The following is a 56,324-nucleotide window of genomic DNA, read 5'->3' on the forward strand; positions in this document are numbered from 1 at the left end:
GATCGAGGAGTTGCGAGCGGAGGGAATGTCGGCGTGGAAGGCGGTGGTGGAGGCGACCGAGCACCGCATGCGGCCGATCATGCTCACCGCCGCCGCCGCGACGCTCGCCCTGATCCCGATCTCGCATGAGATTTTTTGGGGACCGATGGCGTACGCGATGATGGGTGGGATCGTTGTCGGAACGGCGCTGACACTTCTCTTTCTGCCGGCGCTCTACGTCGCCTGGTTCCGTATTCCGCGGGAAGTGGAGCAGAACTGAAATGACAGGATCGCTCTCGCATCCTGGGCGCGTTGCCCTGGGACACCGCCGCACTGTGACGATCGCGACCCTTCGTTGCGCGTGCAAGGCCGTCGCGGTCCTCGTGGCCCTCTCGCTTGTCACATCGGGTTGCGCCAGTCGGCCGCAAGACGTTCTGCGGCCACTCGCCGTCGCCCCGACCGGAACTTCTCGGGTCACCATGCTTGTCGCCACAACGCGCAAGCCTTCGGAGGATCCGGGCAAACTCTTTTCCGGCGACCGCGGGACGGCGATCTCGCTGAACAGCGTCGACGTCTCCGGCCCTCCCGACTGGACCCGCAAGATCGGTGAAGTGCAGTGGCCGTCCCGCATGCCGCCCAACCCGCAAAAGGAGTTTGCGGTGACGCAGGTGACAAAGGTGCAATCCGAAAGCCAGGCTGTCGACTGGTATCGGAAGAACCGAAACGCGAAGCATCAGGTCATCATATTCGTGCATGGCTTCAACAACACCTACGCCGACGCGGTCTTCCGTCTCGCGCAGATCGTCCATGACTCGGGAACCGACGCCGCCCCGATTCTCTTTACCTGGCCATCCCGAGGGCGTGTCTTCGACTACCTCTACGACAAGGAGAGCGCCAACTACTCGCGCCGAGCCTTGGAGGATCTCATCCTGCAGGCTGCAAAAAGTCCCGACATCTCCGACATCACGATCCTCGCTCATTCCATGGGCGGCTGGCTTGCCGCGGAGGCACTACGTGGCGTCGCCATGCGCGAGAAATCGATTCCGTCGAAGGTCAAGAATGTCGTTCTCGCATCGCCGGACATCGACATCGACGTGTTCCGTCGCCAGTTCACCGAAATGGGGCGCAAGCGGCCGCACTTTGTGATTTTGACGTCGACGCGCGACAAGGCGCTGGGGGTTTCCGGTTGGCTATCTGGCGGGGTCAATCGCCTCGGCGGGTCCGATCTCGGACCCTACGTGCCTCTTCTCGATGAACTCGGCGTTTCGGTCATCGACACGAGCGCCATCGCGACGAAGGACCCGCTTGGTCACAACGCCTTCGCCGACAGTCCCGAGATCGTCCGCCTTCTCGGGCGTCGGCTGGCCGGTCAGACCCTGGATCGTGGAAAGACAAGCGTTGCGGATCAGATCGGGGTGAGTGCCGCCAATTTTGCTGGCTCGGAGGCGCGGTTTGCCGTCGCGGCGCCGGTTGCCGTCGTCAGCCCGGAAGCGCGAGCGATCCTAAAGGAGGAACTCTCCTCCGATGTCGCACCTATCAAGGACGGACGGATATCGTACTGAAACATGGCCGTTCAAGCGACGGCCCGAATCCTTGGTCTCGAAGGACTCGTTTGGATTTCAAGTGGCAATTGCCAGGACTGCGAGGCATCTGCCACCGAACGTTTCCTGGATCGCAGGAGCCGGCGGCGTTCGCGTCCCGGCTGTACGGGCGGTCGAAGACAAACGTCGCGGACATCGCGCGGCTTCTTGAGAAGCCCGCGACTCCGGATCAACAGAGGAACGACTCGGAAAGAGATTCGTTGAGTCGCGAATCAGGAGTCTCCACACTACTGATCCGAACCGAGGACGACGGCCGCAAGCAGTTCGTATTCCCGCCCCGAAGCGGCCAATCCGTTATGATTTCCATTGTGTCTTCCAGTTTGCGGCGCGCGGCCACCACGGCCGTTAGACCGGATGGAGTGCGCGCGTCACGGCTGTGGCTATCTCTTCCGGCAACGCGGGCTTCCCCAAAGCCAACCCATTCGCAAACGCCGGCTCCGCCGCTTGACGGAATTCGCCTTCGCCCGAGTAAGACGATGAAAGGGATATTCAGTTCGCTCAGGCGCCGAACGACGACCGTGCACACTCCATCGGACAGGCGGGGATCGACGATCGCCAAAGACGGCTTGTTGACTTCAAGCCATGCAGCGGCTTCCGCGCAGGTGCTGAACGTCACATGGTTGCGATGACCGTTTTCATCGAGGACTTCTTCGAGATCCAAAGCGATGAAGGGCTGGTCCTCAAGCAAAAGAATGTTTCGGACAACGCTGTTCCTCAGGTGTCTCATCACATTATATGTCATCTTTGCTTGTGTCACGTGACGATGAGTTCCGGTATGCGGGCTCTCGGTCGAGGCGGCGCTGCTCAGGGCGGACGTCTCCCATCGCAGCCTTTCCTTGGTAGCGCGTCCTACGCCGTTTACAAGGCGAAGTTCCACAAACAAATCATTGGAACTTCTAGCGTTTCCGCATGTTTCAGTTTCAGTCAACATGAGGAGAACACCATGAAAAAAATCGCCGCCTTTTCCGCCGTCCTGCTTCTCTCGGCATCCGGAGCCTTCGCTCAAAGCGAAACACCGAGCACGTCGCAGACCACTCCGGCAGTCAAAACCGAACAGAACCCAGGAGCTCCGGTCGCTGGCAAGAACAGCTTCACGGAGACACAGGCCAAGTCCCGCCTGGAAGACGCAGGCTACAAGGATGTGACCGGGCTGAAGCTCGACGACCAAGGTGTCTGGCGCGCAACCGCGACCAAGGACGGCAAGCAAGCGAACGTCGCCCTGGACTTCCAGGGCAATGTGACGATGGCCAAGTAACTTGAACACGGAGGAGATTTCTATGAAAACGATCACTGGACTTTATGACAGCTACAGCGACGCCAAGGCAGCCGTTAGCGCGTTGGAAGACGCAGGCGTATCATCCGACGACATTAGCATTGTCACCAACAAGACCAACGGCGTCGATGTGGAAGGCCAGGGTAGCCATGCGGCTGACGGCGCCGGGACCGGTGCTGGCATCGGAGCCGTGGCTGGCGGTGCAGGCGGGCTTCTGGCTGGTCTCGGCATGCTTGCCATCCCCGGAGTCGGCCCGGTTGTCGCTGCTGGATGGCTTGCGGCTACGGCGGCAGGAGCGGTTGCCGGAGCGGTTGCAGGCGGAGCCGTTGGCGGCATTGTCGGGGCCATGGTTGAATCCGGAGTGCCGGAAGAGGACGCCAACGTGTACGCCGAAGGGGTCCGCCGCGGTGGATCGGTCGTAACCGCACGGGTGGACGAAAGCCGTGTCGCCTCGGCAGAAGCGATCCTCAATAGTTCGCCGCGCGTCGACATCGCAGCACGTCGGGCCAGCTACGCCGAGCAGGGCTGGACACGCTTCGACGAAACGGCCGATCCGTACACGGCAGAACAGATTGCGGCGGAGCGCGAGCGATACCTGAGGAATCGTCTGTAGGCGAACTCGGGGAAGGCCGGTGCGATTTGCCCCAGCTTTCCTTCTCAACGTCAGAGGTCACGACCAGCCGATGACGCTTTCGAAATCGCCTTCCAATCTGGAATAACTAGTCGCTGTCGCCCGGAATCCGGTCGGCAGCGACCAGTAAAGGATTGTTTCCCTCCAGTAGGACGCCCGTCATGAACTCCCTGTTTTCCAAATTCGCAACGAAGATCGCCGATCTCTCCGGCAAGCCCGCGACCTTCGTAGCAGGCCTGCGGTCTTCTATTAGGTAATCTCGGAATCCGGTTCGCCTCGACGCGGCTTGTTTTTTCGTGCGCAAGCCGCTTCGTCAGCGCATTCTTTGTCCCCTTCGTTCGGTTCCCGCGCGGTCCTGATCAGTATGGGGACAGGCAAGGCTGCCGAGGACCGTGATATGGCTGGAACGTATCGTCGTAGGCCCTGTACGAACGGTAGCGCGCATAGCACCATTGCGTATGGCCGGTGCCGCCATAGTACGTCCGGCGATAGTAGCGCGGCGCGTAGTAGAGCCCTCCATAGTATCCCTGGCCGTAGTAGCCGGGGTTGTAGTAGCCAGATCCATAATAATTCGGCTGTGCGAGCAGCCCACCGATTATTGCGCCCGCGGCAAGTCCGCCCAACGCCCAACCCCAGTCACCGCCACCATGATTGTGGTAGTAGCCGCCGTGGTAGTATCCGCCATGGCCGCCATGATAGTATGCCCGTTGCGCTTGCGGTGCCTCGATCGTCGGGGCTGCAATGGCGGGAAACGCTGCAGCGGGCGGCGCGCTCGTGAGCGCCGCCGTGAGCGACAGAAGAACGAATGCGAGCCTTCTCATTGGCTTCACCTTTCCGTCGAATTTGCGGCCCATCAGTATAGCGCGGAAAGGACCGCGTGGCACTGACTTTCCACGTAGACGTTTCCAGCAGCTCGGTTCCCTGAAATCCTGGGTTCGACAAAGCCGCGAACAATTTGGCGAGGTCGACCGGGTGGGGCTATCGTCGATGTTGTTGCGATTGGACGTGTACCCCCTGCGGAAAGTGCCGCGATCGCGTCTTCCCTGAAATCAGCGTAAACGGTTGCGTTACCGTAACGTACTTCCTCGATGCCGAGGTTTTTGGCAGCCTCTTGGAGAGGGAGGCGGGTGTTTGATGGCAGCGACCGCAACGGAAGAGCTCACGTCCGGCGAGGTGCAGCACCAACTGGCGCGCATCGTCTGCAGTCCCGACTTCAAACTCCCCCGGCGGTCGGTCGATTTTCTCTCCTATGTCGTCAACGAGACTCTTGAGGGCCGATCGACCCATCTGAAGGCCTTCACGATCGCCCTGTCGGTGTTCGGGCGAGACTCGACGTTCGATGCGCAGAATGATCCATGTGTCCGCCTCGACGCTGGACGGATAAGGCGGGCGCTGGAGCGCTACTATCTGATGTCCGGCAGGAACGACCCTGTGATCATCACGATCCCCAAAGGCTCATATGTGGCCGCCTTCCGTCGCAGTCTATCTGGTCCGTCGGAAGTTGCGGGTGCGCGCGATCAAGCGCCCCGTCCGGATGCGTCGATTAAAGGGAGCGCCGCAGAAGGTGCGGACGAACCCGCGAGCGGACGGCCGCAGTCGACGAAATGTTGGTGCGGACGCGTTAACGGGCCGACCGCTCTCGCCTTGAGCGCGCTTGGGGTCGCGACGACGTTTTTCCCACGGGAGGCAGATCACGGAGCAGCAGCGACATCTCCCTCGGATCCTCGACCAGTGGTAGTTGTCGAACACTTCGAAATTGCATCCCGAGGGGACTTAGCCTCGACACTCTCACGCGGATTGAACGCCAGTATCATCAGCAGGCTTGTGCAATTCCGGGATGTTGTGGTCGCCGTCCCGATTGCCAAGGTCGAGACCGAGGGGAAAGGCTCGCGCCTTGTCTACTCGCTTCAAGGAAGCGTGCAGCTCGAGGGGGGAAAGCTGCGGGTATCCGCACAGCTGGTCCGCCGGACAGACGGCACGGTCGTACTGGCTCGTGGATATGACGACGTTATCGCTGCGGGGAGGCTGGCGCCTATCCAGGATCTCATCGCTGACACCCTGGCGGATGCGATCGAGTGCCAGCACGAACTCCTGGTTCAGCCCGGACGATCGGAAAGCACCGGAAATACGAAGGCATTTGAGGCGTGTTCTGAATTCATCGCTCGGCGCTGAAACTGGTCTTTTCGGCAGCCTCCGAAAGGGAGAACCGAAGCCAGAACAGCCGCCAGCGGTCCGCGCCCTAACACGTCGAGGCAGACGCCGACGTGCGATCGCAGGATCGTATTCGGCCACCCTCCTGGTCGGCATTTACGCATGGTCCCCTATACAAAGGGAACGAGCCAGACGCACTCGGATGGACCGGGAAACGGAGAGGCGCCTGGCCCCGTCCACTCTAAAGTGGACCGCGATAAACCGGCTGCAGGCAGTTTTGTTCCTAGACGAGATCAAGTGATCGCTGCAGTCCTTGCCAAGATCAGGAGTTGCGCTTCGTTCTTGATGCCCCGTTTGTAAAAATGGATGATGTTCGATGCCAGCAGATCGTTTCGATCCGTTCCCGGCTCGATTTTCAGTTCGGTACGCACGACATCGAAGACACGCTGGCATATCGCCAAGTTCTCCGAGAACAACGGCAGATCGTCCGGATGGATATGGTGTCGGATCATTTCATACCCCACCTACACCAATGAAATCTAGCGAAAGGCGCAGGGGGTGCAATAGGCGATCTGGGCGATTCAGTTTCGCCGCATTCTCGGTGGGATCACGTGTTCGAGTCCCGGCGCGGAGCGTCTAAAAGAGTACAGCGATGAGCGAAGTCGTCGGCCAGCTTCGACCGCGAAGGATGGCGTCTTCGCGCGGACGCGAAGCAACGACAGCAAAAAATCGCGCACCGAAAATCCCCCGTAATCGGGCCGGCGGGCCAGTCTGCGATTGTTACCGTAACGTACTTACCTTGTCGGTCGGTTCGGCTACACTCTCTAGCCGTCGGATGCACAGAAGATCGGATAGGTCGATGGAGGCGGAGCGAGGCGGGCGCGTTGCCGCGAAAGGCAGTTCGAAGCGAGGGCTGGCAAAGCCCATGTTGAAGCTTCCGAGTCTACGCGGCAAACTTCAGGACGTCGTCGCCCGGAATCCCGTTCTCTCCGATCTCCTGGAAGCATACGACGAGGCGACCGCCATGCTTGACCGACTCGAGCACCAAATCTGTGAGGATGAAGCTCTGCTCGTCGAGTACAGATCCATCTGCACCGACATCGAGAACGACATGATTGAACAATGTCTCGTCCTACGTCCGTGAGTTTGCGCCAAGAGCCTGTCCCAATGCTCGCGTCATATTGTGGCGACTGCGATGGCCGCCGACTTCTAGCTGAGGTTTGGAGCGGGTCGCATTGAACAAATTTGTTTTCGCAAAGTTCCTGTCATCAAGTTTCTGGCGCACCGACAGGGAGACTAAATCGATGGCGCGATGCTGATGGGTTTTGCGGAGAGGGATTGCACCACGGAAATTGGCTGACGAGATCCAAATACGTCTTTCCGTTGAACGAACGGCAAAAACGATACGGTCGACAGCGCGTTATCTGCTTGGAAGCGGAGGAACTCAAATGCATGAAGGGCAGCATCTTCAGCACGCAATCCTCGTCGCGGCGGAAGCCCACGACGGACAACTCGACAAGGCGGGCAATCCGTATTTCGATCACTGCAGACGTGTCGCCGACCTTGTCCTGACAGACGAGGAGAAGATCGTGGCCTATCTTCATGACGTGGTCGAAAAAGGGAAAGGTTGGACGCTTGACCGGCTCAAGGAAGAGGGCTTTCCAAAGGCGATCATTGTAGCCGTCGATGCCCTGACGAAGCGGTCGGGAGAAGACGAACGTGTCTTTGTCCAGCGAGCCGTATCAACCCCCTTGGCTCGTAAGGTGAAGAAGGCTGACCTCGAAGACAATCTACTTCAGGCCGAGCAAGCGGGCCTTGACTCCTCAAAATACGAAGACGGGTTGAGGATGACCGAAGGCCGACTCGGTTCTTGGGGTCTGTCGGTAGGGGGCCGCAAATAGGGCGAGCGCTGTCTATCGCCATGAATAGGTCGCGTCCCAAGGGGCTATCGTCGCCCTCGACGCGGTCGCTGCAGGAAGATGGAGGGGCTCGTATTCTTCGCCGGTCTCCTTCCGCCGACGCCGCTCTCCAGCACGAGCAACGAGACACCCATACTCCTCGTGCACGGCAAGGACGACCAGCCGAAGGACCCGGCCCCGCGCTCGTGGCTACAGTCGGAGCAGCCTTTGGAGGTGAATTTTCGCCTATTTCGGAAACAGGAACGTGACTGCCACGCGGACGCCCCAACCATCGGGGCCGCTGTCGGGGGACTTGGCCCAATAGCGAGCTCCCGCAGTGAGGCTTACAGGTTGCTTGCCAAACTTCACGAGCTTTGAAACCTGAAGGTTGAGAGGAACCGACCAGTCATTGTGTTCCCAGTCGTACGTACTCTCGGTGTTGAGCGTAAACGTCCAGGCGTCGGGCGTGGTATAGGAGACAAAGGGCTGCAGAAATGTGGCGCTTACATCGTCTCTGTCGCGCTGGCCCGCAAACGACCAAATATGGTTCGCGAGCATACCATATGTCCAAGGCCCCTGCTGTTTCAGGGCAACGGCCGTTGGACCGACACCCCACTTGCCGCTTCCCAACAACTCATCGGTCGCCATTGGCAACAAGAAAGCCGGCCCTGCACCCCAGATGAGGCCGCCGGAGCCGGGCTGCTTGGGCGAGAAGAACAGACTCTGCGTAGTGTCGCCGAGCCCGAACTGATGCCCCGATGCGCCCGCAATGTCGTTTTGCCAGATGACAGGCGTGATCGTACGGGAAATCAGGTTCCAATCCTCGTTCAAGGAGAACGGGATCACAGGTTGGATGTTCAAGACTTGGCGGTTGCCATCAGCGGGTCCGTAACCGCTGTCGTAGTTGAACTGGAAGGGTACGCTGATCAACGACGCAATGGGGTTGCTCAACTTTTTCGCGAGGTCTGAGCTGGACTCCTGCGCCAATGCGGAATGACCCCAAGAAAAGACAGTCAACGTCGATGCGACCAAGGCGGCCGCTGTTGGTGAAACTCTCATGCCTTCTCCCCTCTGGCATTTCAGTGCAAATTGATTGGCATCGCACGCGATGCGGTCAGTAGCCCGAGCTCGGCCCGCCCGCGTCGAAATTCGCTAAATTGTCCTTTGAGGCTCCCCGCCCTTCGGCTCGATGCGCCGCATCCTTGACTCCACTGCCATGACAAGCGGCGCTTTACCTGATCTGGACCCCGTTCGATGCCGTATCGCAGGACCTGGTATGAATTCGACGGGAGCGGCGAAGTCATGCATGCTTGACGCACCGGAAGCCCACATGACTGGTCGACGTGTCCTCCGGCTCGGCATGCCTCGCCGCCGGGCGATAGCGTCGGCAGTAGTTCGGCGCACAAAGATGCGATCCGCCCTTCAGGACACGCTGCGGTATTCGGATTTCCGGTTGCCGGGGATCGAAGCTCGCTTCTCGGTCGCCACCGCGCGGGTTTTGAGGAATGCAGCACGAATTGGCGGCAGGTTCCGAATGGCCGGCCGACCAGAAGTCGGACGTCCACTCCCAGACGTTGCCGATCATGTCAAGGATGCCATATCCATTCGCAGGGAAGGCGCCGACGGGCGACGTCCTGTCCGCTCCGGCGGATTTGGTGCTTTGCGTGGGAAAGATGCCCTGCCACGTGTTGGCCATGAGCTTTCCATCCGGGCTGAGTTCGTCGCCCCATGCAAACTCGGCGTTTTCCAGACCACCACGTGCGGCCAGTTCCCATTCGGCCTCCGTTGGCAAGCTCTTTCCCGCCCACTCCGCATAGGAGCAGGCGTCGCTATAGGCGACATGAACAACCGGATGGTCGAGCTTGCCGCGAATGTCGCTACGACCACCATAAGGATGCCGCCAGTTAGCTCCAAACTTGAACGACCACCATTGACCGATGTCGGGGCCGGCGACCGCTTTCGGTTGGGTGAATACAAGGGATCCGGCCCTGAGCATCGTCGGAATCGCACCGGGGTAGTCGGCAGCATCTGGCGTCCGCTCCGCAACGGTGACATGTCCAGTCGCCTTGACGAAGGCCGCGAACTGGCGGTTGGTCACGGGCGTCGCGTCGATCCAGAAGCCGTCGACCGAGACTGGATGGGCGGGGGCTTCTTCCGGATAGTGCTCGTTCGACCCCATCGTGAAGGTTTGGCCCGGTACCCATACGAGGCCAGCCATCCCTTCGTCATTCACATTGGCTGATGTCAGCAATGTCATCCTGAGGTCCTCGCTATGAAAACGCCCGAGGGGAGGAGACGGTCCCGCCTCGCCTGACATGGTCCCCAGGACACAATTTGTCAGAAGACTAATAAAAGTCTAGGTAAATCGTTGCCTCATCGTAACGCATAACTTGTGCTCGCGATGATTGTACCTGCGTCAGTGAGTATGTTCTCAGGGCCGGTTGGCATCGGCCGAGGTCTGGGTGGCGGGCGCCGACCAACCCGCCTTGCGTAGTCCTGCAACAAGGCGGTCGACAATGGATTCGATTGGCTGGTGGCGGCGGTACCCTGCCGCCGGGTCGCGAGCGAGCGACGGCGATCGGGCCGTCATTTCTGCTAACGCGTGCCGCGCGGCTTCCTTGTTCCCCAATGCTCCCTCAGCGATGGCCACGAAGGACCAGCTCATGCCCGAACCGTCGGCTGTCGATCGCTCGGCGCTCTCCAGAGCCGCAGGATAGTCGCCTTGAAGGTATGCATAGACAGAAATCAGGTTGAAATACCATCCTGGAGGGTTGATGGTCCGGTCGATGGCACGTTGGAGATAGGGCAGGCCCTCCTGCCAGTTGCCGCGGGCGGCAAGCCGCCAGCCGAGCTGGGCGAGCGTGTCGGGATCATTGGGATTGAGAGCCAGGGCCTGCCGCTGCAAGCGTTCCGCCTCGTCGTAGTTCCCGGAATAATAGTTGATCGAAGACAGCGCCTGCAGTGCAAGAACGCTCTTCGGATTGAGTTCGACGGCGCGCCTAGCAGCGGTGAAGGCTTGCGCAAACTCGCTCTCGAACTTTTCCGTTGGCTCCATTTCGAACCTAACTGCATCGAGATGCATCCAGCCGAGCATGGCCCATCCGGACGCATAGCCGGGATCGCGCTGGATCGCCTCTTGAAGGCAGGCTCGCACGGGGCCGTAGAGTTCTGTTTGGAACGTGCGCCTGTATGCATAGGCGCGCAGCATGCAGGCATAACTCGGCATGCTGGGGATGGCGTTCTCGACGAGGCGGTCGGCGGCGTCGTTGTTCACGACGCCGTAGGGTTGTCCAAGGAGAGTTGCAATACTGCCCGCCAATTCGTCCTGCACGTCGAGCAGCGCGGAGGCCGTCATTGCGCGGTCATAGGTTTCGCTCCACAGAACCTGGCCGCTTCTTGCGTCGATGAGCTGTGCACCGACCCTGACCGTCTCGTTGTTCGAACGCAGGCTGCCCTTTACGACGTAGGCCACGGCAAGTCGCCGGCCGAGATTTGTCGGATCGGCATTTGCGTCCTGAGCGAAGCTTGCGGGCAACGAATAGAGCCTGAGGGTATCGAACCGCATGAGATTGGTGATCAGTTGCTGTGTCAGCCCGGAGGCAAGGAAACGGTCGTCCTCCCCCGCGCTCAGCGCCTCGAAGGGCAGGACGATCATCGTCGGACCGCGGGCCATGGGATCGGGGCCTTGGCCATGGGTCCTGCTCCAAACCCAGGCAGCGGCACCAACACAAGCGAGAAGGATCACGAACGCCACCACGGCATTCCGCCATCCGGGCTGCCATTTGTGCGAGCCGGCATCGCGGCTTTCCGGCGGATCGAACGGTATGGCTGCCGGGTGAATATCCGGCTCCGCCAACCTTGCAGGCGACGCGAGAACCGGTGCGTCGGTCGCTGTGGTCGAATGAACCGGACTCGATCCAGCGCCGCCCTCCGTCCATTCAAACTGACACGCATATCCGCCCCGTGGGATGGAGATACGGATCCGGTCGTGACTTCCCGCCCCGGCATAGTAGCAGTCGAGATCGCGCCGAAGACGGCGAGCCTCCAGACGAACCACCGGGTCGGACTGCGGATCGAAGGACTGATCGCGATCGAAAACGGCAAGTGCTATGGTGTAGCCCTTGAGGAGATCCGCCCTTCCGTGCAACGTCTCCTCCACGAGATATCGCAACAGCAGGCGGCGGCGCGGGCTGGCTTGAAACGTCGGATTCGCCAAGATCCGTTCCATTTGAAGGTGACGTTCGCTCGGCGACGGACCGGCAGCCAGCGCTTCTTGCTCGTTTCCAGACTGGATTGGGGTAGATGCCATCGACGACCCCCATTCGATGGTCCGCGGGACACGCTCTTTGGCCTGTCGGTGCGACGTCTGCTTACCGTTAGGATGAAACGCTGGGGAGTATGCATCTTTTCCGTGTCCGTTGGTATCGAAATTTCGAAGTAGCTAATGTACAACTCATCTGGCCGCGGTCGGCGGGGTGAAATCACTTCCAAACGAGTGATCGGAGCGTGCTCGTTCGCTTGGCCGCCGGTGCGAACATGTTCGTACCTTGCTTCCCCTCCTCTTATGCTCAAGCCTTCGTCCACGCACCTCGCCATCAGAGGATAAGCGTCATGTCAGGACTAAACCTCCTCGTCGCTCGTTGGCCCTATCGGGAACTATCCATACGCAGACTGTTCACCCGGAACGCCGATTTTCGGGCACTATGCGAAGACTACGAGGAGGCGCTTCGTGCGATGCGACACTGGCAAGACGCAGGTAGTGAACCGAAGGCGGAGGAATTCCGCAATCTTGCGACGGAGATCGAGACCGAGATCGTGCGCATGCTCGATCTCTCGACGGGATCGCCATAGCCGAAACTCGATACAGGCTGCGTCCCCTATCGTCGAACGCGGGCTGTGAACGATTGGGAGCGACCGACGCCCGCTCAGCCGATCTGCCGATGAACGCAGGCCTAATGCATACGTCGCAGATGGGCTGCGCCCGCATGTTTGTAGCTGAGCCACTGGCCCTTGGGTGCGGGCGCACCATGACACTGGAGGGAGAGTCAAATGAGCATAAAGCAGAATCTTCTAACGGCTGCTCTGTTATGCGGCGGCGCGCTGGTCATTGGCGGTCACGCGCCTGCTCAAGCCCAGGAACAGCAGAAGCCCAACATACTTTTCATCATGGGAGACGATATCGGCTACATGCAGCCGGGCATCTATCATCGCGGTCTGATGGTCGGTGAAACTCCCAACATCGACCGCATCGGCAGGGAAGGGGCGCTCTTTACCGACTATTATGCCGAGCAGAGCTGCACCGCCGGTCGTAACGCCTTCTTCACCGGGATGCACCCGCTGCGGACCGGTATGATTCCGCCGCAACTGCCCGGCAGTCCGTCCTACCTGCGACCAGGAACGCCGACTCTGGCGAAGTTCCTCTACGATCTCGGCTATACGACCGGCGAGTTCGGCAAGAACCATCTGGGCGACCACACCGACGCCCTGCCGACAGCCCACGGCTTCCAGGAGTTCTGGGGCTACCTCTACCATCTCGATGCGATGCAGGGGGTGAGCTTCCCGGACATCAACAAGACGCCGACCGAGCAGACGGTCGCCCCGCCTTGCAGGAACACGCCGATCCCCGGCCTGCGTGAAGATCCGGCTGCTGTCGACCCGAAAACGACGACATGCTTGACGCCGCCGCGTCCGATACTCGCGTGCAGCTCCTCCGACGGCAGTTCCGGAAACCAGACCTGTCGTGACGAGGGTCCGCTGACGCTCGAAAGATCGAAGGGCGTCGATGAGGAGATATCGAGCCACGTCATCGACTTCCTCGACCGCAACGATCCCAAGAAGACCCAAAAGCCGTTCTTCGTCTGGTACAACCCCGCGCGCATGCATATCACCACCGTGCTGCCGGACAAGTACATGGCGATGGTGGGGGAACCTGGCGGCAAGGACTGGGGTGTCAACGAAGCCGGCATGAAGCAGATGGACGACAACATCGGCTACGTAATGAAGAAGCTTGATGAGATGGGTCAGCTCGACAACACCATCATCGTCTTCACCACGGACAACGGCGCCGAGACGATCACCTACCCCGATGGTGGCACCACGCCCTTCAAGGGTGGCAAGCTGACCACGTGGGAAGGCGGCATGCGTGCACCGCTGGTCGTTCGCTGGCCGGGCCACATCGAACCTGGAACCATCAAGACGGATATCTTCGCCTCGCTCGACTGGCTGCCGACACTCGTCGACATCGCCGGCGGCCCCAAGGGAGACGGACTTAAGGAACAGATCCAAAAAGGCGCCTATCCGGGCATCGTCAAGACGACGCTCGATGGCGTCGATCAACGGGACTACCTCGAAGGCAAGCAAGCCAAGTCGAACCGCGACACCTTCTTCTACTACTCCGGCAAGGATCCGTCGGCGGTCCGCTACAAGAACTGGAAAATGTACTTTGCGATGGTCTCCGATTCACCGACGGGCTTCATTGCGGGCGTAGTTCCCTACCACTGGACGCAGGTCGTCAACATCAAGCGCGATCCCTTCGAAACCGCGATCGGCGACCAGGCAAAGACCCTGTTTGGTCTCGGAGGCGCTATAGCTGCACCCGCATCGGCCTATGTCTACGACTGGAACATGCTGCCGATCGGCCAGGTGCTGTGGCTGAAGGAGCTGTCAAGCTACATCGATTATCCGCCGATGCAGAGCCCGGCCAGCTATAACCTCGAGCAGGTCATGGAACAGGTGAAGCAGATGAAGAATTCGGGTGCGAGCGACTGACAGCTCAGTCGAGCATTCCCGCTGGCCGAGAAGAGTCGGCGCCTGATGGCGCCGACTGATCATGCTGGTGACGGTGCTCCGAAGCTCACAAGCAGGCTTCGGTCTCTTAAACGGATAGATTGATCGGGCCGCCGCCGATTCATCGACGCTGGCGGACAAAGGAGGCAAACATGAGATGGCTTGGGCGGTTGCGGCAGATACGCGATGTGCTGACTATCGGCTCCTGCCTGATCGCCCCCGCCTTGTTCAGCGGGCCGGCCTGCGCTCAGCAAACACCGCCGAATATCTTGCTCATCCTAGGTGACAACATTGGTTATGGCGACGTGGGCGCCTACGGTGGTGGCGAACTACGCGGTGCGCCAACTCCGCACATCGATCAGTTTGCCGCGGAGGGGTTGAGGCTCACACAGTTTCTGGTCGAGCCGTCCTGCACGCCCTCGCGTGCCGCCTTGATGACCGGGCGCTACTCCGTCCGCTCCGGATTGTCGCTGGTAGCGGTTGCCGGCACGGACATTTCGCTGCCGGCGAAGGAAATCACAATGGCCGAGATGCTGCACGACGCCGGCTACGCCACTGCGATCTTTGGCAAATGGCACCTCGGAGGGCAAACCTACAGTCAGCCGCAGAACCAGGGTTTTGACGAGTTCTATGGCATCCCTCCCAACGACACATGGGACGCGTTCGGCATGATCCGCCAGGGCCGTCAGACACAGTCCCTCGATATCCCGATCGACAAGGGACCGCAAATCGTCGAGGCAAGACGGGGCGAGCCGCTTAAGCCGGTGAAGCCATACACGGAGGAAGTGCGTCGCGGAATTGACTGGGAACTGGTGGATCACGGCATCGACTTCATGAAGCGCGAAACGGCGGCAGGCAAGCCGTTCTTTCTATACCTGCCGATTTCCCGGACGCATTTTCCCAATCTGCCCTCGAAACCCTTCGAGGGAGTATCCCGCATTGGCCAGTTCGGCGATTCCCTGATGGAATGCGATGCGATTATCGGCAAGCTGCTTGACTCGTTGAAAGAGCTTGGCCTCGACGAGGACACCATTGTGATCCTGGCTTCTGACAACGGACCTGACGGGCCGGGAGCACGCGCATTCGGCGGCGACATGCCAGACGTCGGATCAAGCGGACCCTATCGTGGCGCGCTCGGCGATGTGAGCGAAGGCGCGATCCGCACCATCGCCATGATCCGCTGGCCGCACCGGGTCAGCCCTCGGTCCTCATACGCCATGTTCTCCATCATGGATTTCTTCCCAACCCTTGCGCATCTTGCGGGCGGCAAGGTGCCCGACGACCGTCCGGTCGACGGCGTCGACCAGAGCGACCTGCTGCTTGGCAAGAACAATACCGGAGCGCGCGACCATCTGCTGACTTTCGTCGGCGCCGATCTGGTCGCGGTCCGCTGGAAGCAATTCCGAGCCTATTTTGCCGACGTGGCGCCCGGCCGTAGCGGTGCAGGCGGCGCGACGCTGATGGGCGGAGTGGGAGCGAGCGCCGCGCCAATGAACGGCTATCCAAAGGTGTTCAATATCGAGTCGGACCCGCAGGAGGAGCACAATATTGGCGAGATGTACAATTGGGTTCTCGGTCCGTTGTTGGGGACGGTCGAGGAATACAAGGCGACCTTGGCAAAGGCGCCGAACCCGCCCGCAGCGAACATGACAAAGTTTTGATCTCGGCTCGATGCAGCACCGAACGCAGGGTGGACCGTGGTCGATATGAAGGCCGACTGGAAGTAGATCTTTCCTTCGAAGTGAATCGGTCGGCTGCGCGAGCTTCGGGGTTCGCGCGCCATCGCCAAGCTAAACCAAAGAAAAGGAGTCTAGCCATGCTTACTCGAAATCTGGTCTGTGCCGTCCTATTGGCCGGCACCTTCTATTCCACGGCCGGCGCCGCGTTGGCGCAGGATGCGAGTGTGAAGCCGCACGTTCCGCTGCAGAAAACGATCGGTGTAGTGACGCCGACGGCACCTGTCCCTTCGCTCTTCGTTCTCAATTCTGCGGGCGCGACGCTGCAGAATGACAAGCTCACCATGACCGGCGTCTCGGCGAACTCGATTGTCTTCGCGGATCGCCCCGTGCGGTCCGCAGGTCATGTCACGACCGAGCAGTTCATCATGCAGTGGGACAAGGACAAGGACAACTTCATCAACGATCCTCCCAACGCGACCATATCCGTGCTGGGCGGAGACGGGTCGAAGGTAGAGGACGCGGTGGTGGTGCTCAAGGCGCCCAAGCTCGAAGGCGGCAACCTGACATTCGAAGTTTCTGTCCTGGAGGGGAGCCTTAGCGGTTCAAGCGGACCCGCAGCGCTCTTCATCGACCGCGGCGGCGGCTTCGGTGGGGGTGGTTTCGGAGGCGGCGGACACGATTTCGGCGGAGGGGATTTCGGAGGCCGTGATTTCGGCGGAGGAGACTTCGATCGCAGCCGCGGGGACTTCGCCGGGAGCTATGGGCGCGTCGGAGATACGGCCGTGTACCACAACGACCGGACGGGAAATACATATGCATGGCACGGTGGAAACTACTGGCATGCGCCGGTCTATCACGGCGCCTGGTATGCCGGCGCCCCGGTGGCGGCCGGAGTGGCTGTCGGCGCCGCGATCGCGCATCCCTACTGGTCGGGCTACTACAACAGGGGCTACCGCTGCGGCTACTATCCCTATCCGCCCTGCGAGTGATGGAGTGATGGTGATCAAATTGAAGGTCTGAATCGCTGGCAATCCTCAATCCATGCCGCGCGCAAACAGTGGAGCATAGTCCGCACTCGATTTCGATGACAGGTAACGACAAACGAAGCTGATAAAATCTGCGATTGGCTATCATGGAGGGGGCAGCTCTTCCAGATGACGGTCGGGTGGAAGAGCTCGTCTATATCCTTCGTCGAGCAGCGGGTCGGAGGCTCCAATAACCGGCGCGATAAGGGATGACGCTGAACATGGTCCTGACGATTCCACATTTGGATTAGTGGCTGCCTCTCATGCGGCCCTTCTCCCGGAGTGGCCTAAGGATTTGGATCGCCGGGTTACAACCGGCTTTCGTTATCGAAGCAGCCCGTCGACATCGAACTCCTCCCAGCCGCGAAGCTGCGAAGCCGGCTCGTCCGTTATTTCTCCTCTGGCCTTTTTCGTCTTGCCCGCCGTCTTCAGCGACCGCGTCAGTTTTGCTTTATATGCCGCCTTCCGACGGTTCTCCGCCTTGGCGATCGCGTCTTCTTCCCGCCATTCGTCGACGGCCCCGCGGTCCAGCAGATCTTCCACCACCTTGGGATCGAAGATGTGAAACGTGATGCGTCGGGCGCGCCCGTTCAGCCTTACGGTCCGGGTTCCTGCGCTCGGTAGCCGGCCGTCCGCGAGCCAGCGGTGCCGTTCCCCGGCTTTGATAGTGAGGATGTCCTGAATCTCTCGCGGTATGACGGGGAGGTTTTCGACGTCCACCATTGCCTTTGCAAGGATGGCTACCGCCGCATTGAACGCTGCCTTCTCCCTGACCGGCATAGCAAGGATGATGTCCCCACCATAGAGAACAAGCGCCTTCTTCAAGGCTGTCGGGAGGCGACTTTGCAGTTCTTGAAATATCCCTTTTGAACGCACTGCCGATCCCATGGTGGCCGCGGGAGGCAGCGTCCATGTCCGGAGGAGCTCTACGTCGTTCTTTTCGTGTTTCGGCATCACGCGTAGATGGGAAGGGAAGCCTTCCACGTCAACGAGTTGATAAGACCTCGGAGAAGCCGCCACTTCTTCCTGATGCCAACCGGCAGCGTCGCCAGATGTCGCCACCGACCCCAAGGCGTCCTCCATCGTTTCCTGACATTCGATGAAACGGGATGGCCTTCGAAAGGTGGAGGAAGCATTCGGCTCATCGCACCGAAATGTCGTCCGCTTCGAACTTCAAGGCGCCCATCTTGTCTGCAAGTCCAGCGTCACCATTTTGAGTCCAATCCCCGGAGTATCGACATGGACGACCTGATCCTCACGACCGTTTTCGACGACGACATGATGGAAATCTTGCCGCCTGAACGGAAAACGTGCGCCACCGGGGTGCTGTCCTCCTGTGACTGCTGCGGGCGGGCCGCCGTCATAGACGAGGATTGCTCCGGTATCTGCGAAGAATGTCTCCTGCCCTGAACGAAGTCTTGTCCACGGCAAATGCCGAAGCTTCTTCGTGGTAGGAATCGACTGTCACCAAGTGCTCCTGTCGGCGACCCCGGTTTGACAATCGAGATCGATCTCCTGAGGGGCACGGCGGTCGTCTGTTATCGCGGCGAGATTGTCATGCTCGGACCGCTCGCCAATCAGAGCTTGGCAACGAAGGCAGGCGAGAGACATTACAGAGATTGGGGCTGAGACGACAGGGAGCTTGGCAAGCCCAAAGGCTGAGCAGATCTCCGCCCCGATCCCGACATCGGGTTCTCATTGTCATCGAAAACGTAGGGCTTCGACTACGAGAGCGAAGGCGGGCGAGGGGTGCCGGCGGTTCGGGTAGTAAAGATGGTAGCCGCCGAAGGGCGGACACCATTCTTCCAGCACGCGAACGAGTTCTCCTGTCGCCAGATTGTCCTGCACCTGGTCCTCGGGCATGTAGGCGAGTCCAAGGCCGCGGAGCGCAGCCTCCCGCCTCATGGCAAGATTGTTGAAGACGAGCTGCCCGTCGACCCTGACCCGCAACTCGCGGCCATCTTTTTCGAACTCCCAGGCGAAGATGGTGTCGTGGGTCGGAAGCCGCATGTTGATGCAGTTATGGCCGGTGAGGTCCTGCGGTGTCCAGGGCACGGGTTTTTGGAGGAAATACGCGGGCGAGCCTACCACCGCCATCCGCACATCGGGGCCGATCGGCACCGCGATCATGTCCTTGGCAATCTGCTCTCCAAGACGCACGCCGGCGTCGAACCTTTCGGCGACGATGTCGGTCAAACCATAGTCGACTATGATCTCTACCTTCACATCCGGGTTCTCGGGCAGAAACCTTTCCAGGGCAGGAGCGAGCACGGCAACGGCCGCATGTTCGCCCGCCGTGATGCGGACGGTTCCGGTCGGTCGATCCCGCATTTCGCTCAGCACCGCAAGCTCGGCCTGAATTTCCTCGAACCGCGGGGCTGCGGTCTTGAGAAGCCGCTCGCCTGCCTCCGTGGGCGAAACACGTCTTGTCGTTCTCGTCAGAAGTCGCATTCCGAGGCGCGCTTCCAGCCCGCGGATGGTCTGGCTCAGAGCCGACTGAGAGACGCCCATCTTCACGGCGGCTCTCGTGAAGCTCTCCTCCCGCGCGACTACCACGAAAGCGGCAAGATCGTTGAAGTTCTCAATCGGCATTTATAAGTCCTGCTAATAGGGAGATGCGGATTATAGCATCTAATCGCATGTGCCAGCGAGGTCTATATTCGAGATCGCAATCAGCGCTTCTCGAAAGGATCCCTGCAATGGCAGATCAGACGAAACTGACCATGGGCCGTCGCGGCTTCCTCGGAGCGGCAGGATCGCTTGCCGCCATTCCTCTTGTCGAAGCCAGCTACTCCCCGGCTGCAGCACAGACGGCTGAAGCAAGCAGCCCGATTGGACGCCGCAAGCTGGGGTCGCTGGAAGTGTCGAGTATTGGCATCGGCGTCCAGAACATGAGCCGCACCTATCAGACGACGATCCCAACCCGCAGCGAGATGCACGCGATCATCCGGACGGCGCACGATCGCGGCGTTACCTTCTACGACGCCGCCGAAGCCTACGGTCCGCATGAGGTCGAGCGTATTCTTGGCGAAGGGATCGAGCCCTTCCGCAACAATGTCGTCATCACGTCGAAATTCGGCTGGAACATCGATCTCGAAACCGGCAAGCGCATGCCGGGCCTCAACAGCCGGCCGGAGCATATCAAGCTGGCCGTCGAAGGCATGCTGAAGCGCCTTCGCACCGATCGCATCGATCTCCTCTACCAGCACCGCGTCGATCCGGCCGTGCCGATCGAGGAGGTTGCAGGCGCCGTCAAGGAACTGAAGGCTCAGGGCAAGGTCCTGCATTGGGGGCTTTCCGAAATGGGCCTGCAGACGGTGCGCCGAGCCCATGCCGAACTGCCGCTGACAGCAATCCAGAGCGAATACTCCATGCTGTGGCGTGGGCCGGAAGAGGCCGTGCTTCCGCTCTGCGAAGAACTCGGTATCGGCTTTGTGCCGTGGAGCCCTCTGGGCGTCGGTTTCCTGACGGGTGCCATCGATGAGCGGACGAGATTTGCCGAGGGTGACATCCGCGGCATCGAAGGCCGGTTCTCGCCCGACAATCTGCCGAACAACCTCGCCTTGGTCGCGTTGGTGAAGACGTGGGCCGAACGGAAGGGCGCGACGCCTGGACAGGTCGCGTTGGCGTGGCTGATGGCCCAGAAGCCATGGATCGTACCGATCCCCGGCAGCACGCAGATGCCGCACATGCTCGAGAATGTCGGAGCAGCCACGATCAGCTTCTCCTCCGACGAAATCGCCGAACTGAACAAGGCGGTCGCCGCCATCCAGATAAAGGGCGCCCGGCTGCCCGACCAGGTGCTTGTCTATTCTGGCGTCGAAGCGCCGCCACGGACGTGATCACTTGGCATGGATTTGCATGGGAAATTGAGATGACACGAAAGGATAGACAATGACGACCTGGCTCATCACCGGCTGCTCCACGCGACTGGGGCGGAGCCTCGCCGAGGCGGTTCTCGCCGCCGGGCACAATGCGATCGTGACGGCGCGCGATGTGTCGAAGGTGAAGGATCTCGCGGTGCAATATCCAAAGACCGCCTACGCCGCCGCGCTCAACGTCACCGACAAGGCGCAAGTGGCTGACGTCGTCGGCGAAACAGAAAAGCGGTTCGGCTCGATCGACGTGCTCGTCAACAACGCCGGCTACGGCTACCGTGCGGCGGTCGAGGAGGGCGACGAGCAGGAAGTCGCGGATCTCTTCGCGACGAACTTCTTCGGCACCGTCTCAATGATCAAGGCGGTTCTCCCCGGCATGCGGGCTCGCCGTTCTGGCACCATCCTCAACATATCCTCGATCGCCGGCCGGCTGGCCGCGCCTGGCTCGGGATACTATTCGGCGTCGAAGTTCGCGGTCGGCGGCATGTCCGACGCACTGCGCAAGGAACTCGCGCCACTTGGCATCCGCGTAACGATCGTCGAGCCGGGCGCCTTTAGGACGGACTTCGCCGGAAGGTCGCTGCAGCAGTCGAAGATGAAAATCGACGACTATGCCGCAACTGCAGGACCGCGCCGGAAGGAGAACGACAAGACGCATGGCACGCAGCCAGGCGACCCGCGACGGGCAGCCGCCGCTCTTCTCGAGCTGGTCTCGCGATCGGAACTTCCCGCCCGGCTCTTGCTTGGGAGCGACGCCGTCAAGATCGTCGGCAACGAGGTTGACGGCCAGCGTCAGGAGATCGACGCCTGGAAGGAACTGAGCGTCAGCTCGGACTTCGCGTCCGAGGGAAGCAACAATTGAAGAAGGAAGCGACAATGCAGAAGCGCAAGCTCGGACGCTCCGACCTCGAGGTCTCAGCCCTCGGTCTCGGATGCATGGGGATGACCGGCGTCTACGGGACGGTCCCCGAAAAGGGTGAGATGATCAAGCTCCTTCGCGACGCTCACGAGCGTGGTATCACCCACTTCGACACCGCGGAGGCCTACGGGCCGTTCGCCAACGAATCCTTGCTTGGCGAAGGACTGCGGCCGATCCGCGATCAGGTGACGATCGCCACCAAGTTCGGTTTTGATATCGACATGGAAACTGGAGCCCGAACAGGCGGCACCAACAGCCGGCCTGAACACATCAAGGCCGTCGCCGACGCCGCGCTGAAACGTCTGAAGACCGATCGGATCGACCTGTTCTATCAGCACCGCGTCGACCAGAACGTTCCGATCGAGGATGTCGCAGGTGCGGTCAAGGACCTCGTCGCCGAAGGCAAAGTGAAGCACTTCGGTCTTTCGGAAGCTGGCATCAACACCATCCGCCGCGCGCACGCCGTCCATCCGGTCGCCGCCGTTCAGAGCGAGTACTCGCTGTTCTGGCGTGGCCCAGAACAGGAGCTTTTGCCCATGCTTGAAGAGCTTGGCATCGGTTTCGTTCCCTTTTCTCCGCTCGGCGCTGGATTCCTGACAGGAAAGATCGACGAGGCCACGACCTTTGCTGAAGGCGACTTCCGCAACATGGTGCCGCGGTTCTCTCCCGAGGCCCGCAAGGCTAACCTCGAGCTCGTTTCGGTCGTCAAGACGATCGCAGAGCGTAAGCAGGCGACGCCCGCCCAGGTCGCTCTCGCATGGCTCCTGGCGCAGAAGCCCTGGATCGTCCCGATCCCCGGCACTACGAAGCTCCACCGCCTGGAAGAAAACATCGGTGCCGTTGACCTCGGGCTGACGTCCGACGACCTGACAGAGATCGATCGCGAAGCGTCCAAGATCGAAGTACAGGGTGAGCGTCTCCCCGAGGCAGTCTTGAAAATGACCAGGCACTGATCTGCGGCCAGACAGATCTACTCGCACAGTTAAAGCAACTGATGGAGACGAGTCGATGAACAAGATCACAGCAACCGTCGCCGCGTCCGCGCTGGCGATGACAGGCGCAGAGGCCGAAGAGAGGCGTCCACGGGTAGCGCCGCCCGCCGTCTACGAGACTGCGCCCGGACTTGGGCATTTCACGGACGACGTCCTCTTCGGAGAAGTCTGGGAGCGCGGGGAACTTTCGCCTCGCGACCGGAGCCTCGTTACGGTTGCGACGCTGGTTTCGACCGGCAAGACGGCACAGGTTGGCAACCACGTTCGTCGAGCCCTTGATAACGGCCTGAAGCCCGAAGAGGTGGGCGAACTTGTAACGCATCTCGCCTTCTACTCAGGCTGGCCGAACGCGATGTCGGCTGTGACCGAGATCAAGAAGGTATTCGAGGAACGCGGGATCGTCGTCGTCGCAAGCGTCGGTGAGGACCGGATCCAGTTTGAGGCCGCCGCCGAGACGGCACGCGCGTCGACGGTCAACGCGAATGTTGCTCCGACTGCCCCGGCGCTCGCTGAGCTGACAAACCGTGTTCTCTTCGGGGATCTGTGGCAGCGCCCCGACCTCTCTGCCCGCGACCGCAGCGTGGTGACGATCGCTGCTCTCGTCGCTATCGGTCAGCCCGAGCAACTCCCGTTTCATGCAAATCGCGCGATGGACTACGGTCTGAAGGAGCAGGAAGCGTCGGAGGTCGTGACGCATGTCGCGTTCTACGCCGGATGGCCACGGGCCATGTCCGCCGTGCCCGCGCTGCAGGAGGTGTTCGAGATGCGGGCGGCGGCGGCGAGTGCGCCGGTCGCGCCAGAGGAAATTAGGGTGACGCGGTCAGGCGAGGGACGAGCGGCGGCACCGGCGCAGTACTTCACCGGCAAGGTCGAGACGTCGGGGTTCTATCGCGGCGACGCTCCGGCGCGTATCGGCGGCGCTACGGTATCCTTCAAGGCCGGCGCGCGAACGGCATGGCACACCCATCCTCTCGGTCAGACGCTGTTCATCGTGTCGGGAAGGGGATTGGTTCAAACGGAGGGCAGGCCGGTGGAAATGGTCGCTCCTGGCGACGTCGTATGGATCCCGCCTCACGTTCGTCACTGGCATGGCGCTTCGCCGAACGAGGCGATGACGCATTTCGCGGTCGCCGAGGCGCTTGACGGCAAAAACGTGACCTGGATGGAGAAGGTCACAGATGAAGAATATGCCGCCGGGCAGGCGACCGAACGACTGTGATGGAGATCCGAATGCGTCGACGCGACTTCCTGCAGACCCTTCCGATCGTGGCGGCGGCCGTATCTTCGCTCGACCACAGCGCGTGCGCACAGGGTGCCGGTTCACCGGGAGTTCTTGTCGCCTACTTCTCCCGAACCGGGAACACGCGGGTGATCGCCAATTAGATCCGGAGAGCCAGGGAGGCCGTGCTCTTTGAGATCAATCCGGCTACTCCATATCCGGAAGACTACGAGCAGACCGTGGCGCAGGCGAGCCGGGAGACCACGGCCGGCTACCTTCCTCCGTTGGCGGCCTCGGTACCAGACCTTGAACGGTTCGATGCGATCTATATTGGGCTGCCAATCTGGGGCATGACCGCGCCGCCGGTTGTCCGTGCGTTCGTCCAGGCCCACGACCTGTCGGGCAAGACCGTCCATCCCTTCATCACCCACGGAGGCTACGGCGTTGGCAGCAGTCTCGACGTGCTGAAAGCGATAGCATCACGGGCTGACTGGAAGCCGGAGTTCGTCATGGAAGCCGATCAGGAGCGGAGAACCCTTGAGCAGGTAAGGGGCTGGCTGGCCGGGTGATTATGAAACGGCCTTCGCACCGCGACCGATTGTCAGCCGCTCCCCGGCGACACGCTCTCGTCACCCCTGTCCGGCAACGATCCGGCACCGGGCGTCTTGCTTTCGTCCTGAAGGTGCTCCTTATCATGAGGACCGGCTGGCGGATGATCCTGTCCTGCGACAGGCATCTTTCCGGTTTCCTCGATCGCCTGTCGAGCTTTCGTGTCCTTGTTCATGTCTGAACTCCTTACATTGGCAAGGGGGAACCCGCGGCGTTCGACAGAGTTCCGTCGAAGGGGGAGTGCCGGCGCGGATCCTCCTGAAAATAAACGAAGATCACCGACTTGACGCCCTTACGTTTGTTCTCTAAACGTTCTCGCCATCATGTTGTACATCGCTTTCTACCGCCCGGCACGAATACGTTGACCGACTGCCGGACATAGTTCGGCGTCCGCCTCATCGTATTGTGTTTTCCGAGGGTGCCATGAATAGCATTCCCTTCGAGATGCCGCCGGGCGATGTCGACCCGCGACAAGCGTCTCCCCGTTTTTTCTATCCGCTTGCCACGATCAAATGCGCCGGGTCACCGATCTTCCGGACGCAAGATGCCCGCGATTTCGCATGTCTCCTTGACGTCGAACCCGACGTTCTCAGTTGGAGCTGCGTCGGGGTCGAGCTGACCTACGGCGACGAGACGTATGTCACCGACTTCGTCGTCACGGGTACGGCCGTTGTCGAAGAGATTGAATCCATACGGGATGAGATGTCGGATGAAGCGCGGGTGTTTTTTGGATGGCGGCCTTACGCGGAGAAGTGGGCGTTCCCGAATCCAATCTGGAGTGAACTCCGGCAGGCGTTTCAGGAGGGCAGGGATGATGCAGAGAGAACACCAGAGCGTGCGAGGTGCCCGGTCTTTCCGCTATCAAGCTTCTCGGAAATATGGGGCTAGCGGATCGCAGGATTCGTCAGCCGCAAAGGCCGCGATTCGATCATTTGATCGCTCCAGGTACCTGCCGGCGACGTTTAGGGCTAAAGCGACGAAGTTCTCTTGAAACGTTGATGGGTGAGTCCAGGAGATGTTCTGCTCGTCCAAGGCAATCCTTGTGCTGACGTCTATGCGTATCAATGACACCGCTGTAGACCTCATGTTTGAAGGTATCGACGTAGTCGAGCGGCGTCGAGTCTCGATAGAACCGTTCGAACTCCATGGCATCAAAGAACCGGATGCGTTGATCGCGGAAATGGTCACCATGGTCGGGATGCGACAGCGCGTCAGACGAGTCCCGAAATGTCTGTCGCGAACGCTCGGCATATATATGCAGAAGCTGGGAGACATAGACGCTTTCGGTCGCCTGCAGGTCCGTCGGAACCGAGCCGCGAGGCGCCCGTCCAGGATCCGCATCGAACCAACCCACGAGAACGCGCAGGCAGTATGGGTCGGCAACAAGCTTCTCAGCATCGAGCCAGTCGATGTTCTTGAAGTCGAACTCATCGATCTTTGCCTTGATTTCGGTGCTGAGTGGGATCGTCGTCTTTTCGACGAGTCTGCGTGCGATCAGTTCGTCCCATCTCTGGATCACGGCCGTCCGGAACGCCTCCGGATGACTTACAAGCTCTTGAACACCCCTCGCAACACCTCTTGGCGCTACGAACGTATATCGACGCGGCAACGAATATGCACCATCGGCGGAGTGCTTGAAAATCTTGCCGAGTTCGAGAAAAGCGTTACCAAGCGATAATCTTTTCTTGAGCTGCTTGCACTGGAAGTTATCCCACGGCCCTTCATGTCGGTTGTCTGTCACATATCCGACGACATCGCGGCCAAGGTCGCCAGTCTCTCCCCACCGCTGCCATTGGCGATATTCGAGCACGCGGCTCGCCACCCAATCCTTAACGAAATGCTCAAGCTGCTTGTCGTCAAGCGCAAGGACTCGTGGTTCATACTGGTGCTTCAATTTAGACCGTCCGGATGACGCGAATCAAAAGAGGAATACTCGCCACATAGTTCGGATTGTCCCTTGAAGATGTCAACGTGAGGATGTGTCTTCTCTATTGGTCACTAAGCTGTAGATGTCACATCGAGCCTTAACGTCCATCCACGACCAGTGGCATCGGGATCCGACGCGTAGTGAACTGATGTCCGCAACCCAGTTCCCCAAGGAACGTCGCAGAGCAACAGTTAGAAGGACTCAGCCCTCGGCAGATAGGGCGGCCTTCCAAGATTAGGACGTGCTCGTCGACGCGTGGGATCTCTCTTCCCAGAGCTCCCAAGTCGAGTTCGAAACACAAGGGATTTCAGATGCATATCGAGGTGTTTCGGCAAACGCAGCCTTGCGACCTCAGTCGGACGTTCCGGCCACACGCCATCGCTTGTAGTAAAGGCAAAAGGCTGTAGCGGATCTTGTCGTCTATAATGTTGACAACGCAGCGAGTCCTTTCGCTAAGTGACGTTAACATTAAATACTGATGTTTAATTCAAGCCTTCGAAGTACAGAAATCATCTGATTTTGATGCTGACGAGGGAGTATTTTGTTTATACTGAAAAGTCCGCGATCTTTCTCATTTATATTTTGTCCCCTCAACGATCGATAAGTATTGATGTTTACCTTTTGCACGGTTTTTGACAGCCTGCAGCCCCGCCGGCGAATCCGTTTTTTTAGGCTCGCCACCTCCTTTCTCAGTCGCAGGGTTAACAGACGGTTCTTGACGACCTGCTTGTGATTGAAGTGCGAAGTTGTTTCGATCGGAGGTGGATGGGTTTGCTCGCTGGCCCAGTGCTTGAAGACAGTGTGCCTTTCCACAAGAGAGGTGAGGGCCGCCTTTGTTTCTGGAGCGTGGTCGTCGCACGGTGGTTCTAGGAGGAATAGGCTATCCGTGAGAGTGCGGCGGTATCACGAATCCACGCTTATGGGTTCAGAATCCGCGATTAGCGGTATCCAGTCCGCGCTTATGTGGCGATGCAGACCGATTGTCCCGATACCTTTCATGGTCGTGCCATAGACGGCGCCGACCAGATGACGAACGCCAGGCATCGTCCAGAACCTGTGCTGCAGGAAGAAGCTGCGCAGCAGCGTACCGTTGAATGTCAGGCATCGCGCCGATAACCCATCGTTCAGCAGATCTTCCTCGCGGGCATCAAATCGAAGCCACTTGACCAGCTCGGTGCGTAACCTGTCGTCGTCCAAGTCGTGAAACAGTGCCTGCTTGTTTAGTTCTACGACCCACTTGATCGTTTCCGAGTCGTTGCGTGTTTCAAAGCTGTGGCCAAGGCGCGCCGCTTCCGCCTTGAGCTCGGCGATGATCGCCGGAGGACATGCGGTGCCGTCGTAGGGGAGGCGTGACGTGTGACGTTTCAAGATAAGCCCCGCATCGATGTCAGTGACCTGTTTGTCGGTCTTGATCAGCCGCAGCTCCGCCACGGTCTGTGGGGTCTCAAGATCGCCGTTCGTATACATCGGCGTGTGATCGAAACGGGTCTGAAGTTCGTATCCCAATGAATGCGCGGCGATGGAACAGATCTCCGCGAATATGCCGGCCGTCAGCCAGGTAAATCGGGCGGCCGGATCGGCAACCCAAAGACCCCGACGAGGAACGAAGACGATTTCAACCGTGCTGGCGTCGACGATACGGAGCCTGAATGGCTGCGTATTGTGCGGACTGGGCGCCTTATGAGCGAACGTCGCAATCGTCTGCCAAGCGCTTTGTGGATCAATGATCGGGGTCATGACTGGATCTTTAAATTTAAATACTTACTGCAACCCCAAGTTTTATGTTTAAAAAGATATTTCAGTAGATCAATATTTTGGATGCCGAGTCTCGGGTTCAGATCCTTTCAAGAAGCCCAATATTGTTAAATTGAACAAAATCAGATCGGCATGCACGTTTACCTGCGCACCGTCATTGGGCCGCGACGTTCGGATCGGACATCAACCACCCGTCATTCTACGACACCGGCGTTGCGCAGACCCTCCATGACGAGCTCGAAATCGGCGGGGTTCTTGAACGGCAAGACTTTGCGACGGTATTCCAAGGAGTAGTCGGGATTGACGCGCAGCACCTCTTGCCACATCGCGCGAGCCTCTTCGAAACGGCCCAGGTGCCCGTAACAAGCGGCCAAAAGCGCGCGCGAGACATCGGTGGCGGGGTTGCGGCTTACGCGCTGCAGCAACAGTTCGACGGCCTCTGGGTACCTTCCCAGTTGAAACAAGGCCCAAGCCTGAAAGTGAAGAACGATATCCGGAAAGTATGGGTTCAGAACCCTCGCCCGATCGAAATAGGCGAGTGCCTCCTCGGGTCTGCCTGAATAGACAAGTGCCTCGCCGAGGCTGACCTGCCCTTCGGCGAAGTTCGGATTGAGGACTATCGCACGCTCGGCCTCGCTGATGGCTCCATCGTGGTGCCGCGAGTAAAGGTTGACCAGGCTCAGCGACCAGTGCGCCACGGGATCGCTATCATCCCGCGCTACCGCCAGCGTCGCAGCCTCTTCGGCTTGTTCGATCGAGCGCTCCGGCAACGCGCTCCACCGGTTCAGGTAGTCGAGCCCGTGGGTTAGGGCGAGGAAGGCGTGCGCCGAGGCGAAGTTCGGGTCCAGTTCGACGGCACGTTGCATAAGGTCGCGGGCGTCGCTGTTGGTTTGCTTCGTCAGCCGGTGCCACAGTTCCCGGCCACGCAAGAAGCAGTCATACGCCTCGGGGTGCCGGCTCTGCCCCGGCGCCAGTCTTTGCCGATCGCCCTCCGTCAGGTTGACCGCCAGCGCGCTGACGATCTGCCGCGTGACATCGTCCTGAACCGCGAATATGTCGGTGAGGTCGCGATCAAACCGCTCCGCCCATAGATGCCCGCCGGTGGTCGCATCGATGAGCTGCGCGGTGATGCGTACCCTGTTCCCCGATTTGCGTACGCTGCCCTCAAGTACATGCCGCACGCCGAGCTTCGTGCCCACCTCCTGCACATGGACGTACTTGCCCTTGAAAGTGAACGACGAATTGCGAGCGATGACGAAGAGCTGCGACAGCTTCGATAGCGCAGTGATGATGTCTTCCGAGATGCCGTCGGCGAAGTAGTCCTGTTCGGCGTCACCGCTCATGTTGGCGAAGGGCAGGACGGCGATCGAAAGCTTCGGCGACGCTGCCGTCGCCGGTTGGCTCGTCGCGGTTTCCGACGTCGCGGCTAACTTGGTCCCTGCGCTGCCGACTTGCAGCGAATAGACCCGGATCGGCTCGGCAATGTTCTTGAGCTGCGTGCTGCCGAGATCGCTGACCGAGAGGTCGAGCCTCGCCTTGACTTGGCGATAGGCATCCTCGGACAGGCAGATCGAGCCCGCCGCGGCGACGCCCTCCAATCGCGAGGCGATGTTGACGCCGTCGCCCATCAGATCGCCGTCGCTTTCCTCGACGACGTCGCCCAAATGGATACCGATCCGGAACTCAATGCGACGGTCCTGCGGGACGCCTTCATTGCGCTCCACCATACCGTTCTGCACCTCAATGGCGCAGCGCACTGCCTCCACCACGCTGCGGAACTCGACCAGCGCACCATCGCCGGTGCGCTTCACCACCCGGCCATGGTGCACCGCGATCGTGGGATCGATGAGATCGCTGCGCAGTGTCCTCAACCTCGCCAGGGTGAGGTCCTCGTCCGCGCCGGCAAGTCGGCTGTACCCAACCACGTCTGCGGCCAGGATTGCAGCCAGCTTTCGGTTCTCGCTCATGGCGCTGTCTCCTAACCTCCACGATAACAGGGAGACAGAGGGCAAGAAAGAACTTTTAGTTTCCCGGTGTTTTTAGGATTTGGAATTTGGTGTCGGTGGTTCGAGTCCCTTCAAGAGCAGAAACCATTTCCGTCATCACACATGAAAATCGCTGAGAACGATTTTGCCGAACACACCGCCGGCTTCCATTCACCGGTGGGCATCCGAGGCAGCCGAGAACGAATAGAGTGCTCCAACGACGGGCTGAAGCCCTTTGCCCATCATTGGCCGCACCTGGTCACTGAACCGCCCGATCATTGCTCTCTTCTCTGCCTGTGATCTGGATTTCATGACCGTTCCAAGAAGTTGCAAGTGGTTATGAAGAACGGTACCGAGGGGAATGATGGCATGGTCATCACGTCCCAGCAGCCCGACCTGAACAAGCCGACCGCCCGGCGCAAGACTTCTGCCGTTGCGGGCCAGATAAGACCCGCCAACAAAGTCGATGATCAGCTCCACGCCGCGTGAGGCAGTCACGTCAGTGATCTCTGCCTTAAAGTCGACTGGCTTGTAATCGAAGACGAAATCTGCGCCTAGGGCCAGCACGTTCTCAATGTTGTTTCCAGACGCGGTGGCCAGCACTGCCGCGCCCCGGGACTTCGCAAGTTGGACTGCAGCCGATCCGATCCCGCCTGCAGCGGCATGGACGAGAATAGTCTCGCCCTCCGCGATCCTTCCAAGATTTGAAAGCGCTTCCCAAGCTGTCACGAAGCTTTCCATGACTGCGGCTGCATCGGTGAAGGATAGGCCAGCCGGAATGACCGCCGCCAAGCCGCTGTCGAGGTGGGCATACTGCGCATAGTGGCCCCGCCACCGACAATCCCCATGACACGGTCGCCGACGGCAAAGCCGGTTACTGCGTTTCCCACGGCTATCACTTCTTCAGCGACCTCGAGGCCGAGGATGTCACTATCACCGCAAGTCTGAGCGCCATAGACGCCTTCACGTTGAAGAAGGTCGGCACGATTGACACCTGCCGCCATAACCTTCACCAAAAGGTCCTCGGGACGCACTTCGGGCATGGGGACATCGGCAAGTCGCAGGACATTCGCGCTCCCGAAGTCATCGAAGATGATCGCTTTCATCGCAAGGTTCCTCTCTTACTTCGAAAGCGCACGCCGGGCGATGCTGGCAGCGAAGAGCGGGGTTTCGCGTTTGTTGTGGTCGCCGCCTGCGGCCTGACGGGCTGCCGCAGCGTCTTCATAAGCGACGCCATGGTCTTGGATAAAGCTCATGAACGCATCCGTCGGATGGGCTGTGACCTTATTGGTGTAGCGCGTCCTGCTGTCGTCGATTTTCTCAGCGATCAGTTCCCGGACGACATTGACCTGGGTTCTGCCGCTGGCGGTGAAGACATCCGAGATCGAGTTCATCCGGCAATAGGCCGGTTCGGCGACTTCGGCCACATAGTGCTGTACCACCAAGCCTGAGCCGATCTGTTCGACATTGATCGACATCCGACGGCCGTCATCGGTCCAGGTGATGCCTGCTGCAATATGGTCAGGCGGGCAGCAGCGAAGATATTCGGCTTCGGGCAGGTTGAAGAGCCAATCGGCAATGTCGATCGTTTCGAGCGGAACGTCGATCTCTGCGGAATAGGCGGATTGGGAGAGAATTGTATCGAGGATCTTGACCATCGGAGTATTCCTTCTGTTTGGTGGGCAATGCCCGTTGACGAGAAGGAATGTGCTCCTGATGCCTAAAGATGATAACGAACTGAATAGTTGGAACGGTTTTGCGTCGTAGGCAAAGATGAGAGACCCACGCTTTGCCGAACACCTGGCGGTTTTGTGCCATGATTGTTTCCGGTTCTCCGGGCGTCGGCGTAGGAACGAGCCTCCGCGCCTGGCTCGCAAGCTCGTCCCATCACCTGCCTTCATCACTCCCGTCCTGCTTTAAAGTGCCGGGAAGCCGATGAATCCTCACTCAATACTTTGGACTTTGATCTCTCAGCATTCCGCTGTTCGGCGAAAATTGACCATGCGGCGATGAACAAGGCGGCGATCAGGGGGCCGATGACGAAGCCGTTAATGCCGAACAGGGAGATGCCGCCGACTGTCGAGATCAGCACGACGTAGTCGGGCAGTCGCGTTCCCTTGCCGACCAACGGCGGGCGCAGCAGATTGTCGATCAGCCCGATAACGAAGATACCGATGAGAACGAGGATCGCTGCTTTCAGCCAGGCTCCCACGAGGACCAACCAGATAGCAGCCGGACCCCATACGAGCGCCGCTCCGATAGCAGGCAGCATCGACAGGAACGTCATCGTCACGCCCCATAACAGAGCGGCCTCTACACCCAGAGCCCAGAATGCCACGCCGCCGATCGTGCCCTGGACGATCGCGATGATGATGTTTCCCTTGACGGTAGCGCGCACGACAGCAGAAAACTTGTCGAGAAACTGCCGCGTATAATCGTCGCTCAACGGGATGGCATGCCGGATCTTGCCGCTGAGGTCAGCGCCATCTCTGAACAGGAAGAAAAGCAGGTACAGCATAATGCCGAAGCTGATGAAGAACTGCAGGGTATTTTGACCAAAGCTGAGCACGCTTCCGCCGATCGACCGGCTTGCCTGCACGACGCCCGACGAAATGTTCGCTCCCAATTCCGAAAAACCTCCGAGCTTTAGTGAGGTCAGCCAGTTTTCGATAAAGGCGGGCAGGGCATTCTGGATCCGGACCAGATATCCATTGAGATCGATTTCGTTGCTGCTGATCCGTTGGTAAAGGCTGGTTCCTTCCTGGATAAGAGACCCGAGAATGATCATTGCCGGCACGATAACGAGGCATATGCACATCAACACCGTCAGCAGGGCGGCGATGCGGCGGCGGCCTCCTGACAAATGCTCCAGTCGCTTGTGCACCGGAAAGAAAATGATTGCCAGGATAACGGCCCAAAAGACAGCGCTGTAATAGGGAATAAGCAGCCAGATGAACGCGATCGTCACAAGCGCCAGAAGGACGTAAAAGCTCGTACGCTGAATTGACATGTCTGCCTTGTTCCTCGCCGGTCTCTTTTCTCCACCAGCTATACGAGAATTTAGCACAAGACAGCTTCGTCAGGTGAGGCGGCTTCTTATGCGGTGGGAATCCTAAAGTCGCCCGAAAGCATGCCGGCCATTGCATCTGCTATGGCATGATTGTTGTAGGGCTTTGAGAAGAACCGGCTCCCCTTGGGAAGGCTGCTCTCTTCGAGGATCGCCATGCCCGAAGCAACGATCAACTTCACCGGCGCCCATCGATCGCGGATGTAGTGGGATAGCTTGATACCGTCCATCGTGCCCGGCATCTGTACGTCGGTGAACACCAGGTCGATATCGGCTCTCGATTCCAGGATTCGAATTGCCTCGTCGGCATTGCTCGCCTCAAGCGCCTCGTAGCCTGCAGATTGCACCAGGTCGACGGCGCCCATTCGAATGATAGCGCTGTCTTCAACCACCAGCACGACTGCCTTGCCATTAAACATATGCCACTCGATTTTCGTGTGAGCCTGGAAAGCCGGGCTCGGATTAGCGTTTCAGCGAGTGATCGGTTCCTATGCCGCCGCCGGAATTCTGGTTCGGCGGTCGGCGTCGCCGCGATGACTGATCCTCACGGCCGTGCCTGGGTTTGCATCAGACAAGTTAATCTCGCCCCGCAAATTCCTGGCAAGCGCCTCGACGATACCGGTGCCGAGGCCAGCCTTGGGTGCATCGCTGCCGGCTGGCATGCCGACGCCGTTGTCGGTCACCGTGAGGGTCCAGTCAGTGCGGTCCGAGCGATAGTCGATCACGATCCTGCCCGTCTCCTGCTGGGCGAAGGCGTGCTTCAGAGCATTGATCACCAATTCCGTCACGATCAGCCCCAGGCTTATGGACACGTCAGCCTCAACGGAGCTGTCATCGACTGTCACGGCTATCGAGAGCCGGTCCCCATCGGCAATCATCGATGCGCCGAGGCTCTCGCAAAGTTGCGTGAAATAGCTGCGAAGCTCGACGATGCCGCCAGATGATGTTGAGAGTTGCTTCTGCACGGCCGCGATCGACATGACCCGGTTGTGGGCGTCGTGAAGATGTCCGCGTGCTTCCTCTGACTGCACCCGACGAGCGCTTTGCATAAGGACGCTCGCGATAATCTGAAGACTGTTTGCCACCCGGTGCTGGACTTCCTGTATCAGGATCGCCTTCTCCCGGACGAGATCGTCTTTCTGTTTTGCTTCGGCACGCGCGTCAGTCACGTCGGTGATGGCCACCAGGAGCCGGGTATGGTCCTTGTTGCCGTCGTCGAGAACCTGCGCATTGACGATCAACTGACGTGTCTTCCGCTCAGACCGTTTGAGGTCGATCTCGTAGGCTTCGATCCTGGCACTCCCGGACGCTGTCGCCTTCAGCAGCGAGGCAAGCTTCGGCATTGCCCATTCGCCGTTTCCAAGCTCACTGAGCGCTCTGCCGGGAATTGTCGCTGGATCGATCTCAAAGGTCCGGCAGAACGACGTGCTGGCTGCAATAACCTTCTGGTCTGCGGACAGGAAAAGCAACGGCTCGTTCGACGAGACCACCACGGCAAGCGTGCTCGCCGCTTCAAAATGAGCAATCGGTTCTTTTGACATGGAAATGGCCCTCAGGGGCCGAAAACTCGCGCAGCGAGCCATCACTCGGCATGAACGCCGTTAATGCAAACCTAGACGGACGCTCTGACATACCGTAGCACGTCTACTGTGGATCAGCACCACACTTAATTGAGACGGCAGGTCACAAGGCGGTTCTTCAATGCTCGCCGGAGATATCGCAGCAGGGAGGCTCAGGACAGTCCGGCTAATTTTGACCTTGCTGACAAAACGGGTCACAAGGATCACGGCCAGATGTAAAGTTTGAGACTGCAACCATATGCTGAATCTGCTTGTCCTGAAAACTAAAAGTTGACAAGGTGCGGCGGTTGGTCCATATATCCACCGTCGATATTTGCTTGCTGAGCTTTGGTTATCGTGCGATTGGCACCGCGCCCTGAACGAACCTTCCTTTCAAAAATCGTTATCACCATCCGCGGCGCGTGAGCGCTGTGGTTCCTCTATCGCTATGAAAGGGTTCATCATGACCACTGGCACAGTTAAATGGTTTAATTCCACCAAGGGCTTCGGCTTCATTCAGCCTGACAATGGCGGCGCTGATGCGTTCGTCCACATCTCTGCCGTCGAACGCGCCGGAATGCGCGAACTCGTCGAAGGCCAGAAGATCGGCTTCGAAATGGAGCGCGACAACAAGTCGGGCAAGATGTCTGCCTGCAATCTGCAGGCCGCTTAAGGCCAATAGGTATCCGCTTTCCTTTGACCACGGATGTACTGGCACTGTTGAGCGCATGATACCAACCGAGGTCAGGCAGATTGCCTGGCCTTTTTTATTGCCACCAGATTTGGCATCTACCTCAGAGGCATCAATATGACGCAGACACACAGCAAATCTCGCCAGCAGGCGGAGATTGCTTTCGGCAATGTTCAATCGCACTTTTTTGCTCGCAACAGCGCCGTGGAAGAGCTCGACTCTCTTGCCCGGTCCCGCGAGGAAAAGACCCTGCGGCTTCGCGAAGCACGGCTGGCAAAAGAAGTGCACGACCGCGCGACAGCGACAGCCTTGCTGCTCGCCCGACGAGCGAAAACCCGCTGACCTCTTCGGCAACACAATCCAAGGACAAACGTTTGAAGAACGCTAGAAACAATGAACTCTCCGATCGCCGCACGGCATCAGCGGATGCAAAGACTGCTCTCCTGAATGCCTATCGCACTGCAAAGACCGCGGCGGAGCCAACCAACTTGGCAAGGCAGGCGGAACGTATGGCCATCGCTGGCGCCAGGGAAGAGCGGCGCCTTGAGCGCGAACGGGTGAAGCTCGAGGAGTCGGAGCGCCTGGTGACCGAGGCAGCCGAACAGCAGGCCGCCATGGCGGCTGCAGCCCGAGCCGAGACTGAAGCGCGCGATGCTCGCGAGAAAAACCGCATCGCACGCGTCGTCGAGGACGAGGCGGCGCGAAAGGCTGAACGCGATCGGCGCTACGCCAATCGCAAAGCAAGACAGGCTTAGGTTCCTGGATCGGCGACACACGTGACCGATCAAACACTCCAGGCTGGTTGACGCGGAATTGCCGTATGAGCGACCAAGCCTTTCCGGGATGGCATATGCCATCTCGTCTCACAGGAGTTTCCATGACAGAAAATACGGGTGAGCTACAGGCAATCAATACGGCCTGGCAGATTGCGATGCAGGAAATCCTGAGGATGGTCATTCGGGACATGTATCATGCGGACGGGGAGCAGGCCTTTATGGACCACATCAAGCGCATTGAAGAGGGAGCGGTCGACAGCATTTATACAGACCTGCGGCTGCGCGGAACGGACGAATGGACTGAGGTGCTTGTTAAAGAAAAGGCGAGCAACTTCGTCACGACGCTGCTGACATCCTTCACATTTGACCGGGCCTGACGCGAAGTCATGGGCCATCTCAAGGCCCTGACGTCTCTCGTATTTCTAGCTCAGGATCATCCTAATGTCGGTACCGGCGCGGTCCCGGCCGTGACGCCTTTTCTGAAAGGGCGATCCATCTTCAGGGTAAGGCAAGCCGTCCTCGCTCAGTACCATCGGCTTGTCTGTACCGGTTGGCGTAGACGTTTCCCTCAGACGAATTTCCTAATTGTCGGGCCGGAGGTTCGATATGGTTCAAGCGCGACGAACCTCGATCCTTGCAAGCGATTTTTCTCATGGCCTTGCGCCAAATTTAATTCATCCTTATATTGGGACGGATTGAGGATGATGGAGTGGAGTGTGCCCCAAATCCAGAGTTTCACGCTGAGTGAGGCAGGGTATGTCCTGGGCCGGTCCCCGGCAATGCTCAACAAGGCAGTTGATACAGGTGTTATTCAGGCAAGGCAGAGGAAGGTGGGGAACATCATCCAAAGGCTGCTTGGCCCGGCTGAACTACGCTTTTTGCGGCTTGCCGATGAACTCAACAAGGATCTGACGCCAGCCGGACGGCGCCGGCTCTACGGTGCCCTGCGAAAATTGCCGAATGATGCTCACAAGTTCCAACTCGGAAGGTTGGAACTGGATCTCGCACAAATTGACACCGATCTTAAAGACCGAATGGCGAGACTTGAGGCGGTCAGAGACCGGATTGACAGCAAGGGCGACCGAGGCGAGGCGGTTATCCGCGGTACGACGGTCGCGGCGCATCTGATCGCTGCTTTGGCACGCGACCAGGCTGTTGATGCGATTCTCACGGATTTTCCCTCCCTGACGCGCGACCAGATCGATGCGGCCGTCGAGTATGCCAAGGCTTATCCGAAGCGGGGGCGTCCGTACCCAACGAAGAGCCTGAAAACCACTTTGGCCGCTTTAGCCGACGTTGGTGCGTTCGATGACGACGGTGACTTAGGCGACGTCGAGCCAAGGCCCATTCCGTGACGTTTTATCTATTGGATGAAAATGTCCTCCGTGGATAGAAGCACGGTGGGCACGAAAATGTGCATCGGTGGATCGCGACGGTTGATGACACGGACCTCCGACTGAGTGTGGCCACGCTGTTCGAAAAACGTCGGGGAGCCGAGGCCCTGATGAAGCGGGAGCCAGAACGCGCGCACAGGATTCTTGATGGCATCGAAGCGCTCGAGAAATCATTCTCTGATCGCATCATTCCGATTGATGGGCCGATCATGGCGGAATGGACACGCCTGCTCGCAGCAAAAACAAAGACCGTTGGGACATTGCTCTGGCGGCGACGGCACGCGTCCACGGTCTCGTGGTTGTGACGCGAAACGCTTCCGATTTCGCGGGACGTGGGGTACGGATCCTCAATCCGTTCAAGTCGCCTCCCGAGATTCTGGATACTTAGGCGATGGCGGCCATACATTGGCAACACCTAGATCAATGGTTGCATAGATGCCAAGCGCTACTACTTCTTTTGCGATCAAGCGATGAGAGCAGGAATGGATTCGCAGCTCGATATGTTTTCGAATGCCCGCTTCCTCGTGAGGAAAAGGCGATCCCACGCGTGGCGCTGCGTCAACGCCCGCAATCCAGCGCGCTCTCCGATAAAGACATGGCGCGGAAGCGGAGCTGTCACGTTGTTCGTGGCTTAACGGTTGACGGATGATCGGACGTGATGAGCACGCCGATCATCAGCTACAAGAACCACCGTTTATTCCCGGCAAGGACTGACCGATAGCTTATGGCCGAGAGTTATTTCAAGTGCGACCCGCTTGACGTCCACAACGCGGGCTAAATCCGGACGGCCTCGTCAGCGTGTCATGTCTTTCCCATCCCGAACCCACCCCTTGAAGCGGGGCAGGAACACCAATTCGGCCGCTTCCTCGGCATCTCTCAGAAGCGTCTTACGCGGCGCACCCAACTGCGTATGCATCGTCAGCCCGCGGGTGGTGACAGAAAAGTCAGACGGGATCTCTCCCGTGCTGATCCCGTCGCAGACACGGCGTTCCACCAGCGCTACGCCGCCAGCGACGGCGTCCTTCAGGAACTGCCTGACCTCAGCGTCATCCACGAGGGGCGCGACGCACACCATCAGGCATCCCGGGACGGACCCTTCCTCGGTCGCACTTTCGACGGCGTGCCTCAGGAAGCCGGCAATCGCATCACGAAGAGCCGGTGGCGAGAAGAGCGCCTTCGCCGCGCCGGCGCCCTTCCGCTCAGCATAGGCCCGAAGGACGCGCAGGAAGAGCGTCCGCTTATCCCCGAAGACGGAATACAGGCCTTGCATCCCACACCCATGCCCGCGATGAGATCGTCGATCGCGACACCATCGTAGCTTTTCGACCGTCGCTTTGCCCAGCGCTTCGCCTTCGTCGAAGTTTCGCGGCCGCCCGCGCGATCTATTCGAATTATTTAGCTGTTCGAAAATATTTCTGTTTTCTGTATAGAAGAATATCCGAATTTGTCACACAGCCCAGACGATCCGCTGCGGTAGTTGTTTTGGATGGTGGGACTGACCGTAGCCAATCCAGAGATCTCAACCACCGCAGCGTCAGCTTTTACCGGGTCGGAATCTCGTAGACCTTGCCGCGCCACGGCGCCTGATCAATCTGGTCGAGCGCCATCACGTAGAGGGTCTTTTCATCCGGCCCGAAGGCGAAGTTCGGCATCGACGGGGACGGAACGGAAAGCGTCCGCAGCAGCTTTGCGTTCGTGTCCACGACTATGATTTTGCCGGGTGCGTCGAGCGATCGGGGACTTTGTCCAATGTACATGTCACCCTTACTGTCGATCTTCACGCCATCAGGCCAAATATGCGGTGCGCCCGGAATCAGATCGTCGAGGCGAAGGAAAACTCGTCTGTTTTCCAACGATCCGTCCTCGCGAACATCGAATTCAATCAGACGATTGTCTTCGGTTTCGATGAGATACAGGATCTTGCCGTCGTTCGACAAAACGAGACCATTGGCGTTGTGCAGGTTGTCGGCGACCTTGGTCACCACGCCATCTGGCCCAATGTAATAGGCCGACGCATCGATCAAGGGACCGCCTTTTCCTGAACCGGTGAAATAGACACCGCCCTTTTTGTCCGGCGCAAAATCGTTCGGCCCGATGAAGGGGTGACCATCCCGATCCTGCGTGTAGGGTTGTAGTGTTTTCCCGTCTGCCGAAATGTGCCCGATCGAATTGGAATCGTAGCAGGTGACCAGGAATTCGCCTTTGGTATTTGGTAGGACGGCCGAGGGGCCGCAACCATCTTGCTTCCAGAAGATGTCGTTCTTTTTCCCGTCCCACGTCGTAACGGTTTGGCGGCCATATTCAACGTAGTAAAGCTTGTCATGATACCAGATCGGGCCCTCGGGGAACCAGGCGTCCGAATTGATGACCTTGACATCGTCTGCCGCAGCGCCGGTCGAAATCATCATGATCGCGAGCAGTCCAAAAACTATTGATCTCATTTTACCCTCTGAAGATGCTGCTTGTTTTCGATCCAGGGTTTGCCGGCTCGCTATGGGAGACGCGAGGCGCAAAGCTTGTGGTCCGAAAGCTGCTTATGGCGATTATACGGGCAATGTACCCATAACCAGGGTTTCTGGCCAAGCAACGCTATCCCCGTAACACGAGGACGCAACGGCCTGCCTCGACGTACTTCATGCGTCATGCGACATTCTGTGAGGGGGATGTCAGGTTAAGTTCTCAAAGCCTGCCAATTGCGTGACTATGTGGTTTAGGCAGCTGAGCCGGTGGCGGACCGCCAATGCGCGATCCCCTGAGGCGATGCAAATGTACAGTCATGGCAGAGCGTTTCGAAGGTGGTGGGACGAAGAGATTTCGAACCGCTGAGAAGGCACATGTGAAGCGCTGTAACGCGCCTGGTGATCGAAACCGTTGCATCGTGTGCTCTCGTTTTCGCAGTGGCAGATGCGAATTCTCGGCGCGATTGTTCAAGCCTTTGTGCGATCGATGCTCCACCGTGGGCATGATCTGACGCCGGGCCGCGTTATAGGAACGAAGCTTGTCGGTGACGATGCGCTTCCGCAAGCACCCCTGTTTCTTCATCAGCCGGATCAGAAGCCGCCTGGCAGCCCTGGTGTTGCGGCGGGTCTGGACGATCTCATCGAGAACATAGCCATCTTGATCGACAGCCCGCCAGCGCCAGTGTCTCCGTCCACCGATTGTCACGACGACTTCGTCGAGGTGCCAAACGTCATTTCTACTCGGCGCTTTCCGCCGCAAACGGCTCGCATAAACCGGACCAAACTTCTTTGCCAACATCGGATCGTCTCATAGGAGACAATAATGATGCGTTCCAACAGTATCTCTTCTACCAAGCCCAAGCTCAGCGGAAATCGGAAGTAGAGCCAGACCGCATGGGCGATCACAGAAGGTGGGAAACTATGACGCTTGTAACTGACTTTGGGCTGAAGCATGCCCCCGACTAGCAGCGAAAAACTTCAACTCCGGTTAACCTGATATCACCCCCGCAGGCCCTTGAACGCGGCCTGACGCACGAGACCATCGGCCCTCCAGCCGGGGAACTGGATCTCGGCGACGAGATCCGGCTTGAGCCAGACAACATCGGGATCCTTCTTCGGTGCGCCGATGCCTGTGAACGGTGACTTGCTGGTTTCCAGTTTGCGAAGCTTCGGCAAAATCGTGTCGACCACCTTTGCACCATAACCCGTGTCGACCCTGCCGACATAGACGAAGTGGTCGCCCCTGAAGACGCCGACCAGCAACGAACGGAACTTGCCGTTGGTCTTGGCATGGGCGCCGATGACGACTTCATGGCCGGCTCGGCATTTGGACTTCGCCCAGGTGTCGGTACGGCCGGATTGATAGGGCGCGTCGGCTTGTTTGGAAACGATCCCTTCCAGCGAAAGCCTGCAGGCCGATTTTAGAACAGCATCGCCGCCAGTCTCGAAATGCTCGACGAACCGTATGCGCGGATCCTCGCCAGCGTGATCAAGTAAACCAGGATCGCCGATCGCGTGAGACAACAATTCGTATTTCTAAGCGACAAAGTATTTGCCATTAATTCAGTTTTAACCTTTAATATAACCGAAGTAAATATCGGAGTAAAAGATGTGCGCAGAGAGATTAAAACTCTCACTGGCGTCAGGGGAGTTGCGGCCATCTTAGTCGTGCTCTACCATTTTTCAATCACTCGAGCCAGTGGCCTCACTAGTTTATTTACTATCCCACACGCTTATATGAGCGTGGATGCCTTCTTTATACTCAGCGGATTTGTGCTTTCTTATAATTACGGGTGGATATTTTTGGCTTCTTTTAAATTTATAGACTATGTAAGCTTTTTGTATAAAAGATTTTGCAGAATATATCCCGCTTATTTCTTCGTCATGTGCATCTGCGTACCAAAATTGTTCATCGGCATGAGTGGAAATGGCGCACGTGAGGCTTACGACTCCGCGGATGTATATTCGAACTTCCTGATGCTGAGTGTGTGGGCTGTTAACGCCAAGTTGTTCATCGGTCCATCTTGGTCAGTATGTGTGGAAGTATTTTGCTATTTTATATTCCCGCTACTTGCCGCTATTGTTGCAAGAGGCTTTTTATTTCCGATTTTCTCTATACTGATCGCATATTTCGGAATTGTAATAATATCGCGTTCTCAGCTGGGGGTAGAGGGATCGCTCGACATCGTGTCCGGCGAGACCTTCTATCCCACGTTGCGCGCACTGTGCGGCTTTGTAATTGGGATGGGATTTAGCAAATTGGCGACAAGTTCCATCTCAAAGCGATTAAACTGGAACTTGATATTTTGCCTCGGACTGGTGGCGCTATTTGTGTCGATATCAGCGTCGCTTGCTGATTCAGTAACGTATCTGGCGATTGCCACGATTGTTTTGGGGGCTTCTGCGGAGGGAGCGGTATCGCGGGCTATTTTTGAGAATCCGCTTTCCTGTTTTCTTGGAAAGATATCCTACTCACTCTACCTCACTCACGCCTTGCTGATCGCAGCTTTTGCAAAAGTCATCATCGTCTTGAGTGCAGCGCTACCCTATGCCCCAACGTACTTTTCTATAGCGCTGTTGTATCTGCTGACGACCATAGCCCTTTCGATGGTCAGCCACAGCCTGTTTGAGATGAGGATTCAAACCCTCCTTAGAGGCTTGTGGCCGGGGCCGAAGCGACGTCCAGCATCTGTCTGATCATAGGCGGGATGGCAGCGAACTATTCTCCAAGTTGTCGCAAACAATTGGTTTACATCTAAAGAAATGTGGGCGCGTTTTGAAACTGCCACTCGGGCGGCTTCGACCAATGCCTCTCCTCGAACTGGTGCTGGACGTAAAAAAGCCAAACGCCTGGGTGCCTGCCAATAAAACGATCGGCAGATGGACCAGAAGAAAGGGATAAAACCGATTGCCCAGATCAACAACCCGGCGAGGATTGCGACTGTAGCATTGGTAGCCATGGTCGATATCCACGCAAGGGGTCCAGAGTGCATCATACCGAAGGGTAGTCGCTGCTTGAACAGGAACAGCCAGGCGGGTCCGATGCCGAATATGACGAACGGATGCCGATAAAGTCTGTAGCCGATCCGCCCCACCGCGACCGCATATTATATTCGGCGATGGTGAGCGTTTTGATATCGCCGACGCCCCGCTCATTGAGATTACCGGCGGAAGCGTGATGTTCGGCATGCGCGCGCCGCCCGTAGTCGCAGGGGGTCAGGGTAAGGACGCCGATGACCCGGCCAGTCCAGTCGTCAATGCGACGGTCTGCAAAGAACGAGCCGTGCCCGCAATCGTGCTGGACCATGAACAAGCGGAGAAGGAAGGCGGCAGCGGGGATGATCAAGAGCAGCCCGAACCAATAGCCATAGTGAACGGCGCCCTTTGCCGGTCCACAGGATGACGAAGGGAAGGGCGGTCACCGTAAGTTCGAATGCACCGCGTCCGGCATGGGGCTTGCGATATTTGGATAGGATCTTTACCCAGGCTTTCTCGCCGGAGTCGTTCGTATCTTTGACGGCTTACGCTGTACTCATGATCATTGGCCTGATTAGATATGAAACGTTCTAGCGCAGCGGCGCTCCGGATAATATTAGACATGCAGTCGGCAGTTTTCGGATTCGAACCGATCTCCTGCCCAAAATCCTCTGACGGAAGGAGCGTACTCTCGGTGTCGCCGCTCGAATGGAAAGCAATGTGACGACAGACTGGATCACCGGCTAAGACGGGCATGCTCTGACGTCGCAAACGTCATCGCCGAGACGTGAACTTTCCGATGCCTCACGCAATCAACATCGGATCTTCGATACTTCTGGCACTCGAAAATTCGGTGCTCTCCAATGTTGCTTCCATGAGTTCTTGCGCATAGCCGATCGCGGACTTGGCGTCGTCCGCACCGAGATGAATATCGTTGCACTTGGCGCGCATCGCTTTGCGAACAGACGACAGAATATGTTGCGCGGCCATCTTATCTCCGTCCTTTATCAGAAGCTTGAGAGACGTGGCTGCCAGAACTTCGAGCACGGTGATGCGGCCTTCAATCGCTCCCATGGACGGAATGGCGTGGGATGCGCCTCCGGTTTCGCTGTCGCGTTTCGCGTTGTACATCTCGTTCTCCTGTTCGGTTGGTTCTGCCAGTTCTCCTCCTGAAACAATGGGGAGCGCCTGTGACGTCACGTGGTCCGTGCCTATGCGACATGGACTGTGTCGGTGATGAATCTGGCATGGGTTACCATGACGGTCGTGCCTTCCAGACTGGCGATGGTCTCGACCGTCGCATCGAGTTGCTGCGCAAGCGCCTTGACAATGCTTGTCCCCAAGCCGGTTTTGGGCTGAGCAAAGACGCAGTCCGGTTTGCCAACGCCGTTGTCGGCGACGGAAAGCTTCCAGTTCGCACCATGAACTTCGTAGGCTACCGAAATGCGCCCAACAGTCTTATTGTCCGGGAAGGCGTGCTTCAGGGCATTCATCACCAATTCGGTGACGATCAGGCCGATGCTTTCGGCCTGACGTGAGACTGCCTGACCTCCTTGGCCGACCACTTTCAGGGTGATAGCTCGAGCGTCGCCAATCATTGACGCTTCAAGCGTCTCGCAAAGCTTTGAGAGATATGGCATCATCTCAACCGGTCCATTCGCCGCGGACGGGTGGAGCTGGCTCTGGACTGCGGCGACCGACATGACCCGCTTGTGCGCATCGTGCAGATGCATGCGTGTCTCGTCCGACGCCACCGACCTCGCCTTCATCAGAATAATGCTGGCTACAATTTGAAGACTATTGGCAATCCGGTGTTGGAGCTCATCGAAAAGCATGTCCTTTTCCCGCAACAACTGGTCCTTTTCCCGCTCCAGAATATTTCGCTCGGTTACGTCCACCATGCCGAGCAAAATGGCGCTTGCGGAGCCGGCCCGGTCCGACAGTTGCCGTGCGTTCAACCGTATCGTGCGAGGTCCAAGGCTGGGAAAAATATGGGAGACTTCGTAGCCGTCGATTATTCGGCGCTCCGGTATGATCGTTGCCAGCGTCTCTCGGAGTTCTTGGATATTCCATTGGCCGTCGCCGAGTGCGTAGAGATGACGGCCCTGCGTGTTCTCGGGGCTGACCTTGAAGGCCACATAGAACGAGCGGCTAGCCGCAATCACGCGCAGTTCCTTGTCCAGCACGAGGAGGGATTCTCGCACGGTATCGACGATACCCTCTGCCAGCGTCCATGCGTCGGCGATATCGGAGAACTGCGTCCTGAAGGCGGTTGATCCCATAAGTCTTCACCTCAAAACGATCCACGCGGCAACGGGCCGGTCACCGTGTCGATAAATACGGGACATGCAGTTCTGATTAACGCCTGCACGGTTCCTTTGCTGTATAAAATTGCTCACGGGGCAAGATCATCGGCATCGGCGCGGAATTTTCTGTGAAGACGACCAAAAAAGTTAGATTTTGACCAGCAACGAAGATCGAAGAAAGAGATCCATCGTGAAACGGACAGCGGATACTGTTTTTGATCCCAAGGTTTTTCTCGCCAAGGCCGAGAGTGGGCGAACTCTCTCCAGCTATCAGATGAACCAGACCCTATTTGCGCAGGGCGATGAGGCAGATTCTGTCTTCTACATCCAACGCGGCAAGGTCAAGGTCACGGTCAATTCCGCCCAAGGCAAGGAAGCGGTGGTGGCGATCCTGGGGCCTGACGAATTCTGCGGGGAAGGATGCCTGGCGGGCCAGCCGCGGCGCATGGCGACGGCGACGACCATGAGCGGCAGCGAAATCATGCGGGTGGAAAAGCGCACCATGATCCGCGTTCTTCATGAGCAGCCGGCATTCTCGGAAATGTTCGTCGCACATCTATTGGCGCGGACCATTCGCATCGAGGAGGATCTGGTCGATCAGTTGTTCAATTCGAGCGAGAAGCGCTTGGCCAGGGCTCTCCTGTTGCTCGCCAACTTTGGCAAGGAGGGCAAACCGGAGCCGGTCATAGCAAAGGTCAGCCAGGAAACGCTGGCAGAGATGGTCGGGACCACGCGATCGCGGGTAAGCCATTTCATGAACAAGTTCAGAAAACTGGGCTTCATCGAATATAACGGCGTGCTGAAGGTGCACAGCTCGTTGTTGAGCGTCGTTCTGCACGACCATCCGCAAATCAGACGAGACGGTGAGCAAATTTGACCAGCGCCCGATGCGCTATGCCGCTAGCCTGAACCGGAGAAGATGCCCTCGCATGAGCGCCGATGGCGGCGGGTCGTGGCAGGGGCGGAGTCCCTGCAGACGGAGCTGAGATCGTGTCGATTGGCCTTATCTTCATCATAATCCTCATCATTTTCCTGTTCGGCGGCTTCAGCGGCCGTTTCGGAGGCTATGGGTACGGCTACGGTCATGGCGGTGTCGGCGTCATTGGAGTTGTCCTGATTATCGTCGTGATCCTTCTTCTGATGGGCCGGATCTAGTTTGAAGTGTTGGACCTCCGACGCCCCATATCATCGGCTGAACAGAGGGCACCATGACAGCCATCGATGAGCCTGCCGCCGAAGGCAAACCCGACAACCTTGCCACATTCTGGACGCGGACGCTGCCGGAGCTTTCCGCCGCACTAAAATGCGGCAGTGACGGCCTGAGTTCGGCCGATGCGGCTGCGAGGCTTGCCCGTTACGGCGCAAACAGCGACGCTCAAACGAAGAGCGACGGTGTCGCGCGGGCTATTCTACGGCGTCTGCTCGAACCCCTGTCGCTGATCCTGCTTGCGGCCGGCATCGTCTCGGTGGCGACCGGAGATGGGGTCGGCGGCTCGATCATCGTCGCGATCCTGACGATTTCGATCGGGCTCGACACCGTTCAAGAAGGACACGCCGTAAAGGCGGCCGAGGAATTGCGGCGCTCGGTGGCGCTGAAGGCCGAAGTCAAGCGCGACGGTGTGTTCCGGCAGATCGAAGTCGACCAGGTTGCGCCCGGCGATGTCGTGAGGGTACGGGCCGGCGACATCATTCCAGCCGACGCGATGATCCTCGACGCCACCGCCTGCACCGTCGGCGAAGCGGCGCTGACCGGCGAACCCTACCCCGTCCGGAAGAGTCCGGGCGTTATCAAGACGCAAAGCGCCGGGGAAGCCTCGAACGCGCTGTTTCGCGGCGCCGTGGTGCAGACCGGAGAAGCGGTCGCGCTGGTCGTCGGCACTGGCCGGGCAACCGTGTTTGGCGCCGCCGCATCGGCGTTGTCTGAGGCACAGGCGCCGTCCCCTTTCCAGCGCGATCTGCATCAGTTCGGCCTTGTCATCGCACGGCTTACTCTCGGGCTGGTCGTCATTGTCCTTGCCAGCCGGGTGTTGCTTGGTCGCGAAGTCCTCGGCTCCGTGCTGTTCGCAGTCGCGCTTGCCGTCGGCCTGACGCCCGAACTCCTGCCGATGATCACCACCGTCACCCTGTCGCGGGGCGCAATGCGCATGGCGAGCAAGAAGGTTATCGTCAAGCGGCTGGCCTCGATCCACGACCTCGGCGCCATGACGGTTCTGTGCACCGACAAGACCGGCACCTTGACCTCGGCAGAGATAACGCTTGCCCGAAGCCTTGGTGCACAGGGCACGGACGACCTTCGCGCCGCCCGCCTCGGTGCCGTCGCGGCTGATCTCGGCGGTGATCGCGGTTCGCTCGATGCTGCGCTGATTGCCGGCTCGGCGGGCGTTGTCCAAGGCTGGACGCTTGCCGGCCGGCATGCATTCGATTTTACGCGGCGGTTGGGATCGGTTCTGGCGGTGGGGCCAGAGGGGCCGTTGCTTATTGTCAAGGGTGCGCCGGACGCCGTGCTGGGGCTGTGCAAGGCGCAACGGGCCGGCGAGACCACCACGGCAATGGGTGAGAGCGAACGGACGCAAGCAATGGACCAGGTCCATGCCTTGGCGGGGGACGGGATGCGCTGCATCGCCGTGGCCTCGCGCCCATGGTCGGGACCGACCCGCGACGTCGAGGTGACCGACGAGACGGACCTCGTCTTCGAAGGGTTCTGCGCCTTTGCCGATCCGCCGAAGGCGACGGCCGCAGCCGCCATTGCGCGGCTTGCGGGCGCCGGCGTCCGGCTGAAGATCCTGTCGGGCGACGATCCTACCGTCGTGAAACGCCTTGCGGGCCTCGTCGGTCTCAACGCCGACATGGTGCTGTCCGGCGCCGATATAGCGACCCTCGGCGATGACGCGCTGGCTGTACAGGTGCAGACGATCGACGCCTATGGGCGACTGGCACCTGACCAGAAGTCACGTATCGTCAAGGCATTGCAGTCAAAGGGCGCGGTCGTCGGCTTCCTCGGCGACGGCATCAATGATGCACCGGGGCTGAAGGTCGCCGACATCGGCCTGTCGGTCGAGGGCGCGAGCGGCGTGGCGCAGGCGGCAGCCGACATGATCCTGCTGGCCTCGGACCTGGGAGTGGTCGCCGACGGCGTCGACGAAGGCCGCAGGACCTTCGCCAATATCCTTAAATATGTGCGCATGGGTGCCAGCTCCAACTTCGGCAACATGCTGTCGATGGCGGTCGCCTCGATCGCGCTGCCTTTCCTCCCTATGCTTCCGACACAGATCCTGCTCAACAACCTGCTCTACGACTTGTCGGAGCTCGGCATTCCGTTCGACGGAGTCCGGCCGGAGGCGGTCGAGCGGCCGCAGGTATGGGATATGACCGGCCTGCTGCGGTTCGCCGGCGTTATGGGGCCGCTTTCCTCGCTGTTTGATTTCCTCACCTTTGGGCTGCTGTTGTTAGTGTTTCACACGTCTCCCGCCGAGTTCCGCACGGCGTGGTTTCTGGAATCTATGGCGACGCAAATTCTCGTCATCTTTATCATTCGCACCAACGGCCGCCCATGGCAGGATTTTCCGCGCCCCGCCCTGGCGGCGTCATCTATCGTCGCGCTCGTCGTCGCAATGGCGCTACCCTTCACACCGATCGGTCCGTGGTTCGGCTTCGAGACGCCCGCGGTCGCCACGCTTCTTGGAATTGGTGCTGTCGTGGCCGCCTATCTGGTCTCGGCCGAATTGCTCAAGCCTCTGGCCATAAAGACACGCCAACGCTGACTGCGGAGATAGCGCTGGGAACGCTTCCTTGAACCCATCGACAGGCCTGCGGCGGCTCGAACACCATAATAAAGCGCGGAGGAGACATCCTGATTGGTGGTACTTCAATGTTGGATGTGCCGCCCAATCGCCGCGTAACAGGCATGGTATTTCAGAGCCATGCTCTGTGGAGCCACATGACGGTTGGCGGCAACATCGCCTTCGGCCTGAAGCTGCGACGCCTTCCACGCGGTGTCATTGCGGAGAAAGTGACATCCGCGCTTGCGCTTGTCGGGTTGAGCGGGCTTGAAAAGCGCTATCCGGGACAGCTGTCCGGCGGTCAGCAGCAGCGGGTCGCCCTGGCACGATCGTTGGTTCTTGAGCCCAAAATACTGCTTCTTGATGAACCATTTTCCAGCCTGGATGCCCATTTGCGCATTCGCCTGCGCGATGAACTCAAGGCGATCCAGCGGCGGCTCGGTCTGACGACCATATTCGTGACCCACGATCAGGAGGAGGCGATGTCGCTTGCCGATCGCATTGTCGTGATGAACCGTGGCGCGGTTGAACAGGTTGCCGCACCTGGAATGATCTATGAGCGGCCGGCAACGCTTTTTGCCGCCGGCTTCATTGGCACCATGACCATTCTTCCCGCGCGTCTCGAAGGCGGTCAATTGATCGCCGGAACCCTCAAAGTCCCGTTCTCGCGGCACTACTCCGCTAACGAATGGACCTTTGCGATGCGGCCGGAGGATTGCGAACTGACCGCTCCATTCCAGGATGGAACCAGTTCTGGCGTCGTTGATCATCTCGCTGATCTCGGTTCCTCCAGGATCGTCACAGTGATGATGGACGGCGATGTTGCCATCAAAGCCCAGATCAGCCGCCGGCAGACGATCGTGAAGGGTGACCGTGTCGGCCTCAGGGTCAATCGGCTGCTCGTTTACCGCGATGGGCGGTCTCCCGTTGAGACGACATTCCCGATGCCGGTGGAAACACAAACAGCTGACAACATCACACGCCGAGACGTAACAGCATGAAACAATGGAACGACGAAGTCCTTCTCCAGACGGTATCACGTCTGACCCCCGTATCGCTGGCAGAACGCCAGGCGATCCTTGCAGGCCCATCTGCAGCGGAACATCATCGCGGTCATTTCGATCGGCTGAAAGTATCGCGCGAAATTGAAGTCGGTGGGACGCCGCAATCGCGCCATATCGAAGGGCCTGCCCGCATCGTCTTCTGGAACGTCGAGCGATTGCGCCATGTCGACGCCATCACGTCTACGCTTCGACAGCTGGATGCGGATGTGACCCTCCTCTGCGAGGTCGATCGTGGCATGGCGAGAACACAAAACCGCGACGGGATCGTCGAGCTCGCCGATAGCCTTGGTGAGGGATATCTCTATGCCGTGGAATTCGTCGAGCTCGGTCTGGGCGACCGCAACGAGCAGGTCGTCCATGCAGGCGAAGTCAACGCCGACAGTTTTCACGGGGCGGCGTTACTGTCGGCCGCAACAATGGCAACCCCATTCCTGATAAGGCTCGACGCCCGCGGCGACTGGTTCGACGGCGCACATGGAGAGGGCCGCGTTGGCGGAACGATTGCGCTGGGTGCCAAGATCGCCATCTCCGGGCAGCATGTAACGATGGTGAGCGTCCATCTCGAGAGCCACTGCGATCCCGATCTTCGCGGTCAGGAGATGGCGCGCATGGCTCGTGGAGAACGAGAGGGCCGGTTAAATCGACCTGGCCGACGCTCACGTTGGCGGGCTGGCCGCTTTCGGCGACTTCCGAAAAGCTGGGAAAACGCTGATGGACATTCGGAGGCCCAGGCGGTTCGCCAACGCGGATTTTCCTTGGACACTAGGCGTTGACATGGGCTCCGCATCGTAGGGGTCGGGACGGCGATGTCACGTTATTGCGGCTTAACGGTTGATGGCTAAGCCGGCGGCATGAAACTCAAGGACCATCAGCTAGAAGAACCACCGTTTTCCACCGCAGATCATTGCCCATGCGGTCTAGCTATATTTCCGGTTCCCGTTGAGTCTGCGCCTGGTCGAGGAAACGCTTCTGGAGCGCGGCATTGTGGTGCAGCGCGAGCGCTCACGGCATCGTGACGATTTCGAGGATCTTGGAGCCAAACAGACTCAACTCAGCTTTGATATCATTGCCGCAGACTTTAAGTCTCTCCAGCGGCGCGGCCAACTCCTTGCATAGCAGGGTGACAATCTCGACAGACGAGCCCTCCTTGCCCTCGAAATTGTCATAGATGTTTCGCCGGAAGCCTCCCCCTCAAGCGATCAGCGTACCGAGGGATTCTGCTTCATAGTCTAGATCGAGAAACATGTCCGCATGCAGTTGAGTGATCCTACTGTATTCAACAGATCGCTCGAAGCCTGCAGTCACATTGGGGTCAAACCGGAAATACAGCAAAAGCTGGCGGAACTGATGAAAGTCTCGCAAGCCAAATGTCAATGCCGCGCTCAGCCAGCAGATCTTCTACATGACGCAGGCTTAGCGGAAAGCGGAAATACAGCCACACCGCATGGGCGATGATTTCGGCCGGAAAGCGATGACGCTTGAAGTGGTGAGAGGCGGGATCGGTCGACGGGGGCTGAGGCATGACAGAAGCTAACGCCGTAAAACTTAAGGCGACGCTACCGACAGGACAGTTGCGGCGGCCATTTTAGAGGACAATGGGCAACGGCTGAGCGAAGGCAAGATGTGTGCGAGAGCCATGTAGCGTTCGTGGCTCAAGACCGTGCGCATAGGCGCCGCCCATTGGAACTCTGAGTGCACCGCACATGCGTTCATCCAACGGATAATTCTGTGGAGCTCTCCGGGGCGACTAACGTGCGGTTGGCTGTAGCGCGGCGGGTGAGCATCGTTGTAGAAGTTTGCGGACTTCGGCCAATGGTTGAGGCCTTCCAAAAAGGTAGCCCTGTATTTCGGTACAACCTTGCTCCCTAACGCGAAGAAGCTGCTCCCTGGTTTCCACACCTTCGGCGGTTGTCGTTATTCCAAGACCAGCGCCGAGGTCTACCACCGCTTTCACAATCGCGGCGCAGTCCTTGGAATGCCCAAGTTCGCGAATGAAAGACTTGTCGATCTTGATCTTATCGAATGGAAAAAGCCGCAGATAATTCAACGATGAGTATCCGATGCCGAAATCGTCCATTGCGATCCGAACGCCGAGGCTCTTGATGTGATGAAGGGTAACCAATGCCGCCTCGCTGTCGGTCAGGAGGACGGATTCGGTAATTTCGAGTTCAAGGCGAGAAGCAGGCAGACCGGAGTCGGTGAGGGCAGAAACAACGCTGTGAGCAAGCGTCTGGCTTCTGCATTGAAGCGGGGATAGATTGACCGCGACCCTTATATGAGGAGGCCAGTTCACAGCATCTTTGCAAGCTTGTCGCAACACCCATTCCCCAATGGGAACGATCAGCCCCGATTCTTCCGCCAGGGGAATGAATTCAGCGGGCGCAACTGAGCCTTGCTCGGAACGATTCCAACGCAATAGCGCCTCGAAGCACACGATTTCTTCGCTTCTGGTATCGACTTGCGGCTGGTAGTCGATTTCAAACTGCTTGTTTGCCAGCGCCTGCATCAGGTCAGCTTCCAGCTTACGCCGCCGCTGGATGGTGGTATCCATGGCCGGGTCAAAGACGCGATAGGTGCCGCGGCCGCCGGATTTCGCATTGTGGAGAGCTGTGTTGGCGTGGCGCAGCAAAGCGTTTGCCGTGTCACCGTCATCAACCGTAGCAACGCCAATGCTCACGCCGATTTGAACAAGTCTTCCGTCAATTTCGAAAGGTCTGCCAATGTCATCCACGATCGTTTGAGCGAGAAGCGAGGCCTTCTCTCCTGCGGGACCACACTCCAGCAGGACCACAAACTCGTCGCCACCCAGCCTCGTGATCGCTTCGCCGTTGCGCAGGCTTTCCTTTAATCGCTCCGTGACTGCCTTCAGCAGAAGATCGCCGGCCGCGTGCCCGAACGCATCGTTAATTTCGTTGAAGTGATCCAAATCCAGGATAAAGAGTGCAATGCCGCTCTCTGTCCCACCAAGCGCTATTCTCCGATCAATTTTCTCGCGCAAAAGTGAACGATTGGGCAGCCCGGTCAGTGGATCGTGACCAGCCATATGTTTGATTTGTTCTTCGGCGCGAATAGCGACAGTAACGTCTTCATGAGTTGCGACATAGCAGCCATTTTCCATCGGCTTATGGGTTATCTTTATCACTCTGCCATCCGTCAATGACACTTTCTGGCTGGCGATCGATCCCTTTAACGCGGCCTCCACTACTACATCGAAATACATGCCGATGTGGGTGGGGGCATTGCCAGCGATCTTGCGATGGCTCAGAATCTGCTCAAGGGGTGTCCCCGGCAGTGTTAGATGTCGGGGCAAATCGTATAGCCGCGAATATGCGGCATTACACAGCAGTAGATTCTTGTCGGCGTCGAACATACACAATCCGTGCGGCATATTGCCCAAGGCTGCATCCAGCCGATGGTTTTGTTCAGCCAGGGCCTTTTCCATGCCTATACGGCCCGAAATGTCGTCGCACATGATTAGCCACCCGCCACCGGGAGTTGGCACAGAAGTGACCGACACCTTGAGGTCTCCGGTTGCAACCTCCAGATGAAGAGGCGTCGACTGTCTCAGCAGATGTGTCAGCCAGTTCTCTTGATTGTCCGCGGACAAGTGAGGCGAAGAGTTCAGGCTCGGAATCGCTGCGGCTATCGTTGCGGCGCTGGCGCCTAGGCAGATTGTGTCCTCAGGCGCGGGCAGCAATTCCTTCAGCCGATCGTTGAACATGGTGAGATGAAGGTCGGCGTCAAAGATTGCGACGCCCTGCCGCATATTTTCCAAAATGAAATCAAGGGGATTGGCCATGTCCTACCTGCATATACGCGAATAAGGTATGCGGAATTCTCGCAGCGTGATTTTGTTTTTGACATCGATCGCAAAGCCACGCTTCGCGGAACACCTCCGCTGTCCGATCGGGAAAGGGTGGTGGCGGTTGATCGCTTGTGAAGGCCGGTTGCTGGGCGGAGCATACGCTCGGTTGACAATGCTGCGGCGAACCCAACAGTCATCGGCCCGGATAAAATAGGCGTGATCCTCTGCGAGTTTTTGGATCATTGAAGAAGATCAACATCAGTGTGCGTTTCCTCTGGACGTATTTTCGTCCGTTACACAATCGATGCTTCTGGAATTTAGTTCATAAATTCAAATCGATTTATGAAGCACGCTCAAAACATGCTTGTGCTCAGGACATTTTTGATTTGCCTAAGACAAAATCATCTTGCCACGGCAGAAAGTGGACGAAATGCACTATGCAGGCATTTGTCGAAATTTTTAAATCACACCTTTAGATCATGCGCTTGCAATCACAACATGAATATTGGCCGAACATTGTTTCTGTAACGTTAAAGTGACGCCATATTTACAATTATTCCGATTTAATTTCGTAAAGCAGGGCGTCTTTCGGTAACGCTTGCCAAGCAGGTTCAAACAAGAGCCGTTTCTTTCGTGTGATGCCAACGTCTCGAACTCAACTTGTGTCGCCTGTTCTGAGCAATCGGTAAGCGCCAGATCACTCTTGTCTGAGGTACGGGCTGAGCCGCCTCTCAGATTCTTAACCTGGCGACGGTACAGTCTTTATCGTCTCACGCGACGCGATGAGGAAAGCGCGCAAAAGCGACTGGAGTTTGATTTGCCTGCTCAGAGCCATCCAACGATGTCCCTTTTTCAGCAGACTTTAGAGAGCCTTCCCGACGGGGTTCTTCTGATCAGTTCAAAGAGGGACGTGATATATGCGAATAGGGCGTTCTTGGCGCTGTGGAAGGTTCCCCAAACGCTATCGGCGAACTGGAACCGCTCCGCCCTTCTCCAACATGTTTCTAATCAGTTGGATCAGCCGGTTCTGTTTCGCCGCGAGGTCGAACGGCTGTATGGATCGAGCGAAAGTTCGGAGGATGAACTGAGTCTGGAAGACGGCAGGATATTCTCAAGGCGTAGTGTGCCTTTTGCAGAGGAAGGCAATGGCCTTGGTCGAATCTGGATTTTTACCGACATAACGGAGGCTTGGCATGCCAGGCTTGATACCCTCACCGGCCTGCCGAACCGGCGGGCGTATTCACTCAAATACCCCAAAATTGTATCAGCAGCAGATGACGGCTTTATCAGAGGCGTCGGCATTATGGATGTCGACAATTTCAAGGGCTATAACGATATCTACGGGCATGCAGCAGGCGATATTGTGCTGAAGCAGATTGGGCGACTTGTCTCATCGCATCTTCGCGGTGACGATGTGGCGTTTAGGATCGGTGGAGAAGAATTCCTGATTGCCTGCAAGGCCCGCACGGAAATGGGAGCTTGTGCCTTTTTCGAGGCATTGCGTCTCGGAATCGAAGCCGAAGGCATTCCCCATAAGTTAAATGCACCTGGAAGGGTGGTGACAGCTTCCTTCGGGCTGGCTGTGTTCAGGGGGCCGCACGATCCTGAAAAGCTGTTTGAGGCGGTCGACGAGGCACTATATGTCTCAAAAGCGTCCGGTCGCAACGTGGTCACAATCGCCGACCTTGCCTCGATTTCCGTGCCGACCATTTTGTGACTACCATAAAATACATTGGTAGCGCGGCGGGGAATGGATTTTCTATTGGAGCTTCCGGGGGAGAGGATTGATGAACGATGGTTTTAATGATGGATGGCAACGGATTCTTGAAGCCGCCAAAAGAACCCGACCACGGCGAGCGCCTGCGGACGTGATCATCCTCGATGAGCTTCACCGCTATTGAGGACCGGTAGACCGTAATTTGACGGTCTAGATATAGCTCAATCATCTCAAGGAGTTCCCTCGTTTTGCGCGACGTGGAGAAAGCCACAAGGCAATCTCCAGAGGCCGCTTATCGAGGGTCTTTCATTCTCTGAAGCAAGAGATAATCGCTGGCGTCTTGAGATCAACGAAAACGTGGAGATCGATTTTTGATCCCAAATGCTCACCTCACCGCTTGGGCTGCCCCGGCGCCATGGCCGGA

55 protein-coding genes and 6 pseudogenes (1 of these 61 running past the window's edge) are annotated in these 56,324 nt (G+C 58.4%); 33 read left to right on the top strand and 28 right to left on the bottom strand.

Annotation, left to right across the window (positions count from 1 at the left end):
* Together DTW90_RS25510 and DTW90_RS25515 are read left to right on the top strand one after the other, a co-directional pair.
* On the top strand, nt 1-259 hold a 259-nt coding region (locus tag DTW90_RS25510), incomplete at its 5' end, for an efflux RND transporter permease subunit (protein ID WP_149341924.1).
* A gap of 1 nt (nt 260) precedes the next feature.
* Nucleotides 261-1,541, top strand: coding sequence for an alpha/beta hydrolase (locus DTW90_RS25515; protein ID WP_149341926.1), 1,281 nt, complete (start codon nt 261-263; stop codon nt 1,539-1,541).
* A 208-nt stretch (nt 1,542-1,749) separates the two neighbouring features.
* Here the strand turns inward: DTW90_RS25515 and DTW90_RS37680 are convergent, their stop codons facing one another.
* On the bottom strand, nt 1,750-2,511 hold the full coding sequence (locus tag DTW90_RS37680) for a hypothetical protein (RefSeq protein ID WP_246665039.1): 762 nt from the start codon (nt 2,509-2,511) through the stop codon (nt 1,750-1,752).
* 12 nt (nt 2,512-2,523) lie between these two features.
* Here DTW90_RS37680 and DTW90_RS25525 point away from each other — a divergent pair, with 12 nt between their 5' ends.
* Nucleotides 2,524-2,835 carry a PepSY domain-containing protein gene (locus tag DTW90_RS25525; RefSeq protein WP_149341928.1) on the top strand — a complete coding sequence of 104 codons (312 nt, stop codon included), beginning with the start codon at nt 2,524-2,526 and terminating at the stop codon, nt 2,833-2,835.
* Nucleotides 2,836-2,857: 22 nt separating this feature from the next.
* Nucleotides 2,858-3,466 carry a general stress protein gene (locus DTW90_RS25530; protein ID WP_149341930.1) on the top strand — a complete coding sequence of 203 codons (609 nt, stop codon included), beginning with the start codon at nt 2,858-2,860 and terminating at the stop codon, nt 3,464-3,466.
* Nucleotides 3,467-3,843: 377 nt separating this feature from the next.
* Here the strand turns inward: DTW90_RS25530 and DTW90_RS25535 are convergent, their stop codons facing one another.
* Nucleotides 3,844-4,305, bottom strand: a complete 462-nt coding sequence (locus tag DTW90_RS25535; RefSeq protein ID WP_149341932.1) for a BA14K family protein — start codon at nt 4,303-4,305, stop codon at nt 3,844-3,846.
* A gap of 313 nt (nt 4,306-4,618) precedes the next feature.
* Here DTW90_RS25535 and DTW90_RS25540 point away from each other — a divergent pair, with 313 nt between their 5' ends.
* On the top strand, nt 4,619-5,656 hold the full coding sequence (locus tag DTW90_RS25540) for a hypothetical protein (RefSeq protein ID WP_149341933.1): 1,038 nt from the start codon (nt 4,619-4,621) through the stop codon (nt 5,654-5,656).
* A 272-nt stretch (nt 5,657-5,928) separates the two neighbouring features.
* Here the strand turns inward: DTW90_RS25540 and DTW90_RS25545 are convergent, their stop codons facing one another.
* Together DTW90_RS25545 and DTW90_RS25550 are read right to left on the bottom strand one after the other, a co-directional pair.
* Nucleotides 5,929-6,147, bottom strand: a complete 219-nt coding sequence (locus tag DTW90_RS25545) for a hypothetical protein (protein WP_149341935.1) — start codon at nt 6,145-6,147, stop codon at nt 5,929-5,931.
* 431 nt (nt 6,148-6,578) lie between these two features.
* A complete protein-coding gene (locus tag DTW90_RS25550) occupies nt 6,579-6,758 on the bottom strand; it encodes a hypothetical protein (protein WP_149341937.1) in 180 nt (59 codons plus the stop codon).
* Between the two features lie 325 nt (nt 6,759-7,083).
* Between DTW90_RS25550 and DTW90_RS25555 the strand changes: the two genes are divergently transcribed.
* Complete coding sequence (locus tag DTW90_RS25555; RefSeq protein ID WP_149342143.1) at nt 7,084-7,536, top strand: HD domain-containing protein; 453 nt, start codon at nt 7,084-7,086, stop codon at nt 7,534-7,536.
* A gap of 243 nt (nt 7,537-7,779) precedes the next feature.
* Here the strand turns inward: DTW90_RS25555 and DTW90_RS25565 are convergent, their stop codons facing one another.
* The 3 genes from DTW90_RS25565 to DTW90_RS25575 form a co-directional block, all read right to left on the bottom strand.
* Complete coding sequence (locus DTW90_RS25565; protein WP_149341939.1) at nt 7,780-8,592, bottom strand: transporter; 813 nt, start codon at nt 8,590-8,592, stop codon at nt 7,780-7,782.
* Between the two features lie 241 nt (nt 8,593-8,833).
* On the bottom strand, nt 8,834-9,790 hold the full coding sequence (locus tag DTW90_RS25570; protein ID WP_149341941.1) for a formylglycine-generating enzyme family protein: 957 nt from the start codon (nt 9,788-9,790) through the stop codon (nt 8,834-8,836).
* A gap of 174 nt (nt 9,791-9,964) precedes the next feature.
* A complete protein-coding gene (locus DTW90_RS25575) occupies nt 9,965-11,842 on the bottom strand; it encodes a tetratricopeptide repeat protein (protein ID WP_149341949.1) in 1,878 nt (625 codons plus the stop codon).
* A 302-nt stretch (nt 11,843-12,144) separates the two neighbouring features.
* On the opposite strand from DTW90_RS25575, the gene DTW90_RS25580 reads away from it, so the two are divergent.
* The 4 genes from DTW90_RS25580 to DTW90_RS25595 all read left to right on the top strand — a co-directional run bounded on the left by DTW90_RS25580 (nt 12,145) and on the right by DTW90_RS25595 (nt 16,987).
* Nucleotides 12,145-12,384, top strand: coding sequence for a hypothetical protein (locus DTW90_RS25580; protein WP_149341951.1), 240 nt, complete (start codon nt 12,145-12,147; stop codon nt 12,382-12,384).
* A 198-nt stretch (nt 12,385-12,582) separates the two neighbouring features.
* Nucleotides 12,583-14,301 (top strand): arylsulfatase, encoded by a 1,719-nt coding sequence (locus DTW90_RS25585; RefSeq protein ID WP_149341953.1) that lies wholly within the window; start codon nt 12,583-12,585, stop codon nt 14,299-14,301.
* 170 nt (nt 14,302-14,471) lie between these two features.
* Nucleotides 14,472-15,980, top strand: coding sequence for an arylsulfatase (locus DTW90_RS25590; protein WP_149341955.1), 1,509 nt, complete (start codon nt 14,472-14,474; stop codon nt 15,978-15,980).
* A 155-nt stretch (nt 15,981-16,135) separates the two neighbouring features.
* A complete protein-coding gene (locus DTW90_RS25595; RefSeq protein WP_149341957.1) occupies nt 16,136-16,987 on the top strand; it encodes a hypothetical protein in 852 nt (283 codons plus the stop codon).
* A 360-nt stretch (nt 16,988-17,347) separates the two neighbouring features.
* On the opposite strand, the gene DTW90_RS25600 is transcribed toward DTW90_RS25595, so the two are convergent.
* Nucleotides 17,348-17,977 (bottom strand): hypothetical protein, encoded by a 630-nt coding sequence (locus tag DTW90_RS25600; RefSeq protein ID WP_149342145.1) that lies wholly within the window; start codon nt 17,975-17,977, stop codon nt 17,348-17,350.
* 285 nt (nt 17,978-18,262) lie between these two features.
* Between DTW90_RS25600 and DTW90_RS37220 the strand changes: the two genes are divergently transcribed.
* The gene (locus DTW90_RS37220; RefSeq protein ID WP_188080042.1) at nt 18,263-18,433 is read left to right on the top strand and encodes a hypothetical protein; all 171 of its coding nucleotides are present in this window, start codon (nt 18,263-18,265) and stop codon (nt 18,431-18,433) included.
* Between the two features lie 291 nt (nt 18,434-18,724).
* Here DTW90_RS37220 and DTW90_RS25605 read toward each other — a convergent pair whose 3' ends face one another.
* On the bottom strand, nt 18,725-19,615 hold the full coding sequence (locus tag DTW90_RS25605) for a LysR family transcriptional regulator (protein ID WP_149341959.1): 891 nt from the start codon (nt 19,613-19,615) through the stop codon (nt 18,725-18,727).
* Between the two features lie 107 nt (nt 19,616-19,722).
* Here DTW90_RS25605 and DTW90_RS25610 point away from each other — a divergent pair, with 107 nt between their 5' ends.
* From DTW90_RS25610 to DTW90_RS25630, 6 genes are read left to right on the top strand one after another with little or no spacing between them, the layout of a single operon-like run.
* The gene (locus tag DTW90_RS25610) at nt 19,723-20,865 is read left to right on the top strand and encodes an aldo/keto reductase (RefSeq protein ID WP_149341961.1); all 1,143 of its coding nucleotides are present in this window, start codon (nt 19,723-19,725) and stop codon (nt 20,863-20,865) included.
* Nucleotides 20,866-20,917: 52 nt separating this feature from the next.
* Nucleotides 20,918-21,763, top strand: a complete 846-nt coding sequence (locus DTW90_RS25615; protein ID WP_149341963.1) for an oxidoreductase — start codon at nt 20,918-20,920, stop codon at nt 21,761-21,763.
* A gap of 14 nt (nt 21,764-21,777) precedes the next feature.
* Nucleotides 21,778-22,773, top strand: coding sequence for an aldo/keto reductase (locus tag DTW90_RS25620; protein ID WP_149341965.1), 996 nt, complete (start codon nt 21,778-21,780; stop codon nt 22,771-22,773).
* 55 nt (nt 22,774-22,828) lie between these two features.
* A complete protein-coding gene (locus tag DTW90_RS25625) occupies nt 22,829-24,031 on the top strand; it encodes a carboxymuconolactone decarboxylase family protein (RefSeq protein WP_149341967.1) in 1,203 nt (400 codons plus the stop codon).
* Nucleotides 24,032-24,042: 11 nt separating this feature from the next.
* Nucleotides 24,043-24,195, top strand: a complete 153-nt coding sequence (locus DTW90_RS37685) for a hypothetical protein (RefSeq protein ID WP_246665040.1) — start codon at nt 24,043-24,045, stop codon at nt 24,193-24,195.
* A 21-nt stretch (nt 24,196-24,216) separates the two neighbouring features.
* The gene (locus DTW90_RS25630) at nt 24,217-24,600 is read left to right on the top strand and encodes a flavodoxin (RefSeq protein ID WP_246665041.1); all 384 of its coding nucleotides are present in this window, start codon (nt 24,217-24,219) and stop codon (nt 24,598-24,600) included.
* 32 nt (nt 24,601-24,632) lie between these two features.
* Here the strand turns inward: DTW90_RS25630 and DTW90_RS25635 are convergent, their stop codons facing one another.
* Nucleotides 24,633-24,815 (bottom strand): hypothetical protein, encoded by a 183-nt coding sequence (locus DTW90_RS25635; protein ID WP_149341969.1) that lies wholly within the window; start codon nt 24,813-24,815, stop codon nt 24,633-24,635.
* 248 nt (nt 24,816-25,063) lie between these two features.
* On the opposite strand from DTW90_RS25635, the gene DTW90_RS25640 reads away from it, so the two are divergent.
* Nucleotides 25,064-25,528 (top strand): hypothetical protein, encoded by a 465-nt coding sequence (locus DTW90_RS25640; protein ID WP_188080043.1) that lies wholly within the window; start codon nt 25,064-25,066, stop codon nt 25,526-25,528.
* A gap of 40 nt (nt 25,529-25,568) precedes the next feature.
* Here DTW90_RS25640 and DTW90_RS25645 read toward each other — a convergent pair whose 3' ends face one another.
* The 9 genes from DTW90_RS25645 to DTW90_RS25685 form a co-directional block, all read right to left on the bottom strand.
* Nucleotides 25,569-26,450: an ABC-three component system protein gene (locus tag DTW90_RS25645; protein ID WP_149341971.1), complete on the bottom strand. Its 882-nt coding sequence runs from the start codon at nt 26,448-26,450 to the stop codon at nt 25,569-25,571.
* Between the two features lie 1,020 nt (nt 26,451-27,470).
* Nucleotides 27,471-28,304, bottom strand: a complete 834-nt coding sequence (locus DTW90_RS25650) for a hypothetical protein (protein WP_149341973.1) — start codon at nt 28,302-28,304, stop codon at nt 27,471-27,473.
* Between the two features lie 212 nt (nt 28,305-28,516).
* Nucleotides 28,517-30,289: an adenylate/guanylate cyclase domain-containing protein gene (locus DTW90_RS25655; RefSeq protein WP_149341975.1), complete on the bottom strand. Its 1,773-nt coding sequence runs from the start codon at nt 30,287-30,289 to the stop codon at nt 28,517-28,519.
* Between the two features lie 189 nt (nt 30,290-30,478).
* Nucleotides 30,479-31,048: a zinc-binding dehydrogenase gene (locus tag DTW90_RS37690; protein ID WP_149341977.1), complete on the bottom strand. Its 570-nt coding sequence runs from the start codon at nt 31,046-31,048 to the stop codon at nt 30,479-30,481.
* Nucleotides 31,033-31,413, bottom strand: coding sequence for an alcohol dehydrogenase catalytic domain-containing protein (locus tag DTW90_RS37695; protein ID WP_149341978.1), 381 nt, complete (start codon nt 31,411-31,413; stop codon nt 31,033-31,035). The genes DTW90_RS37690 and DTW90_RS37695 overlap by 16 nt, the downstream gene beginning before the upstream one ends.
* 15 nt (nt 31,414-31,428) lie before the next feature.
* Entirely contained in the window at nt 31,429-31,965 is a 537-nt protein-coding gene (locus tag DTW90_RS25670) for a hypothetical protein (protein WP_149341980.1), read from the bottom strand.
* Between the two features lie 242 nt (nt 31,966-32,207).
* Complete coding sequence (locus DTW90_RS25675; protein WP_149341982.1) at nt 32,208-33,317, bottom strand: AI-2E family transporter; 1,110 nt, start codon at nt 33,315-33,317, stop codon at nt 32,208-32,210.
* A gap of 86 nt (nt 33,318-33,403) precedes the next feature.
* Nucleotides 33,404-33,793 (bottom strand): response regulator, encoded by a 390-nt coding sequence (locus DTW90_RS25680; protein ID WP_149341984.1) that lies wholly within the window; start codon nt 33,791-33,793, stop codon nt 33,404-33,406.
* Nucleotides 33,794-33,862: 69 nt separating this feature from the next.
* Entirely contained in the window at nt 33,863-34,915 is a 1,053-nt protein-coding gene (locus DTW90_RS25685; protein ID WP_149341986.1) for a histidine kinase dimerization/phosphoacceptor domain -containing protein, read from the bottom strand.
* Nucleotides 34,916-35,396: 481 nt separating this feature from the next.
* On the opposite strand from DTW90_RS25685, the gene DTW90_RS25690 reads away from it, so the two are divergent.
* The 6 genes from DTW90_RS25690 (at nt 35,397) to DTW90_RS37700 (ending at nt 38,099) form a co-directional block, all read left to right on the top strand.
* The gene (locus tag DTW90_RS25690; protein WP_067966826.1) at nt 35,397-35,606 is read left to right on the top strand and encodes a cold-shock protein; all 210 of its coding nucleotides are present in this window, start codon (nt 35,397-35,399) and stop codon (nt 35,604-35,606) included.
* 135 nt (nt 35,607-35,741) lie between these two features.
* The gene (locus tag DTW90_RS25695) at nt 35,742-35,966 is read left to right on the top strand and encodes a hypothetical protein (protein WP_149341988.1); all 225 of its coding nucleotides are present in this window, start codon (nt 35,742-35,744) and stop codon (nt 35,964-35,966) included.
* Nucleotides 35,967-35,998: 32 nt separating this feature from the next.
* A complete protein-coding gene (locus DTW90_RS25700; RefSeq protein WP_145646763.1) occupies nt 35,999-36,379 on the top strand; it encodes a DUF6481 family protein in 381 nt (126 codons plus the stop codon).
* Between the two features lie 122 nt (nt 36,380-36,501).
* A complete protein-coding gene (locus DTW90_RS25705) occupies nt 36,502-36,777 on the top strand; it encodes a hypothetical protein (RefSeq protein WP_132527940.1) in 276 nt (91 codons plus the stop codon).
* A gap of 324 nt (nt 36,778-37,101) precedes the next feature.
* Nucleotides 37,102-37,755, top strand: coding sequence for a DUF433 domain-containing protein (locus tag DTW90_RS25710; RefSeq protein ID WP_246665042.1), 654 nt, complete (start codon nt 37,102-37,104; stop codon nt 37,753-37,755).
* 107 nt (nt 37,756-37,862) lie between these two features.
* The gene (locus DTW90_RS37700) at nt 37,863-38,099 is read left to right on the top strand and encodes a hypothetical protein (RefSeq protein WP_246665043.1); all 237 of its coding nucleotides are present in this window, start codon (nt 37,863-37,865) and stop codon (nt 38,097-38,099) included.
* Between the two features lie 488 nt (nt 38,100-38,587).
* Here DTW90_RS37700 and DTW90_RS25720 read toward each other — a convergent pair whose 3' ends face one another.
* The 4 genes and pseudogenes from DTW90_RS25720 to DTW90_RS25735 form a co-directional block, all read right to left on the bottom strand.
* Entirely contained in the window at nt 38,588-39,064 is a 477-nt protein-coding gene (locus tag DTW90_RS25720; protein WP_210251434.1) for a TetR/AcrR family transcriptional regulator, read from the bottom strand.
* A 271-nt stretch (nt 39,065-39,335) separates the two neighbouring features.
* On the bottom strand, nt 39,336-40,307 hold the full coding sequence (locus DTW90_RS25725; RefSeq protein ID WP_149341990.1) for an SMP-30/gluconolactonase/LRE family protein: 972 nt from the start codon (nt 40,305-40,307) through the stop codon (nt 39,336-39,338).
* A gap of 197 nt (nt 40,308-40,504) precedes the next feature.
* Nucleotides 40,505-41,207 (bottom strand): annotated as a pseudogene (locus tag DTW90_RS25730) (IS6 family transposase).
* A 51-nt stretch (nt 41,208-41,258) separates the two neighbouring features.
* A pseudogene (locus DTW90_RS25735) lies at nt 41,259-41,738 on the bottom strand (ATP-dependent DNA ligase); the annotation flags it as partial.
* Between the two features lie 30 nt (nt 41,739-41,768).
* Here DTW90_RS25735 and DTW90_RS25740 point away from each other — a divergent pair.
* Complete coding sequence (locus tag DTW90_RS25740) at nt 41,769-42,950, top strand: acyltransferase (protein ID WP_188080044.1); 1,182 nt, start codon at nt 41,769-41,771, stop codon at nt 42,948-42,950.
* Nucleotides 42,951-43,023: 73 nt separating this feature from the next.
* Here DTW90_RS25740 and DTW90_RS25745 read toward each other — a convergent pair.
* The 3 genes and pseudogenes from DTW90_RS25745 to DTW90_RS25755 form a co-directional block, all read right to left on the bottom strand.
* Nucleotides 43,024-43,729, bottom strand: a pseudogene (locus DTW90_RS25745) (fatty acid desaturase); the annotation flags it as partial.
* A gap of 304 nt (nt 43,730-44,033) precedes the next feature.
* On the bottom strand, nt 44,034-44,429 hold the full coding sequence (locus tag DTW90_RS25750) for a hypothetical protein (RefSeq protein ID WP_246665044.1): 396 nt from the start codon (nt 44,427-44,429) through the stop codon (nt 44,034-44,036).
* 11 nt (nt 44,430-44,440) lie between these two features.
* On the bottom strand, nt 44,441-45,511 hold the full coding sequence (locus tag DTW90_RS25755) for a PAS domain-containing sensor histidine kinase (protein ID WP_149341994.1): 1,071 nt from the start codon (nt 45,509-45,511) through the stop codon (nt 44,441-44,443).
* A gap of 214 nt (nt 45,512-45,725) precedes the next feature.
* On the opposite strand from DTW90_RS25755, the gene DTW90_RS25760 reads away from it, so the two are divergent.
* The 6 genes and pseudogenes from DTW90_RS25760 to DTW90_RS25785 form a co-directional block, all read left to right on the top strand.
* Nucleotides 45,726-46,412 (top strand): Crp/Fnr family transcriptional regulator, encoded by a 687-nt coding sequence (locus DTW90_RS25760; protein ID WP_149341996.1) that lies wholly within the window; start codon nt 45,726-45,728, stop codon nt 46,410-46,412.
* Between the two features lie 113 nt (nt 46,413-46,525).
* Nucleotides 46,526-46,690 (top strand): DUF3309 family protein, encoded by a 165-nt coding sequence (locus DTW90_RS25765; protein WP_149341998.1) that lies wholly within the window; start codon nt 46,526-46,528, stop codon nt 46,688-46,690.
* 53 nt (nt 46,691-46,743) lie between these two features.
* Nucleotides 46,744-49,296 carry a magnesium-translocating P-type ATPase gene (gene mgtA / locus DTW90_RS25770; protein WP_149342000.1) on the top strand — a complete coding sequence of 851 codons (2,553 nt, stop codon included), beginning with the start codon at nt 46,744-46,746 and terminating at the stop codon, nt 49,294-49,296.
* A gap of 65 nt (nt 49,297-49,361) precedes the next feature.
* Nucleotides 49,362-50,315, top strand: coding sequence for an ABC transporter ATP-binding protein (locus DTW90_RS37230; RefSeq protein ID WP_281407591.1), 954 nt, complete (start codon nt 49,362-49,364; stop codon nt 50,313-50,315).
* A complete protein-coding gene (locus DTW90_RS25780) occupies nt 50,312-51,151 on the top strand; it encodes a hypothetical protein (protein WP_149342002.1) in 840 nt (279 codons plus the stop codon). Before DTW90_RS37230 ends, DTW90_RS25780 begins: the two co-directional genes overlap by 4 nt.
* Before the next feature lie 127 nt (nt 51,152-51,278).
* Nucleotides 51,279-51,368 (top strand): annotated as a pseudogene (locus DTW90_RS25785) (IS6 family transposase); the annotation flags it as partial.
* Between the two features lie 376 nt (nt 51,369-51,744).
* Here DTW90_RS25785 and DTW90_RS25790 read toward each other — a convergent pair.
* A pseudogene (locus tag DTW90_RS25790) lies at nt 51,745-51,900 on the bottom strand (IS6 family transposase); the annotation flags it as partial.
* A gap of 225 nt (nt 51,901-52,125) precedes the next feature.
* Nucleotides 52,126-54,177, bottom strand: a complete 2,052-nt coding sequence (locus DTW90_RS25795; protein ID WP_149342003.1) for an EAL domain-containing protein — start codon at nt 54,175-54,177, stop codon at nt 52,126-52,128.
* A gap of 847 nt (nt 54,178-55,024) precedes the next feature.
* Between DTW90_RS25795 and DTW90_RS25800 the strand changes: the two genes are divergently transcribed.
* Entirely contained in the window at nt 55,025-55,900 is an 876-nt protein-coding gene (locus DTW90_RS25800) for a diguanylate cyclase (RefSeq protein ID WP_188080046.1), read from the top strand.
* Nucleotides 55,901-56,271: 371 nt separating this feature from the next.
* Nucleotides 56,272-56,324, top strand: a pseudogene (locus DTW90_RS37705) (nucleotidyl transferase AbiEii/AbiGii toxin family protein); it runs 814 nt beyond the window's last position.

Source organism: Neorhizobium sp. P12A, assembly GCF_008365395.1.
Lineage (GTDB): Bacteria > Pseudomonadota > Alphaproteobacteria > Rhizobiales > Rhizobiaceae > Rhizobium.

Excerpts from the sequence above, each read along its gene's own strand:
- DTW90_RS25515 (WP_149341926.1), top strand. The coding sequence starts at position 261 with ATGACAGGATCGCTCTCGCATCCTGGGCGCGTTGCCCTGGGACACCGC.
- DTW90_RS37680 (WP_246665039.1), bottom strand. The coding sequence starts at position 2,511 with ATGTTGACTGAAACTGAAACATGCGGAAACGCTAGAAGTTCCAATGAT.
- DTW90_RS25525 (WP_149341928.1), top strand. The coding sequence starts at position 2,524 with ATGAAAAAAATCGCCGCCTTTTCCGCCGTCCTGCTTCTCTCGGCATCC.
- DTW90_RS25530 (WP_149341930.1), top strand. The coding sequence starts at position 2,858 with ATGAAAACGATCACTGGACTTTATGACAGCTACAGCGACGCCAAGGCA.
- DTW90_RS25535 (WP_149341932.1), bottom strand. The coding sequence starts at position 4,305 with ATGAGAAGGCTCGCATTCGTTCTTCTGTCGCTCACGGCGGCGCTCACG.
- DTW90_RS25540 (WP_149341933.1), top strand. The coding sequence starts at position 4,619 with ATGGCAGCGACCGCAACGGAAGAGCTCACGTCCGGCGAGGTGCAGCAC.
- DTW90_RS25545 (WP_149341935.1), bottom strand. The coding sequence starts at position 6,147 with ATGATCCGACACCATATCCATCCGGACGATCTGCCGTTGTTCTCGGAG.
- DTW90_RS25555 (WP_149342143.1), top strand. The coding sequence starts at position 7,084 with ATGCATGAAGGGCAGCATCTTCAGCACGCAATCCTCGTCGCGGCGGAA.
- DTW90_RS25565 (WP_149341939.1), bottom strand. The coding sequence starts at position 8,592 with ATGAGAGTTTCACCAACAGCGGCCGCCTTGGTCGCATCGACGTTGACT.
- DTW90_RS25570 (WP_149341941.1), bottom strand. The coding sequence starts at position 9,790 with ATGACATTGCTGACATCAGCCAATGTGAATGACGAAGGGATGGCTGGC.
- DTW90_RS25575 (WP_149341949.1), bottom strand. The coding sequence starts at position 11,842 with ATGGCATCTACCCCAATCCAGTCTGGAAACGAGCAAGAAGCGCTGGCT.
- DTW90_RS25580 (WP_149341951.1), top strand. The coding sequence starts at position 12,145 with ATGTCAGGACTAAACCTCCTCGTCGCTCGTTGGCCCTATCGGGAACTA.
- DTW90_RS25585 (WP_149341953.1), top strand. The coding sequence starts at position 12,583 with ATGAGCATAAAGCAGAATCTTCTAACGGCTGCTCTGTTATGCGGCGGC.
- DTW90_RS25590 (WP_149341955.1), top strand. The coding sequence starts at position 14,472 with ATGAGATGGCTTGGGCGGTTGCGGCAGATACGCGATGTGCTGACTATC.
- DTW90_RS25595 (WP_149341957.1), top strand. The coding sequence starts at position 16,136 with ATGCTTACTCGAAATCTGGTCTGTGCCGTCCTATTGGCCGGCACCTTC.
- DTW90_RS25600 (WP_149342145.1), bottom strand. The coding sequence starts at position 17,977 with ATGCCGAAACACGAAAAGAACGACGTAGAGCTCCTCCGGACATGGACG.
- DTW90_RS37220 (WP_188080042.1), top strand. The coding sequence starts at position 18,263 with ATGGACGACCTGATCCTCACGACCGTTTTCGACGACGACATGATGGAA.
- DTW90_RS25605 (WP_149341959.1), bottom strand. The coding sequence starts at position 19,615 with ATGCCGATTGAGAACTTCAACGATCTTGCCGCTTTCGTGGTAGTCGCG.
- DTW90_RS25610 (WP_149341961.1), top strand. The coding sequence starts at position 19,723 with ATGGCAGATCAGACGAAACTGACCATGGGCCGTCGCGGCTTCCTCGGA.
- DTW90_RS25615 (WP_149341963.1), top strand. The coding sequence starts at position 20,918 with ATGACGACCTGGCTCATCACCGGCTGCTCCACGCGACTGGGGCGGAGC.
- DTW90_RS25620 (WP_149341965.1), top strand. The coding sequence starts at position 21,778 with ATGCAGAAGCGCAAGCTCGGACGCTCCGACCTCGAGGTCTCAGCCCTC.
- DTW90_RS25625 (WP_149341967.1), top strand. The coding sequence starts at position 22,829 with ATGAACAAGATCACAGCAACCGTCGCCGCGTCCGCGCTGGCGATGACA.
- DTW90_RS37685 (WP_246665040.1), top strand. The coding sequence starts at position 24,043 with ATGCGTCGACGCGACTTCCTGCAGACCCTTCCGATCGTGGCGGCGGCC.
- DTW90_RS25635 (WP_149341969.1), bottom strand. The coding sequence starts at position 24,815 with ATGAACAAGGACACGAAAGCTCGACAGGCGATCGAGGAAACCGGAAAG.
- DTW90_RS25640 (WP_188080043.1), top strand. The coding sequence starts at position 25,064 with ATGAATAGCATTCCCTTCGAGATGCCGCCGGGCGATGTCGACCCGCGA.
- DTW90_RS25650 (WP_149341973.1), bottom strand. The coding sequence starts at position 28,304 with ATGACCCCGATCATTGATCCACAAAGCGCTTGGCAGACGATTGCGACG.
- DTW90_RS25655 (WP_149341975.1), bottom strand. The coding sequence starts at position 30,289 with ATGAGCGAGAACCGAAAGCTGGCTGCAATCCTGGCCGCAGACGTGGTT.
- DTW90_RS37690 (WP_149341977.1), bottom strand. The coding sequence starts at position 31,048 with ATGGAAAGCTTCGTGACAGCTTGGGAAGCGCTTTCAAATCTTGGAAGG.
- DTW90_RS37695 (WP_149341978.1), bottom strand. The coding sequence starts at position 31,413 with ATGAAAGCGATCATCTTCGATGACTTCGGGAGCGCGAATGTCCTGCGA.
- DTW90_RS25670 (WP_149341980.1), bottom strand. The coding sequence starts at position 31,965 with ATGGTCAAGATCCTCGATACAATTCTCTCCCAATCCGCCTATTCCGCA.
- DTW90_RS25675 (WP_149341982.1), bottom strand. The coding sequence starts at position 33,317 with ATGTCAATTCAGCGTACGAGCTTTTACGTCCTTCTGGCGCTTGTGACG.
- DTW90_RS25680 (WP_149341984.1), bottom strand. The coding sequence starts at position 33,793 with ATGTTTAATGGCAAGGCAGTCGTGCTGGTGGTTGAAGACAGCGCTATC.
- DTW90_RS25685 (WP_149341986.1), bottom strand. The coding sequence starts at position 34,915 with ATGTCAAAAGAACCGATTGCTCATTTTGAAGCGGCGAGCACGCTTGCC.
- DTW90_RS25690 (WP_067966826.1), top strand. The coding sequence starts at position 35,397 with ATGACCACTGGCACAGTTAAATGGTTTAATTCCACCAAGGGCTTCGGC.
- DTW90_RS25695 (WP_149341988.1), top strand. The coding sequence starts at position 35,742 with ATGACGCAGACACACAGCAAATCTCGCCAGCAGGCGGAGATTGCTTTC.
- DTW90_RS25705 (WP_132527940.1), top strand. The coding sequence starts at position 36,502 with ATGACAGAAAATACGGGTGAGCTACAGGCAATCAATACGGCCTGGCAG.
- DTW90_RS25710 (WP_246665042.1), top strand. The coding sequence starts at position 37,102 with ATGATGGAGTGGAGTGTGCCCCAAATCCAGAGTTTCACGCTGAGTGAG.
- DTW90_RS25720 (WP_210251434.1), bottom strand. The coding sequence starts at position 39,064 with ATGCAAGGCCTGTATTCCGTCTTCGGGGATAAGCGGACGCTCTTCCTG.
- DTW90_RS25755 (WP_149341994.1), bottom strand. The coding sequence starts at position 45,511 with ATGGGATCAACCGCCTTCAGGACGCAGTTCTCCGATATCGCCGACGCA.
- mgtA (WP_149342000.1), top strand. The coding sequence starts at position 46,744 with ATGACAGCCATCGATGAGCCTGCCGCCGAAGGCAAACCCGACAACCTT.
- DTW90_RS25780 (WP_149342002.1), top strand. The coding sequence starts at position 50,312 with ATGAAACAATGGAACGACGAAGTCCTTCTCCAGACGGTATCACGTCTG.
- DTW90_RS25795 (WP_149342003.1), bottom strand. The coding sequence starts at position 54,177 with ATGGCCAATCCCCTTGATTTCATTTTGGAAAATATGCGGCAGGGCGTC.
- DTW90_RS25800 (WP_188080046.1), top strand. The coding sequence starts at position 55,025 with ATGTCCCTTTTTCAGCAGACTTTAGAGAGCCTTCCCGACGGGGTTCTT.